The 55,349-nt window shown below is 69.0% G+C and carries 56 protein-coding genes and 1 riboswitch (2 of these 57 cut by a window edge); of the genes, 41 read left to right on the forward strand and 15 right to left on the reverse strand.

Annotated features, from left to right (window positions below; all coding sequences use genetic code 11):
* The 3 genes in view from AACH06_RS03725 to AACH06_RS03735 are tightly spaced (each overlapping or abutting the next) and all read left to right on the forward strand, a layout consistent with a single transcriptional unit that may run on beyond the window.
* Positions 1 to 227, forward strand: the 3' portion of a protein-coding gene (locus AACH06_RS03725) for an adenosylmethionine--8-amino-7-oxononanoate transaminase (RefSeq protein ID WP_341424280.1). It extends 1,156 nt beyond the left edge of the window; only the last 227 of its 1,383 coding nucleotides appear in the window; its start codon lies beyond the left edge, outside the window; its stop codon occupies positions 225 to 227.
* A complete protein-coding gene (gene bioD / locus AACH06_RS03730) occupies positions 217 to 894 on the forward strand; it encodes a dethiobiotin synthase (RefSeq protein WP_341424281.1) in 678 nt (225 codons plus the stop codon). Before AACH06_RS03725 ends, bioD begins: the two co-directional genes overlap by 11 nt.
* Positions 891 to 2,096, forward strand: coding sequence for an aminotransferase class I/II-fold pyridoxal phosphate-dependent enzyme (locus AACH06_RS03735; protein ID WP_341424282.1), 1,206 nt, complete (start codon positions 891 to 893; stop codon positions 2,094 to 2,096). The genes bioD and AACH06_RS03735 overlap by 4 nt, the downstream gene beginning before the upstream one ends.
* A 32-nt stretch (positions 2,097 to 2,128) precedes the next feature.
* Here the strand turns inward: AACH06_RS03735 and AACH06_RS03740 are convergent, their stop codons facing one another.
* A complete protein-coding gene (locus AACH06_RS03740) occupies positions 2,129 to 3,721 on the reverse strand; it encodes a carbohydrate porin (protein WP_341424674.1) in 1,593 nt (530 codons plus the stop codon).
* Positions 3,722 to 3,861: 140 nt separating this feature from the next.
* On the opposite strand from AACH06_RS03740, the gene AACH06_RS03745 reads away from it, so the two are divergent.
* The 18 genes from AACH06_RS03745 (at position 3,862) to AACH06_RS03830 (ending at position 22,788) form a co-directional block, all read left to right on the forward strand.
* Positions 3,862 to 5,040, forward strand: a complete 1,179-nt coding sequence (locus AACH06_RS03745; RefSeq protein WP_341424283.1) for an imelysin family protein — start codon at positions 3,862 to 3,864, stop codon at positions 5,038 to 5,040.
* A gap of 4 nt (positions 5,041 to 5,044) precedes the next feature.
* Positions 5,045 to 6,532 carry a di-heme oxidoreductase family protein gene (locus tag AACH06_RS03750; RefSeq protein WP_423221982.1) on the forward strand — a complete coding sequence of 496 codons (1,488 nt, stop codon included), beginning with the start codon at positions 5,045 to 5,047 and terminating at the stop codon, positions 6,530 to 6,532.
* 167 nt (positions 6,533 to 6,699) lie between these two features.
* The gene (locus AACH06_RS03755) at positions 6,700 to 7,668 is read left to right on the forward strand and encodes an imelysin family protein (RefSeq protein ID WP_341424285.1); all 969 of its coding nucleotides are present in this window, start codon (positions 6,700 to 6,702) and stop codon (positions 7,666 to 7,668) included.
* Between the two features lie 13 nt (positions 7,669 to 7,681).
* Positions 7,682 to 8,842 (forward strand): DUF1513 domain-containing protein, encoded by a 1,161-nt coding sequence (locus AACH06_RS03760; protein WP_341424286.1) that lies wholly within the window; start codon positions 7,682 to 7,684, stop codon positions 8,840 to 8,842.
* A 132-nt stretch (positions 8,843 to 8,974) separates the two neighbouring features.
* Positions 8,975 to 9,230: riboswitch (cobalamin riboswitch) on the forward strand.
* A gap of 74 nt (positions 9,231 to 9,304) precedes the next feature.
* Positions 9,305 to 11,230 (forward strand): TonB-dependent receptor domain-containing protein, encoded by a 1,926-nt coding sequence (locus AACH06_RS03765; RefSeq protein ID WP_341424287.1) that lies wholly within the window; start codon positions 9,305 to 9,307, stop codon positions 11,228 to 11,230.
* A gap of 13 nt (positions 11,231 to 11,243) precedes the next feature.
* Positions 11,244 to 11,798, forward strand: a complete 555-nt coding sequence (locus tag AACH06_RS03770; protein WP_341424288.1) for a bifunctional adenosylcobinamide kinase/adenosylcobinamide-phosphate guanylyltransferase — start codon at positions 11,244 to 11,246, stop codon at positions 11,796 to 11,798.
* The gene (locus AACH06_RS03775) at positions 11,795 to 12,751 is read left to right on the forward strand and encodes an ABC transporter substrate-binding protein (RefSeq protein WP_341424289.1); all 957 of its coding nucleotides are present in this window, start codon (positions 11,795 to 11,797) and stop codon (positions 12,749 to 12,751) included. The genes AACH06_RS03770 and AACH06_RS03775 overlap by 4 nt, the downstream gene beginning before the upstream one ends.
* Positions 12,748 to 13,812, forward strand: a complete 1,065-nt coding sequence (locus tag AACH06_RS03780; protein WP_341424290.1) for a FecCD family ABC transporter permease — start codon at positions 12,748 to 12,750, stop codon at positions 13,810 to 13,812. The genes AACH06_RS03775 and AACH06_RS03780 overlap by 4 nt, the downstream gene beginning before the upstream one ends.
* A complete protein-coding gene (locus tag AACH06_RS03785) occupies positions 13,809 to 14,582 on the forward strand; it encodes an ABC transporter ATP-binding protein (RefSeq protein WP_341424291.1) in 774 nt (257 codons plus the stop codon). Before AACH06_RS03780 ends, AACH06_RS03785 begins: the two co-directional genes overlap by 4 nt.
* Before the next feature lie 68 nt (positions 14,583 to 14,650).
* Positions 14,651 to 15,220, forward strand: coding sequence for a cob(I)yrinic acid a,c-diamide adenosyltransferase (cobO, locus tag AACH06_RS03790; RefSeq protein WP_341424292.1), 570 nt, complete (start codon positions 14,651 to 14,653; stop codon positions 15,218 to 15,220).
* Complete coding sequence (locus AACH06_RS03795; protein ID WP_341424293.1) at positions 15,217 to 15,909, forward strand: Dph6-related ATP pyrophosphatase; 693 nt, start codon at positions 15,217 to 15,219, stop codon at positions 15,907 to 15,909. The genes cobO and AACH06_RS03795 overlap by 4 nt, the downstream gene beginning before the upstream one ends.
* A complete protein-coding gene (gene cbiB, locus AACH06_RS03800) occupies positions 15,906 to 16,826 on the forward strand; it encodes an adenosylcobinamide-phosphate synthase CbiB (protein WP_341424294.1) in 921 nt (306 codons plus the stop codon). Before AACH06_RS03795 ends, cbiB begins: the two co-directional genes overlap by 4 nt.
* Positions 16,823 to 17,980, forward strand: coding sequence for an aminotransferase class I/II-fold pyridoxal phosphate-dependent enzyme (locus AACH06_RS03805; protein WP_341424295.1), 1,158 nt, complete (start codon positions 16,823 to 16,825; stop codon positions 17,978 to 17,980). Before cbiB ends, AACH06_RS03805 begins: the two co-directional genes overlap by 4 nt.
* Positions 17,977 to 19,467 carry a cobyric acid synthase gene (locus AACH06_RS03810; RefSeq protein WP_341424296.1) on the forward strand — a complete coding sequence of 497 codons (1,491 nt, stop codon included), beginning with the start codon at positions 17,977 to 17,979 and terminating at the stop codon, positions 19,465 to 19,467. The genes AACH06_RS03805 and AACH06_RS03810 overlap by 4 nt, the downstream gene beginning before the upstream one ends.
* Positions 19,468 to 19,516: 49 nt before the next feature.
* Positions 19,517 to 20,350, forward strand: coding sequence for an ABC transporter substrate-binding protein (locus AACH06_RS03815; protein WP_341424297.1), 834 nt, complete (start codon positions 19,517 to 19,519; stop codon positions 20,348 to 20,350).
* A gap of 9 nt (positions 20,351 to 20,359) precedes the next feature.
* A complete protein-coding gene (gene cobT / locus AACH06_RS03820; protein WP_341424298.1) occupies positions 20,360 to 21,394 on the forward strand; it encodes a nicotinate-nucleotide--dimethylbenzimidazole phosphoribosyltransferase in 1,035 nt (344 codons plus the stop codon).
* Positions 21,395 to 21,415: 21 nt separating this feature from the next.
* Positions 21,416 to 22,246, forward strand: a complete 831-nt coding sequence (cobS, locus tag AACH06_RS03825) for an adenosylcobinamide-GDP ribazoletransferase (RefSeq protein ID WP_341424299.1) — start codon at positions 21,416 to 21,418, stop codon at positions 22,244 to 22,246.
* Positions 22,243 to 22,788: a histidine phosphatase family protein gene (locus AACH06_RS03830; RefSeq protein ID WP_341424300.1), complete on the forward strand. Its 546-nt coding sequence runs from the start codon at positions 22,243 to 22,245 to the stop codon at positions 22,786 to 22,788. Before cobS ends, AACH06_RS03830 begins: the two co-directional genes overlap by 4 nt.
* 139 nt (positions 22,789 to 22,927) lie before the next feature.
* Here AACH06_RS03830 and AACH06_RS03835 read toward each other — a convergent pair whose 3' ends face one another.
* On the reverse strand, positions 22,928 to 23,653 hold the full coding sequence (locus AACH06_RS03835; RefSeq protein ID WP_341424303.1) for an alpha/beta fold hydrolase: 726 nt from the start codon (positions 23,651 to 23,653) through the stop codon (positions 22,928 to 22,930).
* Positions 23,654 to 23,890: 237 nt separating this feature from the next.
* Between AACH06_RS03835 and AACH06_RS03840 the strand changes: the two genes are divergently transcribed.
* Together AACH06_RS03840 and AACH06_RS03845 are read left to right on the forward strand one after the other, a co-directional pair.
* Positions 23,891 to 24,772 (forward strand): right-handed parallel beta-helix repeat-containing protein, encoded by an 882-nt coding sequence (locus tag AACH06_RS03840; RefSeq protein ID WP_341424304.1) that lies wholly within the window; start codon positions 23,891 to 23,893, stop codon positions 24,770 to 24,772.
* A gap of 149 nt (positions 24,773 to 24,921) precedes the next feature.
* The gene (locus AACH06_RS03845) at positions 24,922 to 25,428 is read left to right on the forward strand and encodes a hypothetical protein (RefSeq protein ID WP_341424305.1); all 507 of its coding nucleotides are present in this window, start codon (positions 24,922 to 24,924) and stop codon (positions 25,426 to 25,428) included.
* A 14-nt stretch (positions 25,429 to 25,442) separates the two neighbouring features.
* Here the strand turns inward: AACH06_RS03845 and AACH06_RS03850 are convergent, their stop codons facing one another.
* On the reverse strand, positions 25,443 to 26,051 hold the full coding sequence (locus AACH06_RS03850) for an RNA polymerase sigma factor (protein ID WP_341424306.1): 609 nt from the start codon (positions 26,049 to 26,051) through the stop codon (positions 25,443 to 25,445).
* A 218-nt stretch (positions 26,052 to 26,269) separates the two neighbouring features.
* A complete protein-coding gene (locus AACH06_RS03855; protein ID WP_341424307.1) occupies positions 26,270 to 29,635 on the reverse strand; it encodes an ATP-binding protein in 3,366 nt (1,121 codons plus the stop codon).
* A 405-nt stretch (positions 29,636 to 30,040) separates the two neighbouring features.
* Between AACH06_RS03855 and AACH06_RS03860 the strand changes: the two genes are divergently transcribed.
* The 3 genes from AACH06_RS03860 to AACH06_RS03870 all read left to right on the forward strand — a co-directional run bounded on the left by AACH06_RS03860 (position 30,041) and on the right by AACH06_RS03870 (position 35,988).
* Positions 30,041 to 31,501, forward strand: a complete 1,461-nt coding sequence (locus AACH06_RS03860) for a family 16 glycosylhydrolase (RefSeq protein WP_341424308.1) — start codon at positions 30,041 to 30,043, stop codon at positions 31,499 to 31,501.
* 193 nt (positions 31,502 to 31,694) lie between these two features.
* Positions 31,695 to 33,425 (forward strand): hypothetical protein, encoded by a 1,731-nt coding sequence (locus AACH06_RS03865; protein WP_341424309.1) that lies wholly within the window; start codon positions 31,695 to 31,697, stop codon positions 33,423 to 33,425.
* A 190-nt stretch (positions 33,426 to 33,615) separates the two neighbouring features.
* Positions 33,616 to 35,988 (forward strand): di-heme oxidoredictase family protein, encoded by a 2,373-nt coding sequence (locus AACH06_RS03870; RefSeq protein WP_341424310.1) that lies wholly within the window; start codon positions 33,616 to 33,618, stop codon positions 35,986 to 35,988.
* A gap of 51 nt (positions 35,989 to 36,039) precedes the next feature.
* Here AACH06_RS03870 and AACH06_RS03875 read toward each other — a convergent pair whose 3' ends face one another.
* Positions 36,040 to 36,564 (reverse strand): hypothetical protein, encoded by a 525-nt coding sequence (locus AACH06_RS03875; RefSeq protein WP_341424311.1) that lies wholly within the window; start codon positions 36,562 to 36,564, stop codon positions 36,040 to 36,042.
* Positions 36,565 to 36,797: 233 nt separating this feature from the next.
* Here AACH06_RS03875 and AACH06_RS03880 point away from each other — a divergent pair, with 233 nt between their 5' ends.
* The 10 genes from AACH06_RS03880 to AACH06_RS03925 all read left to right on the forward strand — a co-directional run bounded on the left by AACH06_RS03880 (position 36,798) and on the right by AACH06_RS03925 (position 42,718).
* The gene (locus AACH06_RS03880) at positions 36,798 to 37,001 is read left to right on the forward strand and encodes a hypothetical protein (protein WP_341424312.1); all 204 of its coding nucleotides are present in this window, start codon (positions 36,798 to 36,800) and stop codon (positions 36,999 to 37,001) included.
* A gap of 91 nt (positions 37,002 to 37,092) precedes the next feature.
* A complete protein-coding gene (locus tag AACH06_RS03885) occupies positions 37,093 to 37,554 on the forward strand; it encodes an EscI/YscI/HrpB family type III secretion system inner rod protein (protein WP_341424313.1) in 462 nt (153 codons plus the stop codon).
* Positions 37,551 to 38,417 carry a type III secretion system inner membrane ring lipoprotein SctJ gene (sctJ, locus tag AACH06_RS03890; protein WP_341424314.1) on the forward strand — a complete coding sequence of 289 codons (867 nt, stop codon included), beginning with the start codon at positions 37,551 to 37,553 and terminating at the stop codon, positions 38,415 to 38,417. Before AACH06_RS03885 ends, sctJ begins: the two co-directional genes overlap by 4 nt.
* Before the next feature lie 3 nt (positions 38,418 to 38,420).
* Positions 38,421 to 39,071, forward strand: a complete 651-nt coding sequence (locus tag AACH06_RS03895) for a hypothetical protein (protein ID WP_341424315.1) — start codon at positions 38,421 to 38,423, stop codon at positions 39,069 to 39,071.
* A complete protein-coding gene (locus tag AACH06_RS03900; protein ID WP_341424316.1) occupies positions 39,068 to 39,682 on the forward strand; it encodes a hypothetical protein in 615 nt (204 codons plus the stop codon). Before AACH06_RS03895 ends, AACH06_RS03900 begins: the two co-directional genes overlap by 4 nt.
* Before the next feature lie 197 nt (positions 39,683 to 39,879).
* Positions 39,880 to 40,110, forward strand: a complete 231-nt coding sequence (locus AACH06_RS03905; protein ID WP_341424317.1) for a hypothetical protein — start codon at positions 39,880 to 39,882, stop codon at positions 40,108 to 40,110.
* A 20-nt stretch (positions 40,111 to 40,130) separates the two neighbouring features.
* A complete protein-coding gene (locus AACH06_RS03910) occupies positions 40,131 to 40,535 on the forward strand; it encodes a hypothetical protein (protein ID WP_341424319.1) in 405 nt (134 codons plus the stop codon).
* A complete protein-coding gene (gene sctC / locus AACH06_RS03915) occupies positions 40,513 to 42,237 on the forward strand; it encodes a type III secretion system outer membrane ring subunit SctC (protein WP_341424320.1) in 1,725 nt (574 codons plus the stop codon). Before AACH06_RS03910 ends, sctC begins: the two co-directional genes overlap by 23 nt.
* Positions 42,238 to 42,309: 72 nt before the next feature.
* Positions 42,310 to 42,546 (forward strand): hypothetical protein, encoded by a 237-nt coding sequence (locus AACH06_RS03920; protein ID WP_341424321.1) that lies wholly within the window; start codon positions 42,310 to 42,312, stop codon positions 42,544 to 42,546.
* Positions 42,500 to 42,718 (forward strand): hypothetical protein, encoded by a 219-nt coding sequence (locus tag AACH06_RS03925; protein WP_341424323.1) that lies wholly within the window; start codon positions 42,500 to 42,502, stop codon positions 42,716 to 42,718. Before AACH06_RS03920 ends, AACH06_RS03925 begins: the two co-directional genes overlap by 47 nt.
* Before the next feature lie 196 nt (positions 42,719 to 42,914).
* On the opposite strand, the gene AACH06_RS03930 is transcribed toward AACH06_RS03925, so the two are convergent.
* From AACH06_RS03930 to AACH06_RS03975, 10 genes are all read right to left on the reverse strand, one after another.
* Positions 42,915 to 44,000, reverse strand: coding sequence for an EscU/YscU/HrcU family type III secretion system export apparatus switch protein (locus AACH06_RS03930; protein ID WP_341424324.1), 1,086 nt, complete (start codon positions 43,998 to 44,000; stop codon positions 42,915 to 42,917).
* Positions 43,997 to 44,779 (reverse strand): type III secretion system export apparatus subunit SctT, encoded by a 783-nt coding sequence (sctT, locus tag AACH06_RS03935; RefSeq protein WP_341424326.1) that lies wholly within the window; start codon positions 44,777 to 44,779, stop codon positions 43,997 to 43,999. Before sctT ends, AACH06_RS03930 begins: the two co-directional genes overlap by 4 nt.
* 12 nt (positions 44,780 to 44,791) lie before the next feature.
* Positions 44,792 to 45,055, reverse strand: coding sequence for a type III secretion system export apparatus subunit SctS (sctS, locus tag AACH06_RS03940; protein ID WP_341424327.1), 264 nt, complete (start codon positions 45,053 to 45,055; stop codon positions 44,792 to 44,794).
* 8 nt (positions 45,056 to 45,063) lie between these two features.
* Positions 45,064 to 45,747, reverse strand: a complete 684-nt coding sequence (gene sctR, locus AACH06_RS03945) for a type III secretion system export apparatus subunit SctR (RefSeq protein ID WP_341424328.1) — start codon at positions 45,745 to 45,747, stop codon at positions 45,064 to 45,066.
* Positions 45,744 to 46,934: a FliM/FliN family flagellar motor switch protein gene (locus AACH06_RS03950; RefSeq protein WP_341424329.1), complete on the reverse strand. Its 1,191-nt coding sequence runs from the start codon at positions 46,932 to 46,934 to the stop codon at positions 45,744 to 45,746. The genes sctR and AACH06_RS03950 overlap by 4 nt, the downstream gene beginning before the upstream one ends.
* A complete protein-coding gene (locus tag AACH06_RS03955) occupies positions 46,927 to 47,556 on the reverse strand; it encodes a hypothetical protein (protein ID WP_341424330.1) in 630 nt (209 codons plus the stop codon). Before AACH06_RS03955 ends, AACH06_RS03950 begins: the two co-directional genes overlap by 8 nt.
* Positions 47,557 to 47,561: 5 nt before the next feature.
* On the reverse strand, positions 47,562 to 48,032 hold the full coding sequence (locus AACH06_RS03960; RefSeq protein ID WP_341424331.1) for a hypothetical protein: 471 nt from the start codon (positions 48,030 to 48,032) through the stop codon (positions 47,562 to 47,564).
* Positions 48,029 to 49,414, reverse strand: coding sequence for a FliI/YscN family ATPase (locus AACH06_RS03965; RefSeq protein WP_423221983.1), 1,386 nt, complete (start codon positions 49,412 to 49,414; stop codon positions 48,029 to 48,031). The genes AACH06_RS03960 and AACH06_RS03965 overlap by 4 nt, the downstream gene beginning before the upstream one ends.
* Positions 49,411 to 50,538: an EscD/YscD/HrpQ family type III secretion system periplasmic domain-containing protein gene (locus tag AACH06_RS03970; RefSeq protein ID WP_341424332.1), complete on the reverse strand. Its 1,128-nt coding sequence runs from the start codon at positions 50,536 to 50,538 to the stop codon at positions 49,411 to 49,413. Before AACH06_RS03970 ends, AACH06_RS03965 begins: the two co-directional genes overlap by 4 nt.
* 85 nt (positions 50,539 to 50,623) lie before the next feature.
* The gene (locus AACH06_RS03975) at positions 50,624 to 51,199 is read right to left on the reverse strand and encodes an RNA polymerase sigma factor (RefSeq protein WP_341424333.1); all 576 of its coding nucleotides are present in this window, start codon (positions 51,197 to 51,199) and stop codon (positions 50,624 to 50,626) included.
* Between the two features lie 238 nt (positions 51,200 to 51,437).
* Here AACH06_RS03975 and AACH06_RS03980 point away from each other — a divergent pair, with 238 nt between their 5' ends.
* The 5 genes from AACH06_RS03980 to sctV form a co-directional block, all read left to right on the forward strand.
* Entirely contained in the window at positions 51,438 to 52,676 is a 1,239-nt protein-coding gene (locus AACH06_RS03980) for a hypothetical protein (protein WP_341424334.1), read from the forward strand.
* A complete protein-coding gene (locus tag AACH06_RS03985) occupies positions 52,673 to 52,999 on the forward strand; it encodes a hypothetical protein (protein ID WP_341424335.1) in 327 nt (108 codons plus the stop codon). Before AACH06_RS03980 ends, AACH06_RS03985 begins: the two co-directional genes overlap by 4 nt.
* On the forward strand, positions 52,996 to 53,475 hold the full coding sequence (locus AACH06_RS03990) for a hypothetical protein (RefSeq protein WP_341424336.1): 480 nt from the start codon (positions 52,996 to 52,998) through the stop codon (positions 53,473 to 53,475). Before AACH06_RS03985 ends, AACH06_RS03990 begins: the two co-directional genes overlap by 4 nt.
* A gap of 8 nt (positions 53,476 to 53,483) precedes the next feature.
* Positions 53,484 to 53,765 (forward strand): hypothetical protein, encoded by a 282-nt coding sequence (locus AACH06_RS03995; RefSeq protein ID WP_341424337.1) that lies wholly within the window; start codon positions 53,484 to 53,486, stop codon positions 53,763 to 53,765.
* A gap of 75 nt (positions 53,766 to 53,840) precedes the next feature.
* Positions 53,841 to 55,349, forward strand: the 5' portion of a protein-coding gene (gene sctV / locus AACH06_RS04000) for a type III secretion system export apparatus subunit SctV (protein WP_341424338.1). The gene runs 609 nt beyond the window's last position; only the first 1,509 of its 2,118 coding nucleotides appear in the window; it begins with the start codon at positions 53,841 to 53,843; its stop codon lies beyond the right edge, outside the window.

Here is a 55,349-nt window from a genome sequence, read left to right on the forward strand (position 1 = left end):
CCTCCAGCCTGCCCGACTTTTCGCGCCGCTTCGCGCGCCATGCGCTGGCCGAGGGCCTGCTGCTGCGGCCCATCGGCCACACGCTGTACACCATGCCGCCGTATGTGATCGACGAGGAAGAGGGCGACCACCTCGCCCGGGGTGCGCTGAGGGCCTTGCAGGCGACATTGGCCGAAGAGGGCACAGGCGGTGCCGCGCACACCCGTGGAGGCGTCGATGGTGTGTAAGACCCTGTTCGTGACCGGCACCGACACAGGCGTTGGCAAGACCCTGATCAGCGCCGCCGTGCTGCACCACCTGGGCCGTCACCATGCCCGGGTCGTCGGCATGAAGCCGGTGGCTGCCGGGCTGATCGAGCACCAGGGCGCGACGGTCAGTGAAGACGTGTTGATGCTGCGCGCTGCGTCGAGCCTGCCTGTACCGGCCGAGCTGGACAACCCGGTGGCGCTGCCCGATCCGCTGTCGCCGCACCTGGCCGCGCGTCGCGCGGGCCGCAGCGTGCGCGTGGCGGATCTGCTGGCCCCGGCACGGCGACTGCAGGCCATGGCCGATGCGCTGCTCGTCGAAGGGGCTGGCGGGTGGCGCGTGCCGCTCAACGACGATGAGACGCTGGCCGATCTCGCCGCCGCGCTGGGGGCGCCGGTGCTGCTGGTGGTGGGCATGCGGCTGGGCTGCCTGAACCACGCCCTGCTCACGGCCGAGGCCATCCGCCGTGATGGCCTGATGCTGGCCGGCTGGGTGGCCAACCGCATCGACCGCGACATGGCCTGCTTCGACGAGAACCTGGCCACGCTGCAATCGCGCCTGCAAGCGCCGCTGTGGGGAGTGGTGCCCTGGTGTGATCAGCCCGACCCGGCGCGCATCGCGCTCGAACTGCCCAAGGATTTCCAATGACCTGGCTCGACGATTTCGACGCCCGCCTGGCCGAGCACGCCGCGGCCCACCTCACGCGCGTGCGTCGCGTGGTGGTGCCCGAGTCGGGTGCACGCCTGACGGTGAACGGCCGCTCGATGCTGGCGTTCTGCAGCAACGACTACCTGGGCCTCGCGGGTCACCCCGCACTGAAGGCCGCGGTGCATGCCGCGGTCGACACCTACGGCGTGGGCTCCGGCGCGTCGCCCATGGTCAGCGGCTACAGCGCCGCGAACGCGGCGCTCGAAGCTGAGCTGGCGGCTTTCGTGCAGTTGCCCAACGCGTTGTACTTCTACGCCGGCTACGCCACCAACGCGAGCATCGTGCCGGCCCTGGTCGGCCCGGGCGACGCCATCTTTTCCGATGCGCTGAACCACGCCTGCCTGATCGACGGCTGCCGTTTGTCGAAGGCGCAGGTGCATCGCTTTGACCACGCGCGGCTGGAGGCGCTCGAGGCGCAGCTGGCCGCCGAGCCGGCGCGCCGCAAGCTGATCATCAGCGATGCGGTGTTCAGCATGGATGGCGATGTGGCCGACATCGCCACCGTGGTATCGCTGGCCGAGCGCCACGATGCGCTGGTGCTGCTCGACGATGCCCACGGCTTTGGCCTGCTCGGCCCGCAGGGCCGCGGTGCGCTGTCTGCCGTGGGGCTGACCGGCTCTAAGGCCTCGCCGCGGGTGCTCTACATGGCCACCTTGGGCAAGGCGCTTGGCGTGGCCGGGGCCTTCGTGGCCGGCCCCGAGCGGCTGGTCGAATGGTTGCTGCAGAAGACGCGCAGCTACACCTACGCGACGGCGGCGCCGGCGCTGTTGGCCGAGTCCTTGCGTGCTGCCTTGCGCGTGGTCGAGAGCCTCGAAGGCGATGAGCGCCGCGCCCACTTGCAATCGCTCATCGCCCGGCTGCGCGACGGCCTGTCGCCCGGTGCCGATGCCGCCATCGATGCGGCGGGCTGGTCGTTGATGGATTCGCCCACCCCCATCCAGCCCCTGGTCATCGGCGACAACGCCGCTTCACTGCGGGTGATGCAGGGGTTGCAGGACGCGGGCCTGTGGGTCCCCGCCATCCGCCCCCCGACCGTCCCAGCCGGCACCGCGCGCTTGCGCATCGCGCTGAGCGCCGCGCACCAGCATGCCGATGTCGACCTGCTGGTGCGCTCGCTGCGCACCCTGGCCCGCGCCGGCTGACGTCCCTGACGCCCGGGGAGCCCCGGGCGCGCTCAGAACCCGACCGCTGCCCGCAACCCCACCGCCATGAACGCCGGTGCATCGCCGTCGCCACCGGCGCGGCGGATCCACTGCAGATCTGGGGTCAGCTCGAGGTGGTCGCTGAGCTTCCAGCGGTAGTAGGCCTCGAGGATCTGTTCGTTGCCGTCGGCCGCAAAGCCGACGAGGTTCGGGTCGAGCGCGGTGGCGCGGGCCCATTCGCTGCTCGTTCGCACGAAGCCGGCCGCCAGGCCGACGGCATCGCTGCCCCGGCCCCAGGCGCGGCCACCGTGCTCGAAGCCGAAGGTCAACGCCTTGTCGAAAGCGCCGTCGCCCGAGGTGCGCTGGCCCCAGCGCACGAACAGGTTCCACTCGCGGCCGATCTTCTGGTCGATCGACAAGCCGTAGCCGCTGTGGCGTTGCGCCGATTCGCCACTCAAGTCGGTCGTCTGACCGTTGGTCCACGCGTAGAAGCGGTAGGTGCCGCGAGGCTCGCCGTTGATCTGCTTGGGCGAGAACTCGACCTGGCCGATCACCAGCGGGCGGCGCGGGGCGGCGCTGAAGTTGGCACCGCCGCCTGAACCGAACACGCCGAGCGACGCGCCCCAGCCCCAGCCGCGGTCTTCACCTTCATCGATGTAGGCCACCCGCAGCCCCGGCGCGAAGCCGTAGGCGTCTGCGGCGATGTCGCCGCCCGAATCGAGCAGCGGGTTGTGCACGAAGACGTTGTTCAGGAACTGCGCACCTTCGTCGCCCGCCACCGCGTTCTGGTCGAAGAAGCCGAAGATGTCGATCTTGCCGAGGTTCAGCTCCACCCGGTTGCTGGGCAGGTCGTTGAAGCGGCCGGCGCCCAGGTCCCATTCCAACTGGCCCCAGGCCTGGGCGACGATGGCGTACGTCTCGTCCGAGCCGGAGCCGGCTTCGAACGGCACCGAGTTCACGGTGGCGGTGTGCGTGGGCCGCAGCGAGACGCCGCTGCCTTGGCCAAAGCGCAGGTGCCCGAAGCCGCTGAACCGGGCATCGCCGAAGCTGCGCAGCGTGCCCAGCGGGATGCCCACCTCAACGTCGCCGCGGTAGTTCAGCCGGCCCTGCGACTGGCCGCTGTCGGACCCTTTGCTGCCCACCTGCTGGCCCACGGCCACGAGACTGGCTTCGACGCTCAGGCCCTCATCGGCATCGGCCTGCACGGGCCGCACCAGGGCCTTGACCTGCTGCTCCAGCGCGACCAGGCGCTGCTGGCCCCACTCGCCTCCCGCCGGGGTGCCGGTGCCGGACGCTGCTGTCGTCGTCGTTCCGGCTGCAGCCGGGGCGGGGGCAGCCAGGGTGGGGCGGGCGGCCTGTTGTGCAGCGAGCCCCTTGACCTGCTGCTCCAGCTCGGCGTTGCGCTGTTCCAACTGTTGCAGGCGCTCGATCAGCTGCTGCATCTGCTCGGCCGTGACCGGTGCGGCTTTCTTGGCCGCAGGCTTGTCGGCGGCCCAGGCCGCCTGGCACAGGCTGGCCGCGGCGAGGGCGGCAGCCAGGGTGGCGAGCCCGCCTTGCAGCGGGCGGCCGGGCCGAGCGGCGGCCGATCGGCGCTGCAGCGGGACTGTCACAAACGGGTGGTCCACTTTCAAGTTCTCTCCTCAGCGACTCTTTAATGCAAATGCGAGTGGTTCGCGTTTATGATACGGGCAAATCGATGGACGGGCGAGCCGATCTCGGGGTGCGAAGAGCGCACGGTGCGAGCGGCCGCCGCTGAGGAGTTGCAATGAATCGACCGAATTGGCTGCGCCGCGCGGGGCGTCTGGTGTGGGCGCTGCCCCTGCTCGCGGGCACCTTCGCCCCGTTGGGTGTGCACGCCCAGGCTGTGACCCCCGACGCCGTGGCCAAGCACTACGCGGCCGGCGTGGCCGCCGGCTATGAAGACGTGCTGGCCGCTGCGCTGGAGATGCAGCAGGCCATCAAGGCCTTCACCGCGCAGCCCAGTGCCGAGCGCCTGACCGCCGCGCGTCAGGCCTGGCGGGCCGCTCGCGAGTGGTACGGCCCGACCGAAGCGTTCCGCTTCTATGGAGGCCCGATCGACGACGACGAAGGCCCCGAGGGCCGCATCAACGCCTGGCCCATGGACGAGTCGTACGTCGACTACGTCAAGGGCAAGCCCGGCAGCGGCATCATCGGCAACCGCAAGGTCACGATCACCAAGTCGGGCCTGGCCAAGCTCAATGAGAAGGGTGGCGAAGAGAACATCGCCACCGGCTGGCACGCCATCGAGTTCCTGCTGTGGGGCCAGGACTTCAACGACAACGGCCCGGGCGACCGATCGTTCGAAGATTTCGTCGACGGCAAGGTCCCGAATGCGGATCGCCGCCGCCAGTACCTGCTGACGATCACCGAGCTCTTGATCGACGACTTGCGCTACCTGGTGGGCGCCTGGACGCCGGGCGCCGCGAACTACCGCACCCGCTTCGAGGCCGAGGGGCTGGAGGCCATCCGCAAGATGGTAGTGGGCATGGGCTCGCTGACGCGTGGCGAATTGGCCGGCGAGCGCCTGGAAGTGGCGATGAACACCCAAGACCAGGAAGACGAGCACTCGTGCTTCTCCGACAACACCCACCGCGATGTGGTGCTCAACGCCACCGGCATCGAGAACGTGTGGCTGGGCCGTTTTGCGCGCCGTGACGGCAGCACGCTGCAAGGCCCGTCGCTGCAGGCCTTGGTGGCCGCCGCCGACCCGGCCTTGGCCGACAAGACCACGCGCGACATCGCTGCCTCGGTGGCCGCTGCACGGGCCATTCAGCCGCCGTTCGATCGCGAAATCGTCGGCGGCAAAGACGCCGCAGGTCGCAAGCGCGTGCAGGCCGTGATCGACGCATTGATCGTGCAGTCGAAGGATCTGCCGCAAGCCGCCGCCGCCGTGGGCGTGACACGCCTGACCCGAACCAAGTGAGGTGATGATGTCCTCTCGACCAGCCCGCCATGCCGCCGCGGTGGGCCTCGCCGTGGCGCTTGGTGCCGCCGCCATCGGCTGGGCGGTGGCCGACGAACCCGTGGCTCCCGCGGATCCGCTCGGCGAACAGACGGCCGGCGCCGCCACCGTGCCGGCCATCGGCAAGAACGCCTTCTCGTTCCCGTTCGCCAACCTCGATGACGATGAGCGCCAGCGATTCGCGATCGGCAACTCGTTCTTCCGTCGCAATTGGGTCGAGGCGCCCTCGTCCACGGCAGCCCGCGACGGCCTCGGGCCTCATTTCATCGCACGCTCCTGCGGCGGCTGCCACGACCAAGATGGCCGTGGCGCGCCCCCCGACTTCAAGCGGGGCTTGAACGAGCAGCCGATCGGGCTGCTGATCCGCTTGTCGGTGCCGGCGAAGGGCGACGATCCGCTGGCCACCGCGCCCGAGCCCACCTATGGCGACCAATTCAACAACCGCGCCGTCACCGGCGTGAAGCCCGAGGGCGAGGTCCGCATCTCGCTCAAGCCCGTCACCGGCCGCTTCGCCGATGGCACCCGCTACACGCTGCGGGCGCCGACCTACGGCTTCACGAAGCTGGCCTACGGCCCCATGCAAAAGGGCACGATGCTCAGCCCGCGCGTGGCGCCACAGCTGCCGGGCGTGGGGCTGATCGATGCGATCGCCGAGGGCGACATCCTCGCCAACGAGACCTCGCAGCGCGAGATGGACGGCCCGATCAAAGGCCGAGTCAACCGTGTTCACGACGCCTGGTCCGGCGAGACGCGGGTGGGCCGCTTCGGCTGGAAGGCCAACGTGCCCACACTCGTCCACCAGACGGCTGGCGCGTTCCTGGGTGACATCGGCATCACGTCCCGCCTGTTTCCGAAAGAGGCCTGCACGTCGGCGCAGGCCGATTGCCTGGCATCGCCCCATGGCGGCGCCCGTTCGGATGCAGCGAGCGACGGCGTGCAACGGGCTGTGCCCGGACCTGAGATCGACGACACGACGCTCGGCCACGTCGTCTTCTACCAATCCACCCTCGCGCCCGCAGCGCGCCGTGAAGCTCGCGAACCGCAGGTGTTGCAAGGCCAGAAGCTGTTCCAGGCGGCGCAGTGCGCGGTCTGCCATCGGCCGAGTTATGTCACCCAGGGGGCGCCGTTCCCTGCGCTGTCCAGCCCGAAAGTGGCGCAGCAGACGATCTGGCCCTACACCGACTTGTTGTTGCACGACATGGGCGAGGGCCTGGCCGATCACCGGCCCGATGGGCAAGCCAACGGCCGCCAATGGAAGACGCCGCCGCTGTGGGGCACCGGGCTGATCCGCGATGTGAACGGGCACCAGCGTTTGATGCACGATGGGCGCGCCAACGGCGTGCTTGAAGCGGTGCTGTGGCATGGCGGCGAGGCCGAGGCCTCCAAGCAGCAAGTGTTGAAGATGAGCGCTGCCGAGCGGGCTGCGCTGGTCAAGTTCGTGGAGTCGTTGTGATGCGGGCCTCTGTGCTTGTTCGTGCCGGGGCCATCGCGGGTTGCGTGGGCGCCTTGATGCTGAATGCGAGGGCCCAGTCGCCAGCCCCGGCGCCGTCGTCGGCTACTGCTTCGTCGCCTGCGTCGGCTTCTGCCTCCGCTTCAGCACCCGCGTCGTCTGCCTTGCCCTTGGCCCACCCGCAGACCACCGCTTTGGTCGACGGCTTGCTGAAGCAGTGGTACGCACCGGCCGCGCGCCGCTTCGCTGCCGATGGTGAGTCGCTGGTCGAGCGCACCCAGGCCTGGTGTGCCAGCACCACCAAGAACCTGCAGGCCACCAGCCGCGATCCGGCGCTTGAGGCGGCACGCCAGGCCTGGGTGCAGGCGATGGTGTCGTGGACCCGCTTGTCCGCGGTGCAGATCGGCCCGCTGCTCGACCGCCACAGCGACACCCGGCTCGACTTCCAGCCCATGCGGCCTGCGGCACTCGACAAGGTGATCGCCAACCCCAGCGCGCCGGGTGAGTGGGCCATGGACCGGGTCGGCGCGCAGGCGCGTGGCCTGCCGGCGATGGAATACCTGCTGTGGAAGAAGCCTGCTGCACCGCGCACGCCCACCTGCCAATACCTCAGCGTGCTGGCCCGTGACCTGCGAGACGAGGCCGCGGATCTCGACAAGGCGTACGCCGCCGAAGCCAGCGCCACACGCAGCGCCGACGAGGCCGCCGCCTGGTTCAACACCTACATCAACCAGTGGTTGGCGGGCTTGGGCCGCATGCGCTGGCGCGACCTCGAAATGCCGGCACGCAGTTGGGGCATGGAGCAGGCACCACGGGCGGCCAGCGGCCAGACGGCACTGGCCTGGCGCGAACGCTGGGCCGCGTTGCGGGTGGTCACCGCCGGTGGCGCGGGCGCTCCCGAAGGGCTGATTCCGTTGACCAGCTACCTGCGTGCACGCGGCCTGACGGCCTCGGCCGACGCCCTGGCGCGTGACGCCTCGCTGGCCGACAGCGCGCTTCAAAGCGCCACGCCGGCCACGCCGAACGCGCAGTTGCTCGACGCGGCCAAGCGGGTCGACTTCGTCACCCACACGATCGCCCGCGAAGTCTCGACGCAGATGCAGATCCAGCTCGAGTTCTCGGCCGACGACGGCGATTGAACCGGCCCTCGCGATGACATCGGTCGACGCGACGCGGCGGCGCTGGCTGCAGACGCTGGCGCTCACGGGTGTCTTCCCCGCTTGGGGCCTCGCGCGCGCTGCCACCGAGCCCCCGTGGACGCTGGCGCTGGCGTGGAGCGAGCCAGGAGCCAGCGCCACCGCCGAGCGCATCGCCTGCGTTGGCGTGTGGCGCCAGGTCGACGACCGCTTCGAAGTGCTGGCGCGCCGGGTCGTGCCGACCCGGCCGCACGGCGTGGCCAGCTTGCCCACCGGGGATCTGCTGGCCGTGGCGCGCCGACCGGGTCTGTGGCTGCAGCGCTGGTCGCGTGCGGGTGAGCTCACGGGTGAAGCCTGGGCCGAGCCGGGCCGGCACTTCAATGGCCATGTGCTGCCCTCGCCCGACGGCCGGCTGATCTACAGCACGGAGCAGACGCACGACGACGGCGCAGGCTGCGTCGCCTTGCGCGATGCCCGATCGCTGGCCCTGCTGGACGAGTGGCCCACCGGCGGTACCGACACGCACCAGATGTTGCGCGTAGGCGATCGACTGTTCGTGGCCAACGGGGGCGTGCCCACTCGGCCTGAGACCGGGCGCGCCAAGCAGAACCTCAGCGCGATGGACTCGTCGCTCGTCGCGTTCGATCTGCGCACCGGCCAGCGCCGCGGCCCGTGGCGTTTGCCGGATGCGCGCCTGTCCTTGCGCCACCTGGCATGGCACGCGCCCAGCGCCACGCTGGGCATTGCGCTGCAGGCCGAGCACGATGACCCCGCGCAGCGCGCCCGGGCACCCTTGCTGGCCCTGTTCGATGGCGACAGGCTGCAGGTGGTGGAGCCGCCGGCAGAGCAGGCCGCGCTCGGGGGGGGCTACGCGGGCGACATCGCGGCCACGGGGCAAGGCTTCGTGCTCAGCGCGTCGCGCGCGGGGGCCTTGTGGGGCTGGTCTCGCCAGGAGGGCTGGACGACACCGATTCCGCTGGCCGAAGCCTGCGCGCTGGTCACCGCCGGCGCTGCGGGCGCGGAGGGCGCCGTGAGCGCCGTGAGCGCCGTGAGCGCCGTGAGCGCTGTGGAGAGGGTCAATTCACCTTGCGCGTTAGGTTCCGATCGGGCCTGGCTCGGACGGCCGATCGCGCTGCCGCCAGGCTGCAAACCCGACAACCATGCCATCGTGATCTGAGAGCGCGAGAGTTCTTCGCGCACGCCCAAAAACTCTCACGCACTCAGCAAGGATTCGGCCCGCCCGATTGGCAGGGGCGTGCGCTGGATGCGCTGTGGCGCGTCGCCTGCGGTATCGGCTTGACCTTCACTCCGGTATCATCCCGCCGTTGGTGCTCGCGTCGGCCGTCCGGCTGGCGCAGTTCAACGGGAAGCAGGAAGGGTCGCGTCAACTGCCGAGGCAGGACGACAACACCCCAACCTGCGCTGCCCCCGCAACGGTAAGCGGCCAGAAGACTTTCGGGTCTTCAGCCTGTGACACACACCCACTGGATGCGCGACACGCGTCTGGGAAGGGGTCACGGGACCACGCCGCCAGCCCGGATACCGGCCAACAAGGTGGCGTGCTGTCTTCACCGACCGTGCGCTGTGAAGTGCGAGCTGGCGGGGAAGCCGGCGTGCACGCCCGCAGTTCGTTGTTTCCATGTCTTCCTTGCGTTCCCGGCATTGCGCCGCCTTGGCGCTGGCTTGTGCCATGCCCACGCTCACCTCCGCCCAGACCACCACCGCCGTCATCGCGGCCGATGCCGCGACCGGTGATCGCGTCGTCGTCACCGGGGCTCGCGAGCCCACTGCCGCCGATCGCTTGGCCGGTGACCTGGTGCTCATCGATTCCGATCAGATCCGTCAATCCACCGCCGATTCGGTGGAAGACCTGCTGCGCCGCCACGCGGGCGTGCAGGTGTCTCGCAACGGCGGCCCAGGCGCCTCGGCAGGCATCTTCATCCGGGGCTCGAACGTGGGCAACGTGCTGGTGCTGGTCGACGGCGTGCGCGTCGGTTCGGCCACGCTGGGCCAAGTCGAGTTCGAAGGCCTGAGCCTGGGCGCCATCGACCACATCGAAGTGCTGCGCGGCCCCGGCTCCAGCCTTTACGGTGCCGACGGCACCGGCGGCGTCGTGCAGATCTTCACCCGCCGTGGCGAGGGAGCGCCGCAGGGCCTGCTGTCCATCGCCGGCGGCAGCTACGGCGCGGCCGAAGCCAGCGTGAGCGCCCAGGGCCGCTTCGGCGACATCGATGCGGCGGCCTCGTATTCACACGAGCAGCTCGACGGCGTGTCGTCACTCGGCCCGGGCGATCGCTTCGGCAACTACAACCCCGACCGCGACGGCATGCGCCGCGACACCGCCACCGCCCAGATCGGCTGGCGGCCATTGACCGGGCATCGCGTGGGCGTGTCGGTGCTCACCAGCCAGCTCGACTCGCGCTACGACAGCGCCGAGTACCCACCGCCCGACTACGCTCCGGATCCGTCGCCCGATTTCCACGGCAAGCTCGACAACCACAGTGCGGCGCTCGATTACCACGGCACCTGGGGCACAGCGTGGACCGGTGGCGCCCGGCTGTCGACTCAGGAGAGCGACCTGCACAGCGGTGGCAACGACATCGACCGCTACCGCACGCGACGTCAGCAGCTCGACCTGCAGGCCACCTGGCGCCCAGCGCCGGAACACAGCCTGACGCTGGCCTATGAGGGCCTCACCGAGAAAGCCGTGTCGAGCGCATTCGGCGAAGAAAAGCAGCGCGACAACGACGCGCTCGTGCTGGCCTACCTCGGCAGCCTGGGCCCGGTGCAGACGCAGCTGGACCTGCGCCGCGATCAGAACTCGGACTACGACGAGGTCACCACCGGCCGCATCGGCGGCTCGATCAGCGTGGCCCCGGGCTGGCGCGTGCGTGCACTCGCCGGCACCTCGTTTCGTGCGCCCAGCTTCAACGATCTGTACTACCCCGGTTATGGCGTGCCGCCGGGCAACGGCGCGTTCAGCATCCAACCCGAGCGAGGCCGCAGCGTCGAGCTGGGCGTCGAAGGCCGAGGGGAGGGGTACGACCTGTCGTTCACCGTCTACCAGAACCGGCTGCGCGACATGATCGGCTACCAGCCTGATCGCACCCAATGCCCGGCCGATCCGGCGTACGACTTCGGCTGTGCCGCCAACGTGTCGAAGGCGCGCCTGCAAGGGGCGACGCTCGGGGCGGGTGCGCAATGGCGCGAGTGGCAGTTCCGTGCGGGGGTCGACGTGGTCGATGCGAAGAACACCGACACCGGCGAGCGTCTGAACCGCCGCGCCGCGCACCAGTTCACCCTGAGCGCCGACTACACCAGCGGCGAGTGGCGCTTCGGGGCTTCGGTGCTGCAGGTGGGAGCCCGTCCCGATGGCACCGATGGCTACACCCTGCCTCAGGAAACCACGCTCGATCTGAAGGCGCGCTGGCAGTTCGCGCCCGGTTGGGCGATGGACGCGAAGGTGCTCAACGCGACCGACGTCGACCGCGAGCCGGCGCGTGAATACCAGGCTCTGGGGCGCCAGGTGTGGATCGGCGTCAGCTACGCCTTCGGGGTGCGCTGAACCTCGCGCGACCATGCATGAGCTGATCCTCGGTGGCCAGAAGAGCGGCAAGTCGCGTTGCGCCGAGCAGCGCGCGGCCGACTGGCTCGAGCGTGGCCAGACGCGGGAGGCTGCGCTGATCGCCACGGCGCTGCCCGGGGACGGCGAAATGCACGAGCGCATCGCGCGCCACCAGGCCGATCGCCAGCGGCGCGTGCCGCGCCTGGCCACCTACGAGGTGCCCTACGCCTTGCCGCAGGCGCTGCGCGAGTACAGCAGCCCCCGACGACTGTTGGTGGTCGATTGCCTCACGCTGTGGTTGACGCAGCTGCGCATGCCGATGTCCGGCCCGGGGCTGGGTGAAGCAGCTTGGTTGGCCAGGCAGGCTGCGCTGTGCGACGCATTGCGTGCCGCGCCCGGGCCGGTGGTGCTGGTGTCCAACGAAATCTCTTTCGGGCTCGCGCCCATGGGCCGCGAAGCGCGCCGGTTCGTCGATGCGCTGGGCGTCTTGCATCAGCGCGTCGCGGCAGCCTGTGAACGCGTGACCTTGATGGTGGCAGGCATCGAAATGCCGGTGAAGCGGCCATGAACCCACCACGCTGGGATCGACGCGGCTTCTTCTCGCACGTGGCGACTGGCTTCATCGCCTGGCTGGTGGGTTGTCTGCTCGCTTGTCTCATGGTCAGCTGGTGGCCGTCGACCGCGGCGGCGGCCACGTCGATCGTGTTGCGCGACGATGCCGGCGCAGAGCACCGCCTCGCCGCCCCGCCGCAACGCATCATCACCTTGCTGCCTTCGTTGACCGAGGCGGTCAGCGCCCTCGGCGGGACGGCGCGGCTGGTGGGCGTGGACCGCTATTCCAACTGGCCCGAGAGCATCCAGCACCTGCCGCGTCTGGGCGGGCTTGAAGATGCCCAGGTCGAGCGCATCGTCGCGCTCAAGCCCGACGTGGTGCTGGCGGCCAAATCGGCCCGTGTCACCGAGCGGCTGCAGGCGCTGGGCCTGCGCGTGGTGCTGCTCGAATCGCAGACGCATGCCGACGTGCGCCGCACGCTGGGGCTGGTGGCGCAGTTGCTGGGCACCCCGGCGGCCGGTGAGCGCGCATGGGCCGAGATCGAAGCACAGTTCGCTCGTGCAGCGTCGAGGGTGCCGCCGGCTGCACGAGGTCGGAAGGTGTATTTCGAAGTGGCCACCGATCCCTACGCGGCGGGGGCCTCGTCATTCATTGGCGAGACGCTGGTGCGCCTCGGCCTGGGCAATGTGGTGCCGGCCGAGATGGGCCCGTTCCCGCGCCTGAACCCCGAGTTCGTCGTGCGCGCACAGCCGGACATCGTGATGACGTCGAAGACCTCGCTCGACACGATGGCCGAACGCCCGGGTTGGGCCGCGATGACGGCCTTTCAGAGCACGCCCCCGCGGGCCTGCGGTTTCGCCACCGCTCGCTATGAGCTGTTGATCCGGCCGGGCCCCCGCATGGGTGAGGCGGCGCTGGCGCTGGCCGATTGCGTGGCCGGGTTGTCCTGGCCAGGAGGTTCGCCATGACCACCGTGCTCGCACGCCCCTCTGCGGTGGCCGCGCCCGCGAGGCCTGAAGCCGATGCGGCGCGCCGGTGGCGCCTGTTGGCGGTGCTGGCGATGCTGTCGCTGCTGCTCCTGTGGCTGGGCCTGATGGCGGGGCCGTCGGGCTTGTCGTGGTCGGGCTGGCTGGCGGACCTCGGCAGTGACCAGGCGGCGCTCATCGTCGGCGAGATCCGTGCGCCGCGCACCCTCGGGGCCTGGGCCGTGGGCGCCTTGCTCGGCCTGGCCGGCGCGCTCGCGCAGGGCCTGTTCCGCAACCCCCTGGCCGATCCTTACCTGCTGGGCACGGCGGCAGGCGCGGGCCTGGCGGTGGTGTTGGTGCTGGCCGGCGCGTCGCTCGGGGGCGTGGCGATCGGGTTGGCCACGGCGCAGTGGCTGGCCCGTCTTGGCATCGTGCTGGCCGCCTTCGTGGGGGCGCTCACCGGGCTGTTGATGACGCTGGCGCTGGCCCGTGGCGCGCATTCGCCGATGCGGCTGCTGCTGTCCGGCGTGGTGGTGGCCGTGGTCCTGGGGGCGATCGGCGATCTGGTCACCTTCGTGTCGCCCGATGCCCTGCGAGGCAAGCAAAGTTTCTTGCTGGGCAGCACCGGCTTCCTCGGATGGGGCAGTGTGGCCGTGCTGGTGGCCGGCTTCGCCGTCGCTTTGCCGCTGGCGCGACGCTATGCGCGTGCGCTCGACGCGCTGACGCTCGGTGAAGACAGCGCCGCGAGCCTGGGCCTGGACTTGCCGCGAATCCGCCTGGTGCTCGTGGGGCTGCTGGCGCTGACCACTGGCCTCGCGGTGTCGCAGGCGGGGCTCGTCGCTTTCGTCGGCCTGGTGGCGCCGCATCTCGTGCGCCGCCACGCGCCCGCGCCCCAGGCGTTCACCATGCTGGCCAGTGCGGCGATGGGCGGTGTGCTGCTGTTGGCGGCCGACGTGATGGCCCGGTGCGTGATCGCGCCGCAAGAGTTGCCGGTGGGTGTGCTCACCGCGGTGCTCGGCGGCGGTTACCTGATGCGCCTGCTGTCGCGCCAGGAGCGCGAATGAAGCCAGCCCGTGTGGAAGCCCGAGACCTGGGCGTGCAACTGGGGGGCCGCGCGGTACTTCGTGGCGTGAGTTGCCTGCTGCAGCCCGGCTGGACGGCCATCGTCGGCCCCAATGGGGCGGGCAAGTCGACGCTCCTGCGCACGCTGGCAGGGCTCTTGCCGCCGCAGCAGGGCGACGTCGAGGTCGATGCACAGTCTGTGTCCCGGATGCCTGCCCGCGACCGCGCCCGGCGCATCGCCTGGCTGGCCCAATCGAGCGCGGTCACCGGCGATCTCACTGCCCGCGAAACAGTGGCGCTTGGCCGGCTGGCGCACCTGGGCCTGTTTGCCGCGCCCACCCGTGCCGATGAAGACGCGGTCGACGCGGCGATGCGCGCCACCGAATGCGAGGCCTGGGCGCACCGGCGATTGCAGGCCTTGTCGGGCGGTGAACGCCAGCGGGTGTTGCTGGCGCGCGCCTTGGCCACCGGTGCACCGGTGCTGCTGCTCGACGAGCCCACCACCCACCTCGACCCGCCACACCAGGTGGCGCTAGCGCGATTGATGCGCCATCTCGCCGCCACCCACACCTTGGTCAGCGTGCTGCACGACCTGACGCTCGCACTGCGGGCCGATCGCGTGCTGGTGCTGCGTGACGGCCTGCTGCAAGCCGACGGTGCGCCCGGCGATGCGGGATTGCATGCCGCGCTCGAAGCCAGCTTCGGTCACGCGATCCGCATCGACGCCTCGCGCGGCGGTCGCCCCGTGGCCTTGCCACGCCTTGACGACTGACGGCGGCCCCGAGCGGCCGCCTGCCCACCCCGGGCGGCACCGCCATCCCTTTGCACATCGACACTGCCATGGACATCGAAGCCCCACCGACCGAACGCACCCGTGTGACACCCGATGGCGAGCGCCGCGGGCTGATCTTCATCCACACCGGCGATGGCAAGGGCAAGAGCACGGCCGCGTTCGGCCTGGCCTTGCGGGCCCATGGCCGCGGCAAGCCCGTCAAGATCTATCAGTTCATGAAGGTGCCCAGCGCCCGCTTCGGCGAGCACCGCTTGTTTGAGCAACTGGGCGTGCCGATCGAAGGGCTGGGCGACGGCTTCAGCTGGAAGAGCCGCGACCTGGCTCACTCGGCCGAGCTGGCCCGCGAGGGGTGGGCCAGGGCCGAAGCCACGCTGCGCGCGGGCGAGCACTTTCTCGTGGTGCTGGACGAGATCATGTACCCGCTGCGCTATGGCTGGGTGCCGCTGCAGCCGGTGCTCCATGCCTTGCGCGAACGGCCGCCGCATGTGCATGTGGTGCTCACCGGGCGCAATGCGCCGCTGGAGCTGATCGACATGGCCGACACGGTGACCGAGATGCAACTCGTCAAACACCACTACGCTGCGGGCGTTCCGGCCCAGCGGGGGATCGAAGATTGACCGCCGGCCACACCCACCGTGCGGCCATCAGCTGGAGCGCGGGCAAGGATTCATGCCTGGCCTTGCTGCGTGCCCGCGAGGCGGGCCTGAGCGTGCCCACCTTCCTCACGATGCTCGATCCCGACGGGCTCAGCAAGAGCCACGCGCTGCCGCGCGAACTGATCGCCGCACAGGTGTCCGCGCTCGGTGGCCTCTGGCAGCCGGCAGAGGCGGGGCCCGGCGCCTATGGCGAGGTGTTCAACGCGCAGTTGGCGCAGCTGCGCGCCTCTGGTCACACCCACATGGTGTTTGGCGACATCGATCTGCAGGCGCACCGAGACTGGCTCGGGCCGGCCTGCGAGCGCGCAGGATTGAAGGCCGTGTTCCCGTTGTGGGGCTTGGCGCGCAGCGCCATCTCGCGCGAGATCGTCGAGCGTGGCCTACGGGCTCGCGTGGTCTGTGTCGATACCCGATGGCTGGACGAAAGTCATTGCGGCGTCGAATACGACCAGGCCTTCATCGACCGATTGCCCGCGGGCGTGTGTCCTTGCGGGGAAGACGGCGAATTTCACACCTTTGTGTGGGGCGGGCCGGGCTTTTCGAACGATTTGGATTTGGGGCCCGGCATGGCGCGCCGTGTTGCGTCTCAACCACCGATGGCGCGTACGGAGTTGGTATTTCAAGCCCCGATGCTGATGATGCGCGCATGAATTGGGCCCTCGCCCTCGCGCTGCCCTTGGCCTGGAGCCTGGACGCGCTGTTCGGCGAGCCGCGTAACCGCTTTCACCCGGTGGCCTGGTTGGGCGCGGTGCTGGCGCCGCTGGGTCGGCGCATCAGCACCCAGCCACCGTGGGGCGCCTTTGTCGCGGGCGCAATCGCGTGGAGCGCCATCGCGCTGACGGTGGGGCTGGCCGCCTGGTGGTGGCAACAGGTTTTGCTGCGAGACCCCACGCCGTGGTGGTGCCTGCTGTGGCTGGCCCTGATGCTCAAGCCCTGCTTTGCGTGGCGCATGTTGCGTGACGAGGTGAGGGCGGTCGAGCAGGCATTGAGCCGCGATGGTCTGGAGGCTGCGCGAGGCCGGCTGGCGCGCCTCGTCAGCCGCGATGTGCAGCGCTTCGATGAATGCCAGATCCGCGAGACCGCGATCGAGACCTTGGCTGAGAACCTGAATGATTCGGTGGTGGCGCCGCTCGTCTGGTACGCCATCGCGGGGCTGCCGGGCGCGGTGGTCTATCGCTTTGCGAACACGGCCGATGCGATGTGGGGCTACCGCGGCCGATACGAGTGGGCGGGCAAGTGGGCGGCGCGTGCCGATGACGCGCTGTCGTGGTTGCCGGCGCGAATCACCGCCTGGCTGATCAGCCCGATCTGCTCGCCCACGGCCTGGCGCACCTTGCGCGCCGAGGCGGCGCGCACGCCGTCTCCCAACGGGGGCTGGCCGATGGGTGCCATGGCATTGGCCCTGGGGGTGCGCCTGGGCAAGCCGGGTGTCTACCTGCTGCACCCGGCGGGCAGCGCGCCGGGCCGCGCGCACATCGAGCGCGCGTTGCAGGTGGCCACCTGGGCCGCGCACGCCGCCATGGTGTTGGCCACGGCGGCATGGCTGTTGCGAGGGGCTTGGTCATGAACCCCGTGCAACACCCTGACGCCGCGACGATCGCTCGATCGAAGCATGCACTCGGTGAGAGGACCGGCGGCGATGTCGATGCAGGCCGCGCGGCCGCCGTGCCCACCCGCGTGCATGGCGGCCCCGACGCCCTGGGCGCCGCGCGCTGGGACTTCTCCACCAACGCGAATGCCGCAGGCCCGTGCCCCACGGTCATGGCCGCTGTTCGCGAGGCCGATGCGTCGCGCTACCCCGATCCCAGCTATCGGCGGTTGATCGAACGCCTGGCGGCCTGGCATGGTGTGTGCCCTTCGCGGGTGCTGGTCGCGGCCAGCGCCAGTGAGTTCATCCAGCGCATCACCGCCGTCAGTGCGCGGCTGCTGCCCGGGCCGGTGTCGGTGCCGGCCCACGCCTATGGCGACTACGCCTGGGCTGCGCGGGCGGTGGGGCGGGGCTGCGTCGCAGACGAGGCGGGCGAGGGGGCGGTGTTGGGTGATGCGGGATCGGGCGAAGCAGAGCGGCCCACGCTGCGCTGGTGCTGTGATCCGTCGAGCCCGCTGGGGCAGGATGCACCGGTGCCCGACGATCTGGCAGCCTGCGCCACCGTGCTGGACGTGGCCTATGGGCCTTTGCGGCTGCAAGGCCGCAGCCAGTGGACCGCTGCCGCCCGTGACGCCGTGTTCGAATTGGTGAGCCCCAACAAGGCACTGGGTCTGCCCGGCATTCGAGGCGCCTATGTCATTGCGCCGCGCGAGATGGCGTCGGCCGGAGCGGGCTGGGTCGATGCGCTGCGTGCCGCCGAGCCCTCGTGGCCTCTGGGTGCGCATGCCGTCGCCATGCTGCAGGCCTGGGTCAGCGAGGGCGCGCAGTTGTGGCTGGCGCGCCAGCGCGACACGCTGCGCGAATGGAAGGTGCAACTTGTCGACGTGCTCGAAGAGCTGGGAGCGACGGTTCAACCCAGTGTCACCCCGTTCGTTTGTGCGAGGTTGCCTGAAGGTGTCACGGTCGAGGGCCTGCGGCAGTACGACATGGCGGTGCGCGACGCCACCTCGTTCGGCTGGCCCGGCTGGGTGCGGATCAATGCGTTGCCGCCGGCGGCGGTCCAGGCGCTGGCCGGCGCCATCGCCGACATGCGAAAGGGCGCCGTGGCAGCGTCCATGAAAGGCAGGAGATGAAGCAGCGCGCGATCATGGTCTGGGGTTGTTCCAGCGGCGCGGGCAAGAGCCTGATTGCCACCGCACTGTGTCGCTGGGCGGCGCGGCGCGGCATCGATGTGGCGCCGTTCAAGGCGCAGAACATGAGCAACAACGCCCGGGTGGTGGCGGCCCCCCGCTGTGGCTTCGGCGAGATCGGCGCCGCCCAGTATTTCCAGGCGCTGGCCGCCCGGGTGGAGCCCACCATCGACATGAACCCGGTGCTGCTCAAGCCCGAGCGCGACACCGCGAGCCAGGTGGTGCTGCATGGCGAGGTGGCCACGTCGTTGTCGCGCATGCCGTGGCGCGAGCGCAGTGCGCAGCTGCGCGCGGCGGCACAGCAGAGCTTCGCTCGCCTGCGGGCGGCGCACGAACTGCTCGTGATCGAGGGTGCCGGGTCGCCGGCCGAGATCAACCTGGCGCCGCAGGACTACGTGAACCTCGACACCGCCCGCTGGGCTCGCGATGCCGGCAGCCTGCGCAGCCTGCTGGTGGCAGACATCGACCGCGGCGGCGCATTCGCCCACCTGCATGGCACCTGGGCGTTGCTGCCTGACGATCTGAAGCCCACGCTGCGCGGGTTCGTGCTGAACAAGTTCCGCGGCGATGCCACCTTGCTGGCACCCGGGCCGACCGACCTGCAGCGTTTGACGGGCGTGCCCACGGTCGCCACCTTGCCCATGCACCGCGACCACGGCCTGCCCGATGAGGACGGCGTTTTCGACCACACGCCGTCGGCGGTGGCGGCCGGCGGGGCCGAGCCGCGCACGGTGGCCATCGTCGCCTACCCGCACGTCAGCAACCTGGATGAGTTCCAGCCGCTGCGCCAGGTGCCGGGCCTGCGCCTGGTGTGGGCACGCAGCGTGGCCGATCTGCACGGCGCGCACTGGATCGTGTTGCCGGGCTCGAAGCAGGTGAGTGGCGACTTGACCTGGCTGCGTCGCCAGGGCCTCGACCGGATGCTGCGCCTGCATGCCGCTGCCGGGCGGCCGCTGCTCGGCGTGTGCGGTGGCCTGCAGATGCTGGGCCAGACCTTGTCCGATCCCGATGGGGTAGACGGTGAACCCGGGCATTGGCCGGGGCTCGGCCTGTTGCCCCTGGTCACCCGCTACCAGGCGCCCAAGCGGGTCGAGCGCACCCGTGCGCGCTTCAGCGGCACGGGCGGCCACTGGGGCGCGCTGGCCGGCGCCTCGCTGTGCGGCTACCAGATTCGCCATGGGGTGACCGAGCCGGTGTCTGACGCCGCCACCCAGGCGGTGCTGCATGATGCCGAAGGTCGCCCGCTCGCTTGGCAGGCGGGGCCGGTGCTGGCCACGGCGGTGCACGGTCTGTTCGAATCGGGTACGGTGCTGAGGGCGTTGTTCGGCGCGCAGGTGCGCAGCCTGGACGACACCTTCGACGGCCTGGCCGACCTGATCGAAACCCACTTCGCCCCCGGTGCGCTGGGAGAGCTGTTGACCTCGGTCTGACGCCCGCCCGATTCTTGTTCCTTGTTGTACGACCTGTTGTCCTGATCCGATGAGTTTTCCTGCCGCCCATGGGCCCCAGCGCATTGTTTGTCTGACCGAAGAAACCACCGAGTGGCTCTACCTGCTGGGCGAAGAGCGTCGCATCGTCGGCATCTCCGGCTACACCGTGCGGCCTCGGCGTGCCCGTGAAGAGAAGCCGCGGGTGTCGGCCTTTCTCGACGGCAAGATCGACAAGATCGTGGCGTTGGAGCCCGACCTGGTCATCGGCTTTTCCGACATGCAGGCGGCGCTGGCGGACAAGCTGATCCGCGCCGGCCTGAATGTCTTCATCACCAACCAGCGCAGCGTGGCCGAGATCCTGGGCACGATGCGCCTGGTGGCCGGCCTGGTGGGTGCGCATGAGCGGGCCGAGGCCTGGGTGGCCGAGTGGCAGCAGGGCGCCCTGGCACTGGCCGAAGCGGCCCGCCGCTGGCCGCGCCGGCCACGGGTCTACTTCGAAGAGTGGGACGAGCCGAAGATCAGCGCCATCCAATGGGTGTCTGAGTTGATTGGCATGGCGGGCGGCGAGGATGTGTTTCCCGAGCTGGCGGTGCAACGCATGGGGCGAGATCGCGTGGTGCACGATGCGCTGGAGCCCGCGCGGCGCTCGCCCGACCTCATCATCGGCTCGTGGTGCGGAAAGAAGTTCCGGCCCGAGCATGTGGCGGCGCGTGAGGGCTGGCAGCAAGTGCCGGCCGTTCGCGACGGCCGCCTGCACGAAATCAAGTCGTGCGACATCCTCCAACCCGGCCCTGCCGCGCTCACCGATGGCCTGCAGCAACTGCATCGCCTGTGCGCCGATTGGGCGGCCCATGCCGCCGCCGCTGCCGCGCCCACCACCTGACTCCTGCCCATGACCTTCCATCTCGATATCGCCGATCTGCACGACACCGCGCTGGTGCGCCGTGTGCAACACCGCCTGGACCGCAAGACCAAGCCCCTGGGCTCGCTGGGCCGCCTCGAAAGCCTCGCGCTGCAACTGGCCCTGGTGCAGGGCCGCGAAGACCCGCAGCTGCATGCACCGCAGCTGGTGGTGTTTGCCGCCGACCATGGCATCGCCGCCCAGGGCGTGTCCGCCTACCCCAGCGATGTGACCTGGCAGATGGTCGAGAACTTCCTCGCCGGTGGTGCTGCCGTGTCGGTGCTGGCGCGCCAGAACCACCTGGCGCTGACGGTGGTCGATTGCGGTGTGCGGCACGACTTCGCGCCGCGCGAGGGCCTGATCAACGCCAAGGTGGCGGCCGGCAGTGCCGACGCCAGCCAGGGCCCCGCGATGAGCGCGGCGCAATGCGAACAGGCGATGGCCCAGGGGGCCGCGGTGCTGCGCGATCTGCCGGGCAACGTGCTGCTGCTGGGCGAAATGGGCATCGGCAACACCTCGGCTGCCAGCCTGCTGATGTGCCGCCTGGCCGGCGTGCCACTGGCCGACTGCGTGGGCCGGGGCACCGGGCTGGACGATGCCGGCGTGGCGCGCAAACTGGCGGTGCTGCAGCGCGCCCTGCAGGCCAACGAGGCGGCGGTGGCGCCGCTCGACGTGCTGGCCTCGCTGGGCGGGCTGGAGATCGCCACGATGACCGGTGCCGTGCTGCAGGCGGCCGCGCAGCGGCGGCTCATCGTGGTTGACGGGTTCATCACCACCGCCGCCGTGGCCGTGGCCGCGGCGGTGGCGCCCCCGGTGTTGCAGCGCTGCGTGTTCGCCCACGCCTCTGCCGAGAGCGGCCATGCGCGCTGGCTGGCCCGGTTGGGTGTGCAACCGCTGCTTGACCTGGGGCTGCGCCTGGGTGAAGGCTCGGGCGCGGCGCTGGCCTGGCCGATCATCGATGCGGCCTGCCGCCTGTTGGCCGAGATGGCCAGCTTCGAGAGTGCGGGTGTCAGCGACGCCAGCTGAGAAGCTGTGCCTGATTTTGAAGTGAAGCCTTCGTCGCCCTGGCGCCATGAACTGCGGCTGTTCTTCATCGCCCTGCAGTTCCTGACGCGGGTGCCCACGCCCGCCTGGGTGGGGTATCAGCCCGAGTGGCTCAATCAATCGGCCCGCCACTTTCCGTTGGTCGGCGCGCTGGTGGGTGCCTGGTCGGCCCTGCTGCTGTGCGGCGCCGCGTGGCTCTGGCCGGCGTCGGTGGCGGCCATCATCGCGCTGGCCGCCTCGTTGTGGTTGACCGGTGCCTTCCACGAAGACGGGCTGGCCGACACGATCGATGCGCTGGGCGGCGCCGTGCCGCGCGAGAAGGCGCTGGCGATCATGAAGGACTCGCGCATCGGCAGCTACGGTGCGGCGGCGATGGTGCTGGGCCTGGGCGGGCGGGCGGTCCTGTGGGCGCTGCTGGTGTCGCAGAGCCTGTGGGCGGCTGCCGCCGCCTTGGTGCTGTCGGCCTGCTGGGGCCGGCTGGCGGCCGTGCTGACGATGGCGTGGCTGCCCTACGCTGGCGATGTCGAGCACGCCAAGGCGAAGCCGCTCGCTCAATCGGTGGGCCCGGCGGAGCTGACCTGGGCCATCGGTTGGGCCGTGGCCGCTGCGGCGGGGGCCGGCCTGGCCTGGCCCGCGGGCCGGCTGGCCGGTGCGCTGCTCGCCTGCCTGCTGGTGGTGTGGGTCATGCGACGCTGGCTCGCGAAGCGACTCGGCGGCTACACCGGCGATGCCTTGGGTGCCACCGAACAGCTCAGCGAGATCGCGGTGTTGCTGGCTTTCGCCGCCGTCGTGCCTCCTGGCTGGTACGGCTGGCACGGCTGGGCCCTCGGATGAGCCAGGCGCTGCTCCACGCCTGGCGCCATCCGCGGCCCGAGGGCGCTGGCGGCCTGTGCGTGGGGGCTCGCACCGACCTGCCGGTGGACCGGCGCCGCGCCAAGCGGCTCGCGCACCGCATCCGCCAACAGGCCCGTCGCGAGCGGCTGCCCAGGGTGGTGGCCACCTCGCCGCTGCAGCGTTGCGCGGCCGTGGGGCGCTGGCTGCGGCGCTGGGGGTGGGAACACCGCATCGACGCCGATCTGATCGAGCTGGATTTTGGCGAGTGGGACGGCCAGCCCTGGGCCTCGGTGTCTCGCGACGCGGTCGATGCCTGGTGCGCCAACTTCGCCCACCACGCCCCGGGCGGCGGTGAGACCCTGGATCACCTGTTGCACCGCGCTGCCGCATGGCGGGCCAGCGGCGCGTATTGCGTCGTCACCCATGGCGGCTGGATGCTGGCCCGGGCATGGATGCAGCAGCGCCCCGGCGAACGGCCTACCGCCAGCCAATGGCCCGCTGCGCCGGCTTACGGTAGCCGGATGGCCTGGCCCTTGGTGTGATGCCTCAGCGAGCCGGCGGCGCAAACTGCCGCCGGTGTTGTGTCGGCGGGCCGCCGGTGATCGCCTGGAGCGCAGACCGCAGAGCCGGCACCGAGCCGAGGCCAGAGGCTCCGGCGACCGCGTCCAGCTGGGGTGCCCCTCAGCTTCGGGCTTCGCGGCGCCGAGGCAGCCTGTCGACGAACGCGCGTATCGCCTGGGCGGCGCGCAGCGGTTCGACCTGCAGCAGGAAGTGCGGCCCCGGCAGTTCGATGCACTGGGCGTCGGGCCGTGTGTGGGCCACATGGCGCCAGGCCGAGCGTGGCACCACGCGGTCGTGCAGGGCGCGCAAGTACAGCACCGGCACTGGCACGCGTGCAAGCGCGGCGGTCTGGTCGACCGTCAGCACGCCCAGGGCGCGGGCTCGCAAGGCCTGGATCGACACCTTGGCCATGGCCTGGGACAACCTTGCTCGCCAGGCGGGCGCGCGCCGATCACCCAGCAGGCACCACGCCAGCGCCGACAGCGGTGGCTTCCAGGGCCACCATCGCAGCAGCGGCGCGAAGCCGCGAAACCAAGGCAGCGGCCAGCGCGAAAAGGTGCAGCACAACACCAGGCCCGCCAGGTGCGGCGGCGCTTCGGCCGCCAGCGCCATGGCGATCGGGCCTGAGAACGATTCGCCCACCAGCACGAAGTCATGCTGAGTGGGCAGGGCCTCTCGCGCGAAGGCGATCAATTCGTCATAGCCTGCTGCGCGGTCCAGCGGGTAGCGCAGCACCTGCACGGGGGTCGCAGGGCCCCAGGCCGCCAGAAAGGGCTCGAACAGGTCGCCCGTACCGTCCATGCCCGGCAGCAAGACCAGGGCGATGGGCGAGGGCGCTGTGGTCATGGCAGCTGCCCTCCCGTCATGGCGGCGACGAATGAAGACAGCACGACGAACAAGGGCAGATCGAGCATGGTGTGAGGATGGGAGGCCGCGTGGAGCGTACGAATTCTCGTGGGCAGGTCGGCGCCACCCCGTCCCTAGAATTTTGTTGCAGGCGCCAGATGGAGGCGCCCGGTTGTGGGCCCGGGCCGGGCCCGCGTGGATCATCTGCTCATCTAGCGGCCGCTGCGGCCTTGTCGTATGAATCACATCACCGGATCATGGGGTGGCGCCATCGCGCTGGGTGGGGCGCTGTGCTTGAGCGCCTGTGGCGGCGGTTCAGAAGGGCCGGATGACCACGCCACGCAGCGCGCAACGCCGATGTCGGCGTCGATGCCCGCGGACGAGCAGGCCGAGGCGACCCGGCCGGGCCCGAAGAACACCGGCGTTCCAGCGGGCACCGTGCTGACGCCCCGCAAGGGCATCCTCACCTTGACCCAGGCCGGGCAGGTGATCGACGCGATCGATCTGGAAGGCTGCGTGGCGGTGAAGGCGCCGGGCGTGGTGATCCGACGCTCTCGCATTCGCTGCGATTCGTACTATCCGGTCGAGGTGCTGCCGGGGGGCGATCTGCTGATCGAAGATTCCGAGATCGATGGATCCCCGTCACGCGGCATTGCCACCTCGGGCATCGGCTTCACGAACTACACCGCTCGCCGCGTGAACATCCATGGCACGGCCGATGGCTTGAAGGCTGATTCGGATGTGGTGATCGAAGACTCTTGGATCCATGACCTGTGGCTTGGCCCGGACGACCACGCCGACGGGGTGCAGAGCACCGGCGGCGGGCGTGTCACCCTGCGGCGCAACTTCATCGACATCCGCGACCACGGCCAGGGCCATGGCGGTGATCCCAACAGTGCGGTGCAGGTGGGCACGGAGTGGGCGTCGAACTCGGACTGGACGATCAAAGGCAACTGGTTCTACGGCGGCGGCTGGATCGTGCATGTCGATGCGGGGCAGGGCAGCCGCAACAAGATCGTGAAGAACCGGTTTGGCGACGCGGGATACGGCCCGATCGCCACCACCGGCGCATGGCAAGTCTCGGGCAACGTGTGGGACAAGACGGGCGATCCGATCTGACCCCGCGGCTTTCGCATTCGGCGACATCGCTGCGGCCCGCGGCCTGAAGGCTGCATGACCAGCCCGTAGATTTCAGTTCATCGCGCCGCGATCGATGCCTCGGCTTCGACTGCGGCCCCTGGTGGGCGTGGGATGGAGGCTGGATCGTCATGTGGAGCAAAGTCGCGCAGATGGGTGCGTCGGTGGCGGCCGACGTGGTCTCGGATCAGGTGTCGAAGGCCATCAGCGGCCAGGTCGGCCGTGCGGCTGCGGCGGTGACGCCAAAGACCCCGGCCGCACCAGACGCGCTGGCCTCATTGGCCCGACGTCCGGCAAGCGGGAGTGAGGGCCCTTCCCGCTCCGGCGCGCAGGCGGCGCCGGCTCCCCGCCGGGCGGCGCCCCCTGCCCCGGCGGCGAAGGCCGCCCAGGTGGTGGGCGGCGCCTCCAAGCAGGTCGCCAAGGGGGCCGCCGTCTCGCGGGGCATCGCCAAGGTGATCGGCCTCATCCCGCACCCCGCGGCCAAGCTCGCGTCGGCGGCGATTCAGCTCACCGGGCATGCGGTGTCGAAGGCCGCGTCCGCCAAGGCGGCGCCGCCGCCGTCCGCACCTTCACAGCCCGCGTCGTCTGCATCGACGGCGCCGCCCACGGGGGCGGCCGCGCGGCCACCTCAGGGCTGAGCGGCTGAGGCGGCTCACTGGGCCCGCATCGGGCGGCCGGCGGAATGCGCATCCAGGCAGCGCAGGTGATCCCGAATGCGCGACAGGCGAGACCGCACCGTGCCGACCGGAATGCCCAGGGCCTGGGCAGCCCCCTCGTAGGTCTGCCCGCTGTCCAACACCGCGTGGAAGGTGTACTGCAGCTCGCTGCTCATGCGAGACACCATGGCCAGCGCCTTGTCGAGCCGATCGCGCCGTTCGAACTGCGTCGCCGGGTCGGCATGGTCAGCCCCCAGTATTTCGGCGTGAAAGTCCAACTCCTCGGTATCCAGCGCATTCCGGCGCTGGCGAACATGGTTGCGCGCCATGTTCAAGGCGATGCCGAACAGCCATGTCGAGGGTTTGGACAGGCCGGTGAACTGGCTGGCGCAGCGCGCGGCCTCCATGAAGGTGACCTGGGTCACGTCTTCCGCATCGGCCGCATCGCCGACATAGCGCGAGACGAAGGCCTGCACGTGCCATCGATGGGCCCTGAAGAGTTGGTCGATGTCGATGCCGGCCTGCGCGTCGCTCGGTATGGCGCGGGGCGATGGGCAAGGCGAGTGGCCGGGTAACGGGCAGGGCAATGGGCCGGGGGTCTGCATGGGCGTCCTTCCAGTCGTGTGTTCCGGCCCGGGCAGCGACCCCCGGGCAGCGAAAGCGGCGCGATGCTAGAGGGGGTGGCGTTGCCAGGGCGTTTCACGCGTCGGCCGGAGCGCTGGGCTGCCGCGTCGAACGGTGTACGGCCGTAACGGTACCTGGATTGGGACCGTTTCCAAAGCGTTTCACGGTCGGTGCCGCCGGGCACGCGGCTCGCGTGGTTTCAGGCGGTAAGAGCGGTGATCGCCGAGTCTGACTGATCGTCGACCCAGCCATGGCGGCGCACGAATCGCTCGCGCCAGGCCATCGGCAACTGCTTCGCCTGCTCGTCACGCCAACGGGCCCACTGTTGCCGGTAGTCGCTGCGCGCGGCGTGTTGGCACTGGCACATGGCCTGCCAAAGCCGACGGGCCTGATCGGCGGCCGTGACATTGGCCGCCAGGTGCCGGGGCGACCAGGCCAGCACCTGATCGATGAGCAGGCGAGCTTCGGCCCAGCGGTCGAGGCGGCACAGGGTGCGGGCCATTTCGGTGCGTGCGCCACTGGCTTCGCCCAGCTCGCCACGCGCCAGCGTTTCCTGTTCGCGGGCCTGCGCCAGCCGCCAGGCCTCGTCGGGCCGAAGGCTGTCGCACGCCAGGAAGGTGACGATCCGTTCGTATTCCGGCGCGAAGTCTTTCAGGTATGGGCGCAGCAGTGCCAGGTCCACCACGCCGCCCGCACGGTCGCGCCAGGCCACCGACATCAGGCAAAAGCCCTGCAACTCGGTGGGTACGGAGGTGTCGCCGCGGTGAAGAATGCGTTCACGCCATCGGGCCGAACCGGTTTCGTCGCCGAGCGCATGCAGCAACTGCATGGGGATGTACTCCAGCCCTGGCTGCACGCTGAACCGGTCCTGCGGGTCGCTGGCGTAGCGCTCCAGGGTGGCCAGGGCGTCGGCGACCAGACCCAGCTGCGTCTGCCGAAATGACATCAAGGTGGCGAGTGTGCGCTCGCGGCTGCGGGATTGCCCGCGTCGGGACGCATAGGCCAGGCGCTCTTTCTGTACCTGCAGCGATTCGACGTAGCGCCCGGCGCCTGCCAGCATCCAGCCCACGGTGGTGAGGGCTTGGTCGCGCTCCAGCAGCGAAGGCCGCGGCCCCAGGCTGGCCAGCCACCCCTGGCTGATCTGGTGCGCGGGCTCCACCTCGCCCAATTCCCAGAGCAGGTGGCTGCAGTCCCGGTGCATCCCCGTTTCTCGGGCGGCGGCGCTGTAGCCATCTTCGCGATCACGGATGTCCGTCGCCACCCGCAAAGCCAAAGCGCGAAGATCGGCAGGGGGCCTGTCGCTGTGGTGGGCACGCTGGCCGTAGGCCACCGCCAGCGCGTGCCACCAGGGCCACAGCGGGGGCTCGTCCAGCAGTTGGCGGACGCTGAGCTGCAGCTCGGGCCACGATTCGGAACGGTTGTCGGTGCGCAGCCGCATCACCGCGGTGATCAGCGCCTGTTCGGACGTGCGCTGGTGCAGCGTCAGCGTCTGCAGATCGGCCACGAGGCGGGAGGCGTCGTGCACATGGTGCGCCACGCGCGCCGCGTGCAACCGCCACAGCAACTCGAAGCCTTCGTCGCTCTCGCCGATGTGGGCGATGCGTTCCGACGCGCGCTGCCCCAGAGACAAGGCGGCGTCGAGCAGGCCATCGCGTGTGAGCTTGCGCATCGCGCGCAGGACGTGTTCGGTGGCACGCTGCGGCAGGTGGCTGTTCAGGTAGTGAAAGGCGATGCGCTCGGATGCCGCCTGCTGGCGCTCCAGGAACTCGGCCACCTTCAGGTGGAACAGCTGGGCCTGAGGCGGCACCAACTGGGCCCGGGCCGCTTCGCGCGCCAGGTCGTGTGAGAAGCCGGTGTCGCCCAACAGACCCAGTTGCATCAGCTCGCGCCAGCTGGCCAGCAGCTGGGGCGGATCCTGCATCAGCAGTGGGCCCGGCATGCCGGGGTCGAAATCGTGTTGGGCCACTGCCAGCAGGCCGCACAGCTCTTGCGCCGGCGCGCTGGCCCGACGCAGGCGCTGGCCCAGCAGCTCTTCGACGCGCCGCACCCGGACCTGCTGCAGCTCCGGCGTTTCAGCCTCCTGGGCCGCACGCACGATCTCCAGCATGAAGAACGGGTTGCCGCCGCCCATGCGGTGCAGCTCGGCGGCGAGGCGCGGCTCAGCCAGCCATCGAAATGGCGGCTGGCGTGCCAATTCGAGCGCCAGATCGGTTGTGGCGGCTTCGTCCAGCGGGGCGATGTCGACGACGTCGAAGCCCTGCAGCGACATCGTTGCCTGGTTCAACCGCGTGCAGGCGGGGTTGTCGTGCTGACGGCGGGCGATCAGCAGCAGGGCCGGCAGGTCGTGTCCGTTTTCTTCGGTGTCCAGCCATTCGCACAGATCGATCAACACTCGCGCCGAAGCGTCGTCGATGTTGTGCACGTCTTCGATGGCCACCACCCACACGCCATCGCGCTTCAGGCGCCACAGCAGCTGCGTCACGGCCTCGAGCACGTCGTGGATGTCGACCGAGCTGCTGTCCAGCGGCTGCAGCAGGGACGACATGCTGGGATCGAGGTCGTTCGAGATGGAGGCCGAGAAGGGCGCGAGCAGGCGCTTGAGCACGGCGTACGGCCGGCTGTCGTCGTTCATTCGGCAGGCCACGTGAATGCCGTGAACGGTCGACAGCAGACCTTCGAGCACCCGCGTCTTGCCGATGCCGGCCTCGCCTTGCAGCCACAGGTGTCGGCCCCCTCGAGCTGCCTTGGCGAGCTGTTCGATCAGACCCCCTCGGCCGATCAGGCGCTCGGTGCGCAACCGGGCGCCCGCAGGGCCGGGCGCAGTGAGAGCAGGGGAGGCGTTCTCTTGCAGGATCTCGATGTGCAGCTGCCGCGTCTGCCGGTCAGGGCTGGTGCCGAGGTCCTTCTCCAGCGCGAGGCGCAGGCGCTCGTAGATGGCCAGGGCCGCACTGCGCTCGCCTTGGGCCACGAGCACCCGCATCAGTAGGCGGTGGGTGGGCTCGTCCAGAGGCTCTTCGTGCAGCACGCGCTGCAACAGGCCCCGGGCCTGGACCAGCTCCGCGGGCTGGCCCGACCGGAGCGCCGACTCGGCCTGGTGCAGCGCCACCCGGATCGCGCGTCGGAGCAGATCCGCCGAGCAATCACGAACCAGCGACTGCAGCTTGGGCAGATCGTCGTAGTCGCAACCGAACAGCAGCGGCTTGGTCAGCACGGCGACGGCATCGTCAACGCGTGGGTGTTCGCCCTCCAACTGCAGGGCGGATATGTCGGCCTCGACCTGTTCGGCCAGACTCCAACCGCCCGTGTCAGACAACAGGTTCACGCCGCCTGCCGCCGCCTTCATGCGATGCAGCAAGACCCTGAGGTTGCTGCGTGCGGCCTCGCCGGAATCGGGCCACAGCCACTGGGCCACGCGCTCCCGACTCCCACCGGTTTGGGTGGCCGCCAACAGCAGGGCGGCGGCCCATTTGCGCTCGAGCGGCCCGTGGGCCTCACCGATGCGCCAACGCGGGGGGCCGAGCAATTCGACGTGCACGACACGATCCGCGCCCCGGTTTTCGTTCATGCGTACTCCTTGCAGCTCTGCTCACCCCCGGACGTGAGGACTGTTCGCAAACTGTAATTCCGAACGATGGTCACGCGGGCAATGCCGCGAGGAGACCACTGAACGAATTCACCAGCAGATGGGCGATGACAACGTTGCCAATCGCGCGTCGAGTCAGAGCGGCGCGCCGCGCAGCGCTTGAGGCATGCCGCGGTATGCCATTGGTTACACACCCGTCGAACTCTTTGACAGTGGTTCACCACTCATGTGCGCTCTGTTGACTTGGACCCGACGGTGCAGTTCGACCGAGGTGCCAGGGGCAAGGAGTTTCAACGTGGTTTCGGCCCGGCTCGGCGCAGGGCTTTAAGCAAGAAAGCCCAGCGGTAGGCCCCACAGGTGCGTAGTTTTCAAGAAAGAAGGTTTTGGATGTATTTCTCTTCTTCATCGGTGCCGACCTTCGGTGCCGGCCTGACCACCCTGCTGTTTGCATTGGCGGGCGCAGCCACGTCGGCGCAGGCTGCTCCGCTCATTTCGACGAACAAGCGGGCCTATGCCTCGACGACGGAAAGCAGCCAGCGTCTGGCGGCCAACGTCATCGATGGCGCGGCGGGCACCCGCTGGGCCAGCGGCGTGACCCCCAGGGCGTGGCTGATGGTGGACCTGGGGGCGCCTGCGACCATCGAAAAGATCGAGATCGACTGGGAGCGCGCATGGTCCAGCAAGTACGACATCGAGGTCTCGAACGACAACAAGAAGTGGATCAAGGTCGGCACGACGCAGACCAACCCCTTCGTCAAAGACGGGGTGACGCCGAATCCCCCTCCGGCGGAATACAACGACGTCGTGCTGCTCAACCTGACGCAGACCTACCGCTACATCCGGGTCAACTCGCTCGAGCGCGGGTGGTCGGATTTCAACGGCGGTCAGTACGGTGTGTCGGCCCTCGAGGTGCGGGTGTTCGGCACCGGCGGGGCAGACAACCCGAAGGCGATCAAGGATCCCAAGCCCGGCAAGGGCGACTGGGACAAGGTCTGGGCCGATGAGTTCCAGAGTGCCGGCACCCCGGAGCGGCTGGACCTGAAGAAATGGAACTATGTGATCGGCGATGGCTGCGACCGCGGTATCTGCGGTTGGGGCAACGGCGAGCGCGAGTACTACACCGACAGCCTCGACAACGTCTACATGAAGGACGGGCTGCTGAACATCACGCTGCGCAAGAACCATCTCGGGCACAACTACACCTCGGGCCGCATCACCACGGCAGGCAAGTTCGAGTTCACCTACGGCAAGGTCGAGGCGCGCATCCGGATGCAGACGCCGGCATCGCCGACGCCCGGGGCGAAAGACGGCCCGGTGGGCGTGTGGGGCGCGTTCTGGCTGCTCGGCTTCAATGTCGATGATCCCTATTACCAGTGGCCCAACGCTGGCGAGATCGACATCGTCGAGAACATCGGCTATTCGTGGTGGCACAGCTCGGCGCTGCACGGCCCGGGCTACAGCGGCGGTGGCCCGATCGGCGGCGCCTTCAACAAGGTCGACACGCCCAGCGGCATCGCCATCGGCGACAACCTGACCTTCAGCTCGACCGATTGGCACACCTACCAGGTGATCTGGTCGGACAAGAAGTTCCAGTTCTTCGTCGACAACAAGCTGTACCGGGAGATCAAGCGTGACGAGGTCGAGGCACGGGGGGTGTGGGTCTACAACAAGCCCAACTACATCATCATGAACCTGGCCTACGACGGCAGTTATCCGGCCGCCTATCGCAACAACCCGGCGAACTTCACCGGCACCAAGACGGGCGATGGTCTGGCCACACTGGCCGAAAACAACTTCCCCCACACCATGCAGGTGGACTGGGTGCGCGTGTTCCAGCGCCTGCCCTGAGTCGCCCCCGGGTGTCGCCTGAAGGGCCGGCTGCCTTCGCTGGCCCTTCACGGTACGGCACCCCTCCAGAGTCCAACCCTACAAAAAGACTGACCCAGCGCCGCTTCGTTTCGGCCGGCTTTCGGGCATCAACGGACACATCGAGCCCGTCTCTGCGCAGACAGGGTGATTCCCTTCCACATCAGGATGACACATGTACAAAAGTGAATTGGAGACAATTCGTCGGCCCGGGCAAGCATGGCTATGGGCCGCGGCCCTGTGGGCCTTGTCGGCTTCGGCCTATTCAGCGGCCGATCTCGGGCCGAACGTGATCGTGTTCGACCCCACGATGAGCGCGGCCACCGTGCAGGCCAAGCTGGACCAGATCTTCGCCCAGCAGGAGACCAACCAGTTCGGGCCGCAGCGCTACGCGCTGATGTTCAAGCCCGGACACTACCTGGTCAATGCGAACGTCGGCTTCTACACCTCGGTGATGGGCCTGGGCCAGCATCCGGGCGATGTGGCCATCGACGCCGTGACGGTCGACGCCGGCTGGTTCGGTGGCAACGCCACGCAGAACTTCTGGCGCTCGGTCGAGAACGTCAGTGTCACGCCGATCAACGGCGGCACACGCTGGGCGGTGGCCCAAGCGGCACCGATGCGCCGCGTGTGGGTGAAGGGCAACCTGAACCTCGCGCCCACCAACTACGGCTGGGCCAGCGGCGGCTACATCGCCGACTCGAAGATCGATGCGCAGGTGCAGCCCTACTCGCAGCAGCAGTGGTTCACCCGTGACAGCCAGATCGGCGGTTGGCTCAACGGCGTGTGGAACATGGTGTTCACCGGCGTGATCGGCGCGCCGGCCAACAGCTTCCCGAACCCGGTCTACACGACGATCGACAAGAGCCCGGTCACCCGCGAGAAGCCCTACCTCTACCTCAACAGCGCCGGTGAGTACGAAGTGTTCGTGCCGTCGCTGCGCACCAACTCGTCGGGCACCACGTGGTTCAACGGGCAGACCCCGGGCCAGTCCATCCCGCTGACGAAGTTCTACGTCGCCAAGCCGGGCGTCACCGCCGCCGAGCTGAACTCGCAGCTGGGCAACGGCAAGCACCTGCTGTTCACCCCGGGCGTCTATCACCTGGATCAGACGCTGCAGGTGAAGAAGGCCAACACCATCGTGATGGGCCTGGGCTACGCCACACTGATCCCGGACAACGGCGTGACGGCGATGAAGGTCGCCGACGTGGACGGCGTGAAGATCGCCAGCCTGCTGTTCGACGCGGGCCCGGTCAAGTCGAAGCTGCTGCTGCAGATGGGCCCGAAGAAAGCCGACACGGCGCATGCCGACAACCCCAGCTCCATCCAGGATGTGTTCTTCCGCATTGGCGGCGCTGCCGTGGGCAAGGCGGTGACGAGCCTGGAGATCAACAGCAACAACGTGTTGGTCGACCACGTGTGGGCCTGGCGCGCCGACCACGGCACCGGCATCGGCTGGGACGTCAACACCGCGGCCACGGGCGTGGTGGTCAATGGCAAGAACGTGACGGCCTACGGCTTGTTCGTCGAGCACTACCAGAAGTACCAGGTGCGCTGGAACGGCAACGGTGGGCGCACCTACTTCTTCCAGAACGAAATGCCGTACGACCCGCCGACGCAGGACGCGTGGCGCACCGGCGCGAAGGGCTATGCCGCGTACAAGGTGAACGACAAGGTGACGAGCCACGAGGCGTGGGGCCTGGGCAGCTACTGCTACTTCAACGTCAACCCCAGCATCCATGCCGATCGCGGCTTCGAGGTGCCTGACGTGTCGGGCGTGCGGCTGCACAGCCTGTCGACGGTGTCGCTGGGTGGTGTGGGCGTGATCGACCACGTCGTCAACCAGACCGGCGCACCGGCACAGGGCACGAACACCGTGCCGTCCACCGTGGCCACCTATCCCTGAAGGGGCGCAACCCACCAGAAGTGGGGTCGGTTGACCACCGTTGGCTGACCCCTTGTGGGCGACAGATCCCGTCGCCCACTTTTTTGCTGGCGCTGGATGTTGGCGCCGCGAACCCATCACGGGCCTCGCCGAACGACGGTTGCAGGTTTGCGGCCGCCTCCGTTCGCGGGTGCCTCAGAAGGAGCCTTGCATGTCTGTGTCCTGGTCTCGACTGGCGCCACGCCTCACGATGGCGCGCATCGTCAGCCCGTTGGCTGTCGCGCTGCTTCAAGCCTGCGGTGGCGGCGCGGGTGACGCGCCGTTGCCACCGGCCGCGGCGACCGTTCAGCCTACCGCCGAAGTGGCCACCCCATCGCCTGCCCGGGCCACCGCCCTGTCGGCGCAGGGCAGCGGCTACAAGCCGCTCAAGTGGAGCCACCCCGAGCCCGCCACCACCTACACGCTGCCCGATGGCACGCTGGTGACGCAGGTGGGAGGCCGCGTTCGCAACCGCCACGCGCGGGAAATCTGGGGCCCGAACGAGGACAGCTACGACCTCTTCTCGCCCAACTACTTCGTGCGCCGCACGCACGACATGACGATCTACGACAACGTGTCGCCCACCAACGCGTCCGAGCGCATCGTGACCGTGGTGGTCCGTCCGCAGTGGTGGCTGTATGGCACGAACTTCCGCGCCGGCTACATCGGGCGCAATGACAACGACCCATTCTTGCCTGTCTCCGTGGCGCTCTACGGCGACAACGGCGGCATGAAGCGCCTGCCGGCCTTCAGCCTGATGCCAGGACAAGAGCTGAAGACACCGGTCGCCAACTACAACACGCTGCCGTCTGACCCCGCCAGCAACGACGACAACATCAACCTCAACGTGCCGCCCGCTCCCGGCGAGTTCGTGCTGGTCAAGCAGCTGACCTACAACGCCGCACAGCGCCGCAACTACCGCGAGGGCGACCTGCTGGAGTTCGAACTCGGCCTGTTCCTGGCTGGCCCGCAGGGTGATGCGCTCGGACGTTTCAACTACTACGCCGAGCCGATCGTCTACCGCGTCGGCTCGCCCGGCGCTCGGGCCTGGTACCGAGGGCCTTGCTGCGACACCGCCATCCCGTGGGATTCGAAGCTGCTGCCCAACGAGGCGCGCGCGGGCGGTGACACCACGCTGCATGAAGACACGTCCTTCCAGCCGCAGTTCAACCTGATGCAGGCTGCAACGAACATCGCCGGCGTCAACATCCAGCCCTTTGTCGAAGGGCGGCGGCTGTTCCACACCTCGTTCATCGATGGCAGCCACTCCGAGGCCCGCAACAACCCGAACCTGGCGCAGGCCGGCAAGGCGGGTCCGAAGTTCCAGCAGGCGGCGTGCATTGCGTGCCACGCTGGCAACGGCAAGAGCAGCCCGCTGACGGACGCACCGCTGTCCAACATGGGGGTTCTCACGGCCGACCTCGATCCCAAGGGCAAGCCGGTGCCCGATGCGCGCTTCGGCGGCCACCTGGCGCAGGGCCTGGTGGTCTCCAATGGCAACACCGTCGACGGTCGACAGGCCGTGCTGAAAATCAGTGGCTACAAGTCGACCGAGGGCAGGTACCCAGACGGCACCACCTACAGCCTGAAGACGCCGCAATACGTCTTGACGAGCCTGACCGGTCAGACCCTGCCGTTGCCCGAGCGCATGTCGGTGCGCGCCGCGCCGCACCTGATCGGCATGGGGCTGTTGGAGGCCGTGCCCGAATCGACCTTGCAGGCCTTGGCCGATGCCAGCGTCAACGACAAGGACGGGGCGGTGGGCCGCTTGCAGATCGTGCCCGACAAGATCGATCCGACGATCAAGCGGGTGGGGCGTTTCGGCTGGAAGGCCACGTCAGCCACCGTGGAGCAGCAGACGGCCGAGGCGCTGAATGCCGACATGGGGGTCACGACGGCGATGCTGCCCCGCCACCTGTGCGGCCTGGCTGTCAGCGGTACCGACTGTCGTGCCGCCGACTCGCATGGCCCCGAGGTGGCGAACAGCGATCTGACGCTGCTCACGAAGTACCTGAGCTTGCTGGGGGTGCCACCGCAGCGCCACTTCGACGGCGAGCAACCGCTGGGCATCTCGGGCACCGCCATCACCGAGCAGCCACGCGAGGTGACGGACAAGCAGATCGCTGACGAGCAGGCCCTGCAGGCCCGTGTGTTGAAGGGCGGCCGGTTGTTCGACAGCGCGCGCTGCAACGCCTGCCATGTGGCGTCGTTGACCACCGGCAAGGCCCATGGCCTCGCGGAGCTGCGCAAGCAGACCATTCGCCCCTACACCGATCTGCTGCTGCACGACATGGGCCCTGACCTCGCGGACCAGTTCCCTCAGGGCGAAGCCAGTGGCAAGGAATGGCGCACCGCGCCGCTGTGGGGCCTGGGCCTGCTGGCCAGCATCAACCCGAACGTGCGCTATCTGCACGACGGCCGTGCTCGCACGGTGGAAGAGGCCATCCTCTGGCACGGCGGCCAAGGCGCGGCCAGCCGTGACCGCTTCAAGGCGATGTCGGCCAAGGAGCGCGCCGACCTGATCCAGTTCGTCAACTCGCGCTGAACCGGCCGCAGCCATGCGCCAGGGGCAGGCGGCATCGCGCCGCCTGCCGATTCACACGGCGGCCGAGATCTCCAGGCCTGCCGTGCGGGGTGTCAGGGCGCGCCGGGCACGACGATCGCGGTGGCGGCTCGATCGCCGCCACACCATGCGTTCGGACGTGAACTCGATGTGCATGAAATCAAGCCCCGTGGCGGGGCAGTGCTCGCGGCCCAGCACCTCGCCGCCGATGTGGTGCGCCAGGCGCAGCGCCGGGCGATTGCCCGCATAGATGCGGCCGATGGCCGGGTCGCTGTGCGAGAACACCCAGTCGAAGACCTCTGCGATCTGCAGCGTCCACACCCCATGAAAGTCGGGGTGCACCGCCAGGTGCATCTTGTTTTCTTCCATCAGGCAGCCGCCGACAGCGCGCCCATCGACCTCGAAGCCGATCGACGGGCACCCTGCATAACAGCGCTTGAAGATCGCCTCGCCTGAGGTCATCTCGGGCAGCTTCATCTGCTTCAGGACCTGCGGCGGGTAGGCGCGCAGTTCTTCGGCGTACATCACGCCCAGGTCCGCTCCGGCAACGATCTTCATGGCATGGCTCCTTGGCTCACACGTGTGACTTGAATGAGTGAGCCCGAGGCCCTGAGGAGTTCAGTGGCCCCGCTCGGACACATCGCGTTTCGATCTCGTCGCATCGAACACGCCGAACTCTTTTTCGAGCGCTCGCCACCTATCGACAGGGAACGCCAATCGGCCACTGTGAACCAGCAGCCCGCGGTGACCCTTCTTTCCTTCCATTCACTCACCTTCAACAGGAGTCAAACATGTCTGCAATTGCCAGCCTCGGTACCTCTCTGCTCGGCGGTAGCGCCACCAGCGGCATCCTGCAAGCCTTCAAGCCCGCCATGGACGCCGAAATGGCTGCCCAAATGGGCCAAGAGCTGCAACAGATGAAAGACAACCGCGAAATGGATCAGCTCAAGCACATCGGTCAGCTGGCCAAGGCGGCCGGCGACATCGCTGGCTGATTCCCTGCGGCTGCTGGCCGAAACGTCGACGGGCTGCGCGTGGTCTGTCGCCGTCTTCGGCCGTGGCCCCGAACCTGTGGAGTGATCCAGCATGGCGATGGAAATTTCGTCGGTCACGGCCGCCATGCGGCCGCCGGTGGGGCAGGCCGTGGGCGCAACGCCCGGGGCCAGCCCGGCCGGGGTCGTGCAGACCACGACAAATGCCCAGGAAGCGCGTGTCTTCATGGAGAGCATGAAGGCCGCCCAGCAGCGCCTGCAGAGTCATCCGGTGCAAGCGGCCCTGCCTGCGGGGTTGCAGCCTGCATCGAACGTCGATGGGCCCACCGGCATCGGTCAGCGTCTGCTGAACGGGCTGAGCGGGATGTCGGATCGTCTCAAGGCCGATCACAAGTACGTGTCGTCCTTGATCGAGAAGGCCACTGTCGGTGGTGACGATGCAATGCTGATGCGTGCACTCGTGGCGTTGGGTGATTACCAACAGCGTGTTCAGGTGGTGACCAAGACAGTGTCGAAGGCCGCCAGCTCCCTGGACCAGCTGACCCGATTGCAATGAGCGCGCCGGCTCACTATGCCGCTGCCGGGCCGGGCCCTGCCTGGCCCGCCTCAACGCGGTGGACACTCCATGGGTCGATCGTGCTTCGATGGATTCTCTTTTGTGTGTTGGCCCTGTTGGCCGCCTGCAGCAACGAAGTGACGCTGCAAAGCGGGTTGAACGACGGTGACGCCAACGAAATCATCACGCTGTTGCGCCGCGCCGGCATCACGACCGAGAAGGTCAAGAACAAGGACGGCGTGAGCGTGCTGGTCGACGAGTCCGAGCTCGCTCGTGCGACCGAACTCATGCAAGCGCAAGGCCTGCCGCGCCGCGCCCTGTCCCACCTCGGCCAGGTGTTCAAGAAAGACGGAATGATCTCGTCGCCGCTTGAAGAGCGCGCCCGGTACCTCTACGGCCTGTCGCAAGAACTCGAATACACGCTGTCGCAGATCGACCGCGTGGTGGTGGCGCGCGTGCACGTGGTGCTGCCTGAGCGGGTGGCACCTGGTGAACCGGTGAAGCCGTCGTCGGCATCGGTCTTCATCAAGTACGTGCCGCCGCTCGATGAAGACCTCATCGTGCCGCGCATCAAGCGTTTGGTGAGCACCGGCATTCCAGGCTTGTCGGAAGACGCGGAGGGCAGCAAGCTGTCTGTTGTGATGGTGCCGGCCCAGGCGGTGGACCAGGGCCTGCAGTGGCGCCGCGTCGGCCCCTTTGTGATGGAGATGTCTTCCGCAAAGGACTTCCTGCGCCTGATGACCTGGTCGATCATCGCGCTGGTGCTGGTGGCGGCCTTGGTGGCCTGGCAGTGGGCGCGGCGTCTGCCGGCGGTGCAGGGCCTGCTGGCGGCGCGGTTCGGGCGACTGAAAACCTCGGCCTGATCCATGCCGGACCTCGCACATCACGCGGCGCCCTTCCCGACGCGCCAGGAGCTGGAGTGGGCACAGTGGTGGTTCGACACCACCGCCCCGTCGCCAGATGGCACGACGATGAGCGTGCTGGCCGAGCGCAGACGGCCGCTGGCCGGGCGCGAACGGCCGGGCCCGATGCCGCGGCCCTGGACGTCTTCCGACAGCGCCTGGCTGGTGAACACCCGCCACGAGTGGGACCGTGTTCGCCTGGCGGCGGCGCACTATGCGCTGGTGCTGGCCACCCAGATCGCGCGGGCTGATGCGTGGCTGAGGCGGGGATGGCCTTGGCGCGACGCCCTGCCGGCCATGCCGGTTCGCCGTTGGGCCCAGTCGGTGGCGGGGGTGTCGCCGCTGCAGCCGCTCACGGTGGTGCCGGATGACGAGCGGCAGACGGTCGATCTGAGCCTGGCCGATTGGGGCCTGGCCGAGCTGAGGCTGCACTGCCATGCGCTCGCGCCGGGGCTCTGGCCGCGGCTGATCGTGCATTGGGGCCTGCCCGAGCCGGTGTGGGCCGCCGTGGCAGTGGCGCCTGACGCCCCGGCCGGCGCTCAGGCGTCGCTGGCGCGCCGGCGCGCGGCCCGCGGCTGGCAGCAATCTTTCACCTGGGCCCTGGAGGCGACGTGAGCTTCACGGCACGAACGATTTCACTGGCACCTGACATCAGCTTCGACCAGGGGGTGCTGTGGCACGACGAGTGGTCGCTGTGGGTCGATGCCCAACGCGCCGCGGGGCGGCTCATCGACGCGGCCGATGACCAGTCGAGGGCGCTGCTGCGCGAGGCCAACGCCCAGGCCCGCCGACTGCGCGAGGAGGCCCAAGCGCAGTGGCAGGAACGCATCGACACCTCGCGCCAGCAGGCCGAGACGCTGTTGGCGGACATCCAGCGGCAATGGGACGAGATGCAGCGCCACATCGATGCCTGCGCCATCGCGGTGGCTCGCACCGCGCTGCAACGGCTGGGGGTCGACCTGTCGCAGGAAGACCGGCTTCGGGCGGCGGTCTCGATGGCGATGGAACAACTGCCGGCCGCGCCGCTTCGCGTGATGTGGCCGGCGACCAGCGCCGAGGCGCCGGGCACGCTGGACGGTGTACCGGTCGAGCGGGCCGCCGAGCTGGCCTCGGCCACGGTGGCGCTCGAGGCCGATCTGGCCACCGTGGTGTGCGACCACGAAGCGGCCTGGGCCGGCGTGCAGAACACCCTGCGCGACTGGTTGCGCGAGCAGCTCGATACCTGAGAGCGTCTGCGCTGTGGACCCCGGCGAGCCAGGATCGCCTGGGGGCCTGAGCGTCGGCAGATCTCGCGGACCATGCCCGCCGTGGCCCTGGCCGTCGCGGCGTCCGACCCCGTCTCCGCGCTGATCTCTCGTCGCCATGGAACTGTTTGGCCGCTGCGCTCCACCCACGAGGCACACACCTCTTTCAGGAGCGATCCATGTCGAACCCGGCCGACCTCACCCAACGCGCTTACGCCAAGCACAACCGCCAGCTGGACAACCTCAACGCCCAGGAAGATGACTGGGCTCATCGCGCTGCGCGTGGTGAAGCGGCCGCTGGCGAGTTCCTGGCGCTCGCCCAGCAGAAGCTGGTGGTCCAGAAGTGCATGGAAGCCACCATCCAGCTGAACCACAAGACGACCCAGAAGGTCATCAACGAATCGCGATGAGCACGGCTGCAGGGCTGCCCATGAGCGCTTCGTTGCCCTCCACGGCTGCCGAGCAGGCGGCCCACCGTGTGGTCACCGTCGAGCATCCGCAAGGACGATGGATGGCCGCGCTGGTGGCCGCCGCGCCCAACGGCCTGCAGCTGCGGCGGGCGCTGGCCCACAGCTACGACGCGGCCCGACACGGCAGCTTCGGGCTGGCGCTGGCGCCGCAAGGCGGCCTGTACGTGACCGCCTGGCTGCCGCGTGCTGCGGCCGGCAGCCTCGAGGGGCCCGGCGCCCCGTCGGCCGATGCCGACATTGAAAGCCGCTTGCTGGCCATGGCCCGGGATTGGGCCACGGCTGTTCCTTCAGCCCCGGGCCGCGATGGCCGCTGGGCACAGTCTCAGGAATCGAGAGTGCGACATGGCCTTCTTCGCGCGCGCTAGCGCACTTGCCTGCCTGCTGGCGATCGGGCTGACCGGCATCGCTCAGGCGACGCCCCCCAGCAGCTGGAAAGAGGCGTCACCGTTCATCTACAAGGCCCGCGGCAGCACGCTGCGCGATGTGCTGAAGGATTTCGCCAAGACCTATGGCGCGACGGTGGCCTCCACCCTGCCGGGCAATCTGCCGCTCGATGGCAAGTTCGAGGGCAATTCGGCCGAAGACTTTCTCGATCGCCTGGCGCTCGCGCACCAATTCACCTGGTTCTTCTACAACGGCAAGCTCTACATCTCGCCTCAGCAAGACCGTGTCAGCCAGCGCATCGACATCGGCGAGATGACCGCGTCTGATGTGAAGCAGGCGCTGCTCGGGCTTGGCCTGTACGAGCCGAAGTTCGGCTGGGGCGAGCTGCAGGAAGAAAGCGCCGTGCTGGTCTCCGGCCCGCGTGACTACGTGCAACTGGTCAAGCAGGCGATCGGCCGCGAGATCGAGACGGGCGACCCGGAGACGCTGATGTTCCGGCTCAAGTACGCCTTCCTCGAAGACCGACAGCTCACCTACCGCGACAAGGTGGTGACGGTGCCCGGCGTGCTGAGCATCCTGCGCAACCTGGCGCGCGACACGCAGTCACAGAACAACAACCTCAACGACGGCGGTGGCGCCGGCAGCTCGTCGCGCCTGCGCACCAGCGGGAACAGCTCGCCCAAGCCGGGCGGTGACGTGCCGCGCAATGCGCCCACCACGGGAGGCGGCCGCCGGGAGTCGCCGGCCATCATCGAAGGCGACGTGCGCACCAACACCATCATCGTGCGCGATCAGCCCAAGCGTCACGCGATGTACCGCTCGATGATCGAGCGGCTGGATGTGCCGCAGTCGATGGTCGAGATCGAGGCCATCATCATCGACGTGGAACGCAGCCGGCTCAAAGAGCTGGGGGTCGACTGGGCTTCGGCCTTCGGCAGCGGCTCGGGCCGCAGCACGGTGGAGATGAACAACCTGGACGCCGCCAAGCTAGCGTCGCCCGGAACGCTCACCATCAACAACCTCGGCCGCTTCCTGGCCAAGGTGCGGGCGCTGGAAGGTGAGGGCGAGGCCTCGATCGTGGCCAAGCCCACCGTCATGACGATGGACAACCTGGGCGCGGTGATCGACCTGAGCAGGACGGTCTACATCCGCCTGGTGGGCGAGCGTGTGGCCTCGGCCGAGCCGGTGACGGCAGGCACCTTCCTGAAGGTCACGCCGAACATCGTGCGCGAAGGCGGCGAACCTCAGGTGCGCCTGTTCATCGACATCGAAGACGGCAGTGTCAGTGAACCGGCCGTCAATGGCACCACGGTCAGTGGCACGCCCACCGTCGAGCGCAGCACGGTGGCCACCCAAATGGTGGTGCAGGACCAGCAATCGCTCATCGTTGGCGGCTTCAACGTGCGCACCAAGGCCAGTTCGACGAACGGCGTCACCGGGCTGGGGCGCATCCCGCTGATCGGTGGCCTGTTCCGCAACGACAACGCCGAGCAGCGCACCCGCGAACGCATGTTCATCATCACGCCGCGCGTGGTGAACACGGCCGCCGCCCAGGCGCGGGCCCGACGGGTGAAGGAACTGCCGCTGGTCTCGACCACACCGATCCTGCCCGCCGAGGCCGTGGCCGACGCGGCCCCGCAGGGCTCACGGGCCTACCCGGGCAGCGAACCCGGCGGCGAATGAGGGGCGCCGGGCGCCCGAGGTTTCACCCCGCCGCGCCGGCTTCGGCGCGGCTTTTTTTCAAACAAAGGAGCGATGTCGAAGGCGGCGCAGACGCGCGACGGTGCCTACTACGGTGGTGCCGTCAAGCTGGTGAACCAACAGCTGCAGGATTCGGGCTTCGGCATGACCGAGGCGTCGCGCAACAGCGTGGTGACCAACCTGCGCAAGGTCTCGAGCGGCAAGATGCTGAACATGCAGGCCCATTCATGCCCATTCACGCGAGGTGGAGACCTTCGCCAAGGACACGAAGGCCAAACTTCAAGCCGGTGAAGCGGCGGATGCGGCGTTGTGCGCGACGGGTGTCGTTGCCAATACGCTGGGAGGTGGCTTGGCGTCGCACCTGGACGGCGCGCGCCTGACCGCAAAGCAGTTGAACAGCCAGAACCCTGAGGACCGCGCCCAACTGCTCAGCAGCCTGACCAGAGATTTCCATTCGCCCTGAGCGCACCAGCGCCCAAGCCAAAGGCCCGGCTTCTGCCGGGCCTTTTTTGCTGGGTGCCGGAAACGCAGGGGAGGCGCCGCAGTGCGGCTGCCGACCACCGGGTTCAATTCACACGACGACCGCGGCCATCGCGTCATGGCGGTCGCTCGAACAGGGCCTCAACGTGACGCCGGGCAAGTCAGCGTTGCCGTGGTCCCTAAGCCCGGGGCGGCGTCTCCGCGTTGTCCAGCTCGACGTAGCCGCCGGTGTGCTTCAGGTTCTGCGCCACCGCGTAGATCAGCGCCGTGGGGTCCATCGCCGAGCGGGGGATGGGCTTGCCTTCCTTCGTGGTGGCGTAGAGCGTGCGGGCGAGCCACACATGGCGGATGACCGGGATGCCGCGTTCGTGTGCTCGGGCGATCATGCGCTGGGCCGTGCCGTCCACCCCCTTGGCCAGCAGGTGCGGCAGGTTCATCGTGTCAGGGTTGAACTGCAGCGCCACCGCGAAGTGGGTCGGGTTGACCACCACCGCGTCGGCGTCGCCCGTCGCCTGCACCGGATCCGACATGGCCAGTGCCATCGCGATCTGCCGGCGCATGCCCTTGACCATGGGGTCGCCCTCGTTCTGCTTGTGCTCGCGGATGATTTCTTCCAGGCTCATGCGCAGGCTCTTGATGTGAGCCTTGCGCTGGATGAACACATCGATCAGTGCCGCCACCAGCAGGGCGCCCATCAGCAGGCGCAGCAGGCCGTGCAGCAGCGAGATGCCGGCGCGGTACAGCTCCATCGGCTGGGCGCTGGCCAACGACACGATGGTGGGCAGCTCGGACTTGACCACGCTGGCGGCCAGCAGGCCGATGGCGATCACTTTCACCAGCGCGGTCAGCACCTCCAGCAGCTTGCGCTTGGAAAAAAGGTTCTTCGCCGCGGTGACCGGGTTGAGCTTGTCGAGGTTGGGCACCAAGGTTTCGGGCGCGATCAGCACCCCGATCTGGCCCCACGATCCGGCCACCGCGCCGACCAGCACCGCCGCGGCCAGCACCGCCAGCACCGAGGCCAGCGCCATGCCGGCAGATTGCGCTGTCTTGAGTGCGGCCAGCTGGAACTGGCCTGCCGGCCAGGTGAGCGAGAGCGTGAACAGGGTCTCGAGGTGGTGGCGCCAGCTCTCCTCCATCGCGAATGCCGCCTCGATCAGGGGCAGCACGATGGCGCACTTGATGAGTTCCCGGCTGAGGGGAACCTGCCCCTTCTGGCGCGCCTCGCGCAGGCGCGTGGGGGTTGGGTCGTGGGTCTTTTCGCTCATGGGCCTCGGTGACCGTAGAGGGCCTGCACCAGGCCGAGCTGGCGTGTGAAGTCTTCGGCCACGTAGTGCGACAAGGTGGCCCAGTACATCAGCAACACCAGCGTGCCTACCACGCACTTGACGGGCGCTGCCAGCTGGGAGACCTGCAGGTTCGGCGCGGCGATGCCGACCATGCCGAACGACAGCTCGATCAGCACGAAGGGCAGCAGCAAGGGCGCGGCGTAGAGAATGATGTACGACATCAACTGGCCGATGCGCGACATCACTTCCGGCATGCCATGGGCGAACAGCGTGTGGCCCAGGTCCATCACCGGCCAGGCCGCGTAGCTTTCCAGCAGCACCCGGGTGAAGTTGATGTACAGGCCCGCCTCGATCATCACCAGCATCGCGGCCTGCAGCAGCAGCGCACCGGTGGCGCTGGCGTCCTGGTCTTGCGAGGCGTTGGTGTTCATCACCTGTACGGGGGTACGCTGCTGGTCGAACATCGTGCCCATCGACTGGATAACCCACAGCGGGATGGCCAGCAGCACGCCGAACACCGCACCGACGGCGGCCTCTTTCAGGGCAATCATGCCGCCCAACAGCAGGTCGGGCGGCGTCTGCTCGATGGCGTAGTAGGTTGGCACGATCGCGGGCAGCGCGATGCACATGCTGACGGCGTTCTTGGCGAAGCCGGTCAGGGTGCGGGTGCCGAAGCCGGGCAGGATCGCCAGGCAGACGAAGGCTCGCGGCGTGATCATCGCCAGCGCGAGCAGCCAGGTCTTGGCTTCAACCAGCATGGTCCACCCGCCTCAGCGTCCGACGCCAGCGATCAGATCCATGCAGCGGGTGCACAGGGTGATCACCTCGCTGCCGATCCATCGCCCCGTCAGCAGCAGCGTGACGGACACCGAGACCAGCTTGATGACGTAGGGCAGGGTCTGGTCCTGGATCTGGGTGAGGGCCTGCACGAGAGAGGTCACCACCCCGAGCAGGGTGGCCACGATCAGTGGCGGTGCCGACAGCATCACCACCAGCCACAGGGCCTGCTTGAACAAGGCGAGCGATTCGGTCATGCCGGCTCCTATTGGTAGGTCATCGCCAGCGCATTGAGCAGGCGGCCCCAGCCGTCGACCATCACGAACAGCAGCAGCTTCAAGGGAATGGAGATGGTTTGCGGAGACACCTGCTGCATGCCGAGCGCCATCAGCAGGTTGGAGATCAGCAGGTCGATCACCACGAAGGGGATGTAGATCAGAAAGCCGATCTCGTAGCCGGCCTGCAGCTCGGAGATGACGAACGCAGGCAGCAGGATCAGGAAGTCGGTCGGTTTGGCCTCCTTGGCCATGTCGGCCGGCCACAAGCGCTTCGCGTTCGCCAGCATCGCGTCTTTCTGGGCAGCGCCGGCGAAGCGGTCCATGAACTTGCGCATCGGCTCGGCGGCGGCACGCGCACGCTCGATCAGCGAGCTCGAGCTGTTGCCGGTGGACGTGGTCACATTGGTGCCGTAGCCGGCGGTGAGCGTCGACACTTCCTTGCCAACGGCCTGCAGCGTGGGGGCCATCACGAAGACGGTCATCGACAGCGCGATGCCGTAGATGGCCAGCGTCGGCGGCACCTGCTGCACGCCCAGTGCGTTGCGCAGCACCAGCAGCACCAGCGAGATTTTCATGAACGACGTCGTCGTGACCACGATCAGTGGCACGAGCGACATCAGCGCGAACGCCAGCGCCAGCGACAGCAGATCGGTCGGTGCGGTGGGGATCATGCCGGCGTCCAGTTGACGATCTGCACGCCCAGCTGGCCGTTCACGTCGACGAGTTCTCCCACCCCCATCTGCGCCTGGCCGACGCGGATCAGCACCTGGGTTCGGCCGCAGGGGCGCTGCAGGTTCAGCACTGTGCCCGGCGCCAGGTGGCCGGCTTCGGCGACGCTGAGCGACACGGTGCCCACCTCGAACTGCATGTTCAGCATCACCGAATCCAGGCCGTCCGGCGCGTACGGCAGACCGTGATCGATCATCGCGCCCACGTCGCCCATCTCACCCATCTCGCCCAGACCGCCATCGCCAGCGTGCCGTGCATCCGCGGTGGAGCCGGGCATCGACAGGTCTTGGGCGCCTGTGCCCACGGCCCCGGTCTGGGCATGCAGCAGCCCGTCATCGATCGTTTCCACGCTTTCAATCTCCAGATGGTCGTAAAGGCAGCGGACACGGCAGCGTTGCCGGCCCAGGCGCCAATGGCCGATGCCATCGGCGTTGAAGGCGCACCGCGAGGGGACGATGAGCGCGCCCGGCCGCAGGCGGCGCAGCTTGCCCAATGGAAGCTGGTGCTCGGCGGCGATGATGGTTTCGCTCACCGCCATGCGCTCGGTGGGCCACACGCGCAGATCGCGCATCTCTTCGAATTCGCAGGTCCACCAGGCTTGCCAGGTGCCGAAGCTCGCACGGGCCTGGGTGGTCATCACGTGGTCGCGGCTGCGCAGCTCCATCGGCAACTCGTGGGCGACCACCGAATCGTCGCCCCCTCCGGCAAACGGAATCACGCGCTGAAACACCGGCATCCACGAGGCCGGCAGCAGGGCGCTCGCGCAGTCGAGCAGCCAGCGCTGGGTTTCGCCGTCTTCCTCGCCGGTCAGGTCGATGCCGGTGAGCGCGCGCAGCCAGCCGCGGCCGTCTTGCAGCAGCAAGGTGCCGTGCGGTCCGGTGAGACCCAGCGTCAGCAGATCACCCCAGCCGGCAAGCCGGCCCACCGGGGCTTGCGGCTGCTGGACGGTCAGGCGGGTCTCGGCGCCCAGGTGGGGCACCGCCGCCTGAAGCCCCAGGCCCACGCGGGCCCTCAGCTGGGCCTCTTCAGCGGGCATGCTGCGCAGCTTCAGTGGGGCCGGCCGCGCCCCCCCGGCGATCGGTGAGGGCGACAGCGCATCGCGCCGTTGGAAGGTGTGGCCGTCAAACACAGAGCACCTCCACAGTGCGGCCGCATTGCGCGCCGATCCGGCGGGCCAGGGCTTCGGGGTCGAGCAGGCCCGGTTGCTGTGTGCCGCCGGTGCTGGTTCTCAGGTACAGGCGGGCCCGCTCGGGGGTCAGGTCGTAGATCACGTCGACGCGGCAGGCGCCCGGCAACTGCACCGCGAAGCAGCCCATGCCCTGGGAGGCGGTCAACTGGTCGGCCAGCGCGGCGGCGGTGTGGTCAGCCAGGGTGTCGTGGCCGGGGGCGGCGTCCACCTCCGGCGTGACCGCATGGCCTTGTCGCGGCGGCGGGTCGCCCTGGTGCTCTGCGTCGGCGTGGCCCGAATCGCTGTCGCGTGAGGGCGCCTCGGCCGGGTCGCGCGGCAGGTCGGCACGTGGTGAGGTCTCACCCAGCCAGGTGCCCAGGCTGTCGGCCAGCGGGCCGGGCAGCACGGCACCGGTGGCCGCGGCGGGCGCATGGCCCTGGCCCAGCTTGTGGGCCTGCTGCCGCACCGCGGAGCGGAAGTCGGTCTTGCCATCGGCCTTGGTAGCAGGGGGGCGGGCTGGCGCCGCCGCGGGAGGCGTCGACCACAGTGGCGAAGGTGCCACGGCACGAGGGGGCGATGTCATGCGGTTCATTCCCTGGGAGGTTCCTGGCTCAGCTCTCGCCACAGCGCGAGCTTTTCGACCTGTTTGCGTTGGGCCAGCACCTCGGCTTCGAGCCGGTGCCGTTGTTCGCGCGCCGCTTGGCACTGCTGGTGTTGGCGACGCACCTGCAGCCGGCAGTCCTGCTCGACCAGCCGCAGGCGGTGGTGCACGGCCTTGGCGCGTTGCAGATCGGCCGACGTGATGCACAGATCGGTGAAGGCCTGCATCGCTTCGCGCCAGAAGCCGATGGCGTCTTGCCGGGCCTGGCGGGCCTGGGTGATGGCTTGCCGCACGGCGTCGCGTTCTCGTCGCCACGCCTGGCGCGCGGCCACCAGATCGGCTTCGAGCCGCTGCAGTCGGCTGGTGCGGATGCTCGCCACGCGGGCCATCGTGGTGTCGGGCCGGCGCGGCTCGGGCACCTCGATCGGCTCGCGCCGGCTGATGCGCAGAGCCGTCACAGCGGCCGCCCCAGCGCCGCCAGGCGCTCCAGCGTCTCAGCGAAGCCCGCGCCCTGGCTGGTGTCCTGCCGCAGGAAGCTCATGTGCTGCTCACGCTCTTCGACACAGCGGTCGGACAACGCATCGGCACCGGGCCTGAATTCGCCCAGCCGAATCAGCATCTCCAGCTCCTGGTAGCGCGACAGCAGGCGACGCAGCCCATAGGCCGAGCTGCGGTGCGCACTCTCGGTGACGTTGCCCATCGTGCGGCTGATCGATGCCAGCACGTCGATGGCCGGAAAGTGCCCCTGCTCGGCCAGCTTGCGCGCGAGCACGATGTGGCCGTCGAGCAGCGAGCGCGCTTCGTCCCCGATCGGGTCCGACGGGTTGTCGGCGTCGACCAGCACGGTGTACATCGCACTGATGGAGCCTTCGCCGGTGCTGCCGGCGCGCTCGATCAGGCGCGGCAACATGGTGTAGACCGAGGGCGTGAAGCCACCGCGTGCCGGCGGCTCGCCAGCGGCCAGGCCGATCTCGCGCTGAGCGCGCGCAAAGCGGGTGAGTGAATCCACCAGCAGCAAGACCCGCTGGCCGCGGCTGCGTAAACCCTCGGCCACCGCGGTGGCGGTGAAGGCGGCGCGAGCCCGTTCCATCGAGGTGCGGTCGGAGGTGGCGCAGACGATGATGGTCTTGCGCACCAGCGCCGGGTCGAGCTCGTGCTCAAGGAATTCGTTCAGTTCGCGGCCGCGCTCGCCGATCAGCCCGAAGACGATCACATCGGCCGCGCAGCCGCGGGCCACCGCCGCCATCAGCGTGGTCTTGCCGCACCCGGGGCCGGCGAACACGCCCACGCGCTGGCCCACGCCGAGGGTGAGCAGGCCATCGATCGCACGCACGCCGGTGGGCATGGCCTCGCTGATGCGGGGCCGCTCGAAGGCCGACGGCGCGTCGCGCACCACCGGCACTCTCACCCGCCAGGCCTCGGGGCCGGGCATCGGTGGCGCATGGGGTGCGCGGTACATCATGCGGCCGAAGCCATCGAGCACGCAGCCCAGCAGGTGCGGGCCCACCTCGATCTCCAGGCTGCGCCGAAGCGGCAGCACGCGGGTGCGGTCGGACACGCCTTCCAGCGGGCTGAGCGCCGCCAGCAGCGTGGCCGACGGTGTGAAGCCGACCACCTCGGCCAGCAGATCGGTCGGCCGCGCGGCAGGGTTGCCGCTGTGGCTGTGTTCAAGGCGACAAAGTTCGCCCACCTGCACGTCGCCCAGGCGCGCTTCGATCAAGGTGCCCAGCACCTGGACGACGCGGCCCCAGCGCTCGATGCCGAAGGGCGGCGCGAGACGCTGGCGAGCAGTCGCCGCCAGGCTGGCGGCGCGCTCGTGCAGGGCGGCGTCGAGATTCACCAGACGACCTCGATCGTGCGCTTGCCGCCCACGAAGGTGATGCGCCGGCCGTCGATCTTGGCGAGGGTGTAGCCGCGGTGGGTGTCGCCCGGGAACAGCCGCACGTCGTCGGTGGTCACCACGCTGGCCATCTGGCCCGACATCAGTTGCTTGATGTCGAAGGGCAGCAACTCTTCGGCCGACAGCACCTTGGCCTGGATCTCGACACGCGGCTTGTAGTCGCGCGTGAACTGCGCCACCACCCGGGCCAGGCGCTGCTCGTCTTCGGCGTTCAGATCACCGCTGAGCACCCAGGGGCTGCCGCTGGTGTTGATGTCCAGGCGGCGGAACAGGTCCGCGGCCTCGAGCCGCTGCTGCAACAGCAGACGCAGCTCGTCCAGATCCGACACGGCGCGGCCGGCGGCGCCGGAGGCGGCCGGGTCCACGGCAGTGGCGGATGACAGCGCCGCCGCGCTGGCCGCCTGCCCGGCCAACACCGGCGCGGCCCAGCGGGCCGATGTTTCGGAGGCGGCCAGTGCCGCTTTGATGCGCTGGTCGACCTCGGACACTTCGCTGCTGCTGGTGCGGGCATTCGACAGCGCCACGCCCGCGGCACCGGCGATGACGGCGCCGAGCGCCGCGCGCCGAAGCAGCCGGCCCCGGCTCGCGTCATGCGTCACATAGGTGCAATTCTTCAGCGTGGTCGGATCGATCGGCGGTCGCGCGCCAGGCTTGGCGGCGTCTGCGGCCGCGAGCGGGGCGCCAACTTGCGGCATGTCCCTCGGCAGTTCGCTCCGCAGGCTGTGGATGTCTGGCAGGTCATCGCCGGAAACGCCAGCACTCCCGCCCGCGTCGGGCAGGTCGAAGTTCCACGCCGCATCGGCGGCGCACACCAGCACGCGGACGCCCGAGACATCGAGCACTGCGCCGATCGCGCGTCGCTGGGGCGCTGCCTCGGCGTCGGTCGGCCCACCGCTCCAGGCGTCGCCGTGAACGAGGATCGTCCACGACTGATCTTGCAACGCCGGATCGACCAGCATCACGTCGCAGTCGTCCTGGCCGCCGAGCGTCAAGGGGGTTTCATCATCGATGGGCAGGCACACGCCGCGGTGCATGCCGCTCAGGATTCTCAGTTCCAGCGTCATGGGTGTCGGTCCTTCAGGTCGGTCAGACAGCATCGACAGTGAGTGGCACGGCCGGGCGTGATGGTTCGGTGGGGGCCTGATCAGCTCATTGCGTCAGCACGGCGCCGGTGGCCACGCGCTGATCGAGCCCGCGCAGTTGGTCTCGAATGCGGGACAGGCGCGATCGCACCGTGCCGATGGGCACGCCCAGCTCTTGTGCGGCCACTTCATAGGTTTGTCCGCTGTCCAGCACCGCGCGGAAGGTGTGCTGCAGGTCGCTGCTCATGCCCGAGACGAGCGCCAGTGCCTTGTCCAGCCGATCGCGGCGCTCGAACTGCGCGGCCGGGTCGGCGTCATCGGCGACCAGCACGTCGGCCCACAGGTCCAGCTCTTCGGTGGCGGGGGCGTTGAGGTGCTGCCGCACATGATTGCGCGCCATGTTCAGTGCTATGCCGAACAGCCAGGTCGATGGCTTGGACATGCCGGAGAACTGGTGCGCGCATCGGGCGGCCTCCATGAACGTCACCTGCGTCACATCCTCGGCGTCCGACGTGTCGCGAACGTAGCGCGAGACGAAAGCCTGCACGTGCGAGCGGTGCGCACGGAAGAGCTTGTCGATGTCGATGAGCGGCGGGGCCTCGCCCAGCGCGGCCGTGTTCGAAGAGGCGGTGGCGGTCTGCATGGTCGTCCTTCCAGTCGGTGGATGCGGGTCTGAGCCCGAAAGCGGCGCGATCGTAGGAAGGGGTGCGTTGCATCGGCGTTGGGCCCGGCCGTTGCGGCGCAGTTGCAAACAGATAACTCGTGATCTGAGGTAACCGCGCCGAGCGTGGCGGGGCGTTGCATCGCCGTTGCATCGGCGTTTCATGCGCGTTTCTTGCGCACATGCAGAACTGTTTTGGCGCCCAGGCCACTCATCCAACATGAGCAACAGTCCCGTCAGTCTTCAGACGCCGACGGCGCTTCAGCCGCCGGCGGTGTCGGCCTCTGTCGCGTCGGCCAGCGCCACGCAGGCCGCCCACCAACCCAAGCTGAAAGAGCTCAGCGAGACGGAGTGGATGTCTCGCGTGGGTGACCAGCACGCCGACATCTTCGGCAGCCTGAAGCGCGGCACCGAGCGGGCTGCGCAGGGCCGCGTGGTTCAGCTCACCGCCCAGCGCCGCGGGCAGGAGCAATCGGTGAACCGTGCGCGCCGGCTCTGGGGCCCCGCTGGCGCGGCGCAGCTGCAGCAGGCGATGGGGCAGGGGCTGCAGGTTTTGCAGGCGCAAGGGGCCACCGGGCTTCGAACCTGGCTGGAACGGCATGATCCGCTGGAGCAGCAACTGCTCATCCAGGCCCTGCAACAGCATCTCGGGCAGGAGTCGACCACCGGGCAGGCCCTGGGCCAGTGGGACCGTGAGCTCAGCCAGACGCAGCAGGCCAGCTTGCAGGGCCTGGAGAACACCGCCGAGGTGTTCTCCGAGCTGCACCGCGCCGGCACGTCGGCGGCGGCCAGCCTTCGTGGCCTGTATGTGGGCCTGGGCCAAGGCGGCAAAGAGTCACCCCTGGGTCCGGTGGCACTGATGCGCGGTCTGATCGAGAAGTTCGGTGTCGAGAACATCGATGCCGCCATGAAGTGCCTGCGACGCGGCGCACTGTCGGATTTGTCGTCGCTCAAGCCGTCACCGCTGGGCCCGCGTGTGCTGCAGGCGTTGTCGGCCGGGGCTGCCTTCACGACGGTGCGCACCACCGTGGCGTCGGCCCGGCAACTGCTGGACACCCAGTGGGCCGGGCGCCCGTTGGCCCCGTCGCCACATGAAGCGAGGGTGGCGATGTGCCTGCTGCAGGCCGCCGACAGCGGCGCCACCCAGCCCGGCCAATTGTTCGCCAGCGATCAGGCCACGGCCATGGGCATGGCCCCGTTCCTCACGCAGGCCGGGGGTGTCCGGGCATTGCGCCTCACGCTGTCGAACCTGCCCACCTCGCTGTGGCGCCACGAACAGCGTGGCGCGAGGGCCACCTTGCTCGCCGAGTTGGACCAACGCATCGCCGATGCCGAGGGGGGCGACCACGATGCCGCCGCCCGCGTGGCCGCGCGTCTGCGCCACGGGCAGCAGCCGGGTGGTCAGACGACCGCGTCGTCGTCTGACGATTCAGAGCCGGTGCAGAGGCAGGCGTCATGAAGCTCGAAGCGATCAACCAAGGCCTCGACAAGGCCGTGCAGACTGAGCGCATCCAGCACCTGGCCGCCGCGGACGGCCCCTGGGCCGTGCTGCATCCCGAGCCGGAGGCAGTCATTGTCACGGTGGGTGAGGTGAAGAACACCAGCGGTGTCGAACAGTTGTTGCTGCGCCGGTGGCAGGAGCCGGCGCGCTACGGCATGTGGCTGCCGTTGCTGATGCGCGATGGGCAGTTGGCGGTGGCCTGCCACCGGCCGCGGCGGCGGGGCGAGGTCGAACACCTCAGTGAGGCCGATTGGGCGTCGCTGATGGAGCTGCTTCAATGATGCCGCGCGTCGGGGCACCGCACGATGCTGCGATCCGGGTGGGCACGGAGCCGATCGGCATCGGCTCACTGGCGCCCGTGGATGCGCTGCAACCGCTGGGTGACGAGCGTCGCGAAATTGGCGTTGACGGGGCCACACCCGCGGCTGAGGCGGCGCCCACGGCGGACGTGGCCGATCAGCTGTGCCAGCACTTCGGCCTGCGTTGGACCCGGCACAACCCCGTCTGGACGCCGGCGGCCTTGACCCATCTTCGCCGCTTGCAACGCCGCTTTCTCGAAGCGGCCTTGCAGCTGCCCGCCGAGCGCCGTTCGGTGCTGCTGCAAGCCACCCGCCTGGTCGAAGAGCAGGTGCAGCTGCGCTTGCGGCTCGAGCAGATGGCAGCGCCCTTGCCCGATCCCTCGGTCGACCCCGTGTTCACCCGCGAGGCCGTGGCCGCGCCGGGCCTGCGCCTGGCCGATTCGGGCCGGGCCGGATGAGATCGTCGATGAGCACCACCGCCAACCGTTCCGACCCCGATCTGATGTGCGCCGTGGGCCTCGCCTGGGGCCTGGTGTCGAGCCACCGCGCCGAGGACGCCGCCACCTTGATGCGGGCGTGCGAGATGCTGTGGCCGGAAGCCGAGGAGACGCGGGCTATGTCGGCCGTCTGCGCCAGCCTGAACGGTGCGCCCGCTGAGGATTCGCCCGAGGTGCAGGCGCTGCCGTCGCGCTGGTCTTCGCTGGTTCAGATGGTGCGGGCGCGGTGCCGCCTGTGGCTCGCACAGTGAGCCGGCACCGCCCTGCCGTGAAACGCTGCCCGGCGAACTGGCCGGGCGGCCTCTTGATCACAACGAGGTCTTGACGTGAACGATCTGGTGCTGGCCCTCAACCATTGGGCACAGAAGGCGGCCAAGCGGGCCGAGCTGGTGGCGGCGGCGATCGTCGTGTCGATCGTGTTCATGCTCGTGCTGCCGATGCCGATCTGGCTGCTCGACGTGCTCATCGCGGTCAACCTCTGCGCCTCGGGGCTCATCGTGGTGGTGTCGATGTACATGCCCGGCCCGACGGCGTTTTCGACGTTCCCGGCGGTGCTGCTGCTGACCACGCTGTTCCGCCTCGCGATCGAGGTGTCGACCACGCGCCTGATCTTGTTGGAGGCCGATGCGGGGCACATCGTCGAGACCTTCGGCAACTTCGTTGTCGGCGGCAACATCGTGGTCGGCCTGGTGGTGTTCCTGATCCTCACGGTGGTGCAGTTCCTGGTGATCACCAAGGGTTCGGAACGCGTCTCCGAGGTCACCGCGCGCTTCACCCTCGACGCGATGCCGGGCAAGCAGATGTCGATCGACAGCGACCTGCGCGCCGGCCTCATCAGCCCGCAGGTGGCCAAGCAAAAGCGCTCCGAGCTGGAGCGCGAGAGCCAACTGCATGGTGCGATGGACGGCGCGATGAAGTTCGTCAAGGGCGATGCGATCGCCGGCATCTTCATCGTCGCGGTGAACTTGATCGGCGGCATCGCCATCGGCGTGATGCAGCGCGGCCTTGCGGTGGGCGAGGCGGGGCAGCTGTATTCGGTGCTGACCATCGGCGATGCGCTGATCGCGCAGATCCCGTCGCTGCTGATCTCGCTGACCGCGGGCATGATCACCACGCGGGTCTCCAACGAGGCGGAGGCCCATTCGCCTGATGGATCGCCGGCGCCCGACGCGGGCAAGACGAACGTGGGCCAGCAGATCGTCCGCGAGCTGACCAGTGAGCCCAAGGCGCTGCTGACGGCGGCCGTGATCATGGTGATCTTTGGCCTGGTGCCGGGGATGCCGACCGGGGTCTTCATGGCGCTGGCGGCGCTGATGGCAGCGGGTGGCTGCGTGGGCCTGTTCGCACCGAAGATCCAGCAGCAACGCGCCGCTGAAGAGCAGGCCAAGCTCTCGGGGGTGCAGCCGTTTCAGGACGCCACCAATTTCCGCGCTACCCGCCCCCTGCAGCTGTGGCTGCCGCCCGCGATGAAGGGCACGCCCGAGGCGGAAACCATCCTGATGGCCGTGCGGCGCATGCGCAACCGCGTGCTGCAGCAGCGTGGCATTCCCGATATCCCGATGCTCGACTTCATGTACGACGAGCTCATCGGCACCGACTGCGTCCAGTTCCGCATCGTGGAGGTGCCCATGGTGACCAGCCGGCTGCGGCTGGGCTGGGGCTGCACCACCGAGCCGGTGGAGCGGCTGGAGCAATTGAACGTCGGCGAGATCGAAATGGAAGAGGCAGAAGGCAGCCGCCGGCGGCGTTGTTGGGTGAAGCCCCACAGCCCGGAGGCCCTGCGGGAAGCCGGCATCGTCTGGGACCCGTGGGAGGAGGTGCTGGCCGCCGACATC

The organism is Ideonella lacteola, from assembly GCF_038066555.1.
In the GTDB taxonomy this organism is placed as follows: Bacteria; Pseudomonadota; Gammaproteobacteria; order Burkholderiales; family Burkholderiaceae_C; genus Ideonella; species Ideonella lacteola.

Coding starts and splice junctions, on each gene's coding strand:
- bioD (WP_341424281.1), top strand. CDS start 217: ATGGTGTGTAAGACCCTGTTCGTGACCGGCACCGACACAGGCGTTGGC.
- AACH06_RS03735 (WP_341424282.1), top strand. CDS start 891: ATGACCTGGCTCGACGATTTCGACGCCCGCCTGGCCGAGCACGCCGCG.
- AACH06_RS03745 (WP_341424283.1), top strand. CDS start 3,862: ATGAATCGACCGAATTGGCTGCGCCGCGCGGGGCGTCTGGTGTGGGCG.
- AACH06_RS03750 (WP_423221982.1), top strand. CDS start 5,045: ATGATGTCCTCTCGACCAGCCCGCCATGCCGCCGCGGTGGGCCTCGCC.
- AACH06_RS03760 (WP_341424286.1), top strand. CDS start 7,682: ATGACATCGGTCGACGCGACGCGGCGGCGCTGGCTGCAGACGCTGGCG.
- AACH06_RS03765 (WP_341424287.1), top strand. CDS start 9,305: ATGTCTTCCTTGCGTTCCCGGCATTGCGCCGCCTTGGCGCTGGCTTGT.
- AACH06_RS03770 (WP_341424288.1), top strand. CDS start 11,244: ATGCATGAGCTGATCCTCGGTGGCCAGAAGAGCGGCAAGTCGCGTTGC.
- AACH06_RS03775 (WP_341424289.1), top strand. CDS start 11,795: ATGAACCCACCACGCTGGGATCGACGCGGCTTCTTCTCGCACGTGGCG.
- AACH06_RS03780 (WP_341424290.1), top strand. CDS start 12,748: ATGACCACCGTGCTCGCACGCCCCTCTGCGGTGGCCGCGCCCGCGAGG.
- AACH06_RS03785 (WP_341424291.1), top strand. CDS start 13,809: ATGAAGCCAGCCCGTGTGGAAGCCCGAGACCTGGGCGTGCAACTGGGG.
- cobO (WP_341424292.1), top strand. CDS start 14,651: ATGGACATCGAAGCCCCACCGACCGAACGCACCCGTGTGACACCCGAT.
- cbiB (WP_341424294.1), top strand. CDS start 15,906: ATGAATTGGGCCCTCGCCCTCGCGCTGCCCTTGGCCTGGAGCCTGGAC.
- AACH06_RS03805 (WP_341424295.1), top strand. CDS start 16,823: ATGAACCCCGTGCAACACCCTGACGCCGCGACGATCGCTCGATCGAAG.
- AACH06_RS03810 (WP_341424296.1), top strand. CDS start 17,977: ATGAAGCAGCGCGCGATCATGGTCTGGGGTTGTTCCAGCGGCGCGGGC.
- AACH06_RS03815 (WP_341424297.1), top strand. CDS start 19,517: ATGAGTTTTCCTGCCGCCCATGGGCCCCAGCGCATTGTTTGTCTGACC.
- cobT (WP_341424298.1), top strand. CDS start 20,360: ATGACCTTCCATCTCGATATCGCCGATCTGCACGACACCGCGCTGGTG.
- AACH06_RS03830 (WP_341424300.1), top strand. CDS start 22,243: ATGAGCCAGGCGCTGCTCCACGCCTGGCGCCATCCGCGGCCCGAGGGC.
- AACH06_RS03835 (WP_341424303.1), bottom strand. CDS start 23,653: ATGACCACAGCGCCCTCGCCCATCGCCCTGGTCTTGCTGCCGGGCATG.
- AACH06_RS03840 (WP_341424304.1), top strand. CDS start 23,891: ATGAATCACATCACCGGATCATGGGGTGGCGCCATCGCGCTGGGTGGG.
- AACH06_RS03845 (WP_341424305.1), top strand. CDS start 24,922: ATGTGGAGCAAAGTCGCGCAGATGGGTGCGTCGGTGGCGGCCGACGTG.
- AACH06_RS03850 (WP_341424306.1), bottom strand. CDS start 26,051: ATGCAGACCCCCGGCCCATTGCCCTGCCCGTTACCCGGCCACTCGCCT.
- AACH06_RS03855 (WP_341424307.1), bottom strand. CDS start 29,635: ATGAACGAAAACCGGGGCGCGGATCGTGTCGTGCACGTCGAATTGCTC.
- AACH06_RS03860 (WP_341424308.1), top strand. CDS start 30,041: ATGTATTTCTCTTCTTCATCGGTGCCGACCTTCGGTGCCGGCCTGACC.
- AACH06_RS03865 (WP_341424309.1), top strand. CDS start 31,695: ATGTACAAAAGTGAATTGGAGACAATTCGTCGGCCCGGGCAAGCATGG.
- AACH06_RS03870 (WP_341424310.1), top strand. CDS start 33,616: ATGTCTGTGTCCTGGTCTCGACTGGCGCCACGCCTCACGATGGCGCGC.
- AACH06_RS03875 (WP_341424311.1), bottom strand. CDS start 36,564: ATGAAGATCGTTGCCGGAGCGGACCTGGGCGTGATGTACGCCGAAGAA.
- AACH06_RS03880 (WP_341424312.1), top strand. CDS start 36,798: ATGTCTGCAATTGCCAGCCTCGGTACCTCTCTGCTCGGCGGTAGCGCC.
- AACH06_RS03885 (WP_341424313.1), top strand. CDS start 37,093: ATGGCGATGGAAATTTCGTCGGTCACGGCCGCCATGCGGCCGCCGGTG.
- sctJ (WP_341424314.1), top strand. CDS start 37,551: ATGAGCGCGCCGGCTCACTATGCCGCTGCCGGGCCGGGCCCTGCCTGG.
- AACH06_RS03895 (WP_341424315.1), top strand. CDS start 38,421: ATGCCGGACCTCGCACATCACGCGGCGCCCTTCCCGACGCGCCAGGAG.
- AACH06_RS03905 (WP_341424317.1), top strand. CDS start 39,880: ATGTCGAACCCGGCCGACCTCACCCAACGCGCTTACGCCAAGCACAAC.
- AACH06_RS03910 (WP_341424319.1), top strand. CDS start 40,131: ATGAGCGCTTCGTTGCCCTCCACGGCTGCCGAGCAGGCGGCCCACCGT.
- sctC (WP_341424320.1), top strand. CDS start 40,513: ATGGCCTTCTTCGCGCGCGCTAGCGCACTTGCCTGCCTGCTGGCGATC.
- AACH06_RS03920 (WP_341424321.1), top strand. CDS start 42,310: ATGTCGAAGGCGGCGCAGACGCGCGACGGTGCCTACTACGGTGGTGCC.
- AACH06_RS03930 (WP_341424324.1), bottom strand. CDS start 44,000: ATGAGCGAAAAGACCCACGACCCAACCCCCACGCGCCTGCGCGAGGCG.
- sctT (WP_341424326.1), bottom strand. CDS start 44,779: ATGCTGGTTGAAGCCAAGACCTGGCTGCTCGCGCTGGCGATGATCACG.
- sctS (WP_341424327.1), bottom strand. CDS start 45,055: ATGACCGAATCGCTCGCCTTGTTCAAGCAGGCCCTGTGGCTGGTGGTG.
- sctR (WP_341424328.1), bottom strand. CDS start 45,747: ATGATCCCCACCGCACCGACCGATCTGCTGTCGCTGGCGCTGGCGTTC.
- AACH06_RS03955 (WP_341424330.1), bottom strand. CDS start 47,556: ATGACATCGCCCCCTCGTGCCGTGGCACCTTCGCCACTGTGGTCGACG.
- AACH06_RS03970 (WP_341424332.1), bottom strand. CDS start 50,538: ATGACGCTGGAACTGAGAATCCTGAGCGGCATGCACCGCGGCGTGTGC.
- AACH06_RS03975 (WP_341424333.1), bottom strand. CDS start 51,199: ATGCAGACCGCCACCGCCTCTTCGAACACGGCCGCGCTGGGCGAGGCC.
- AACH06_RS03980 (WP_341424334.1), top strand. CDS start 51,438: ATGAGCAACAGTCCCGTCAGTCTTCAGACGCCGACGGCGCTTCAGCCG.
- AACH06_RS03985 (WP_341424335.1), top strand. CDS start 52,673: ATGAAGCTCGAAGCGATCAACCAAGGCCTCGACAAGGCCGTGCAGACT.
- AACH06_RS03990 (WP_341424336.1), top strand. CDS start 52,996: ATGATGCCGCGCGTCGGGGCACCGCACGATGCTGCGATCCGGGTGGGC.
- AACH06_RS03995 (WP_341424337.1), top strand. CDS start 53,484: ATGAGCACCACCGCCAACCGTTCCGACCCCGATCTGATGTGCGCCGTG.